This window comes from Pseudomonas sp. Irchel s3b5, from assembly GCF_900187435.1.
GTDB lineage: Bacteria > Pseudomonadota > Gammaproteobacteria > Pseudomonadales > Pseudomonadaceae > Aquipseudomonas.
In genome coordinates this window covers 80,118-137,788 of sequence record NZ_FYDY01000010.1, presented here as the reverse complement: position 1 = coordinate 137,788, position 57,671 = coordinate 80,118, and the positions used below count along the sequence as shown (strand labels likewise).

At 59.0% G+C, this 57,671-nt stretch carries 43 protein-coding genes (1 of these 43 only partly in view); 24 read left to right on the top strand and 19 right to left on the bottom strand.

The features are described from left to right. Window positions 1–136: 136 nt before the first annotated feature. The 5 genes from CKW15_RS13900 to CKW15_RS13880 all read right to left on the bottom strand — a co-directional run bounded on the left by CKW15_RS13900 (window position 137) and on the right by CKW15_RS13880 (window position 5,393). On the bottom strand, window positions 137–1,447 hold the full coding sequence (locus tag CKW15_RS13900) for a sugar ABC transporter substrate-binding protein (RefSeq protein ID WP_095152236.1): 1,311 nt from the start codon (window positions 1,445–1,447) through the stop codon (window positions 137–139). A 255-nt stretch (window positions 1,448–1,702) separates the two neighbouring features. Then, window positions 1,703–2,608 (bottom strand): AraC family transcriptional regulator, encoded by a 906-nt coding sequence (locus CKW15_RS13895; protein ID WP_095152253.1) that lies wholly within the window; start codon window positions 2,606–2,608, stop codon window positions 1,703–1,705. A gap of 73 nt (window positions 2,609–2,681) precedes the next feature. Next, window positions 2,682–3,548: a phospholipase gene (locus tag CKW15_RS13890; RefSeq protein WP_095152235.1), complete on the bottom strand. Its 867-nt coding sequence runs from the start codon at window positions 3,546–3,548 to the stop codon at window positions 2,682–2,684. A gap of 119 nt (window positions 3,549–3,667) precedes the next feature. Continuing rightward, complete coding sequence (locus tag CKW15_RS13885) at window positions 3,668–4,960, bottom strand: glycosyltransferase (RefSeq protein WP_095056128.1); 1,293 nt, start codon at window positions 4,958–4,960, stop codon at window positions 3,668–3,670. Between the two features lie 70 nt (window positions 4,961–5,030). Next, window positions 5,031–5,393, bottom strand: a complete 363-nt coding sequence (locus CKW15_RS13880; protein ID WP_095056129.1) for a response regulator — start codon at window positions 5,391–5,393, stop codon at window positions 5,031–5,033. A 257-nt stretch (window positions 5,394–5,650) separates the two neighbouring features. Between CKW15_RS13880 and CKW15_RS13875 the strand changes: the two genes are divergently transcribed. The 5 genes from CKW15_RS13875 to CKW15_RS13855 all read left to right on the top strand — a co-directional run bounded on the left by CKW15_RS13875 (window position 5,651) and on the right by CKW15_RS13855 (window position 12,178). Beyond that, entirely contained in the window at window positions 5,651–9,142 is a 3,492-nt protein-coding gene (locus CKW15_RS13875) for a response regulator (protein ID WP_095152234.1), read from the top strand. Next, the gene (locus tag CKW15_RS13870; protein WP_095056131.1) at window positions 9,143–9,958 is read left to right on the top strand and encodes a protein-glutamate O-methyltransferase CheR; all 816 of its coding nucleotides are present in this window, start codon (window positions 9,143–9,145) and stop codon (window positions 9,956–9,958) included. It begins immediately after the preceding gene. Continuing rightward, window positions 9,955–10,548: a chemotaxis protein CheB gene (locus tag CKW15_RS13865; RefSeq protein WP_095152233.1), complete on the top strand. Its 594-nt coding sequence runs from the start codon at window positions 9,955–9,957 to the stop codon at window positions 10,546–10,548. Before CKW15_RS13870 ends, CKW15_RS13865 begins: the two co-directional genes overlap by 4 nt. Next, window positions 10,542–11,723 carry a hybrid sensor histidine kinase/response regulator gene (locus CKW15_RS13860; protein WP_095056133.1) on the top strand — a complete coding sequence of 394 codons (1,182 nt, stop codon included), beginning with the start codon at window positions 10,542–10,544 and terminating at the stop codon, window positions 11,721–11,723. The genes CKW15_RS13865 and CKW15_RS13860 overlap by 7 nt, the downstream gene beginning before the upstream one ends. Before the next feature lie 77 nt (window positions 11,724–11,800). Further along, a complete protein-coding gene (locus tag CKW15_RS13855; RefSeq protein WP_007970583.1) occupies window positions 11,801–12,178 on the top strand; it encodes a response regulator in 378 nt (125 codons plus the stop codon). A 3-nt stretch (window positions 12,179–12,181) separates the two neighbouring features. Here the strand turns inward: CKW15_RS13855 and CKW15_RS13850 are convergent, their stop codons facing one another. The 3 genes from CKW15_RS13850 to CKW15_RS13840 all read right to left on the bottom strand — a co-directional run bounded on the left by CKW15_RS13850 (window position 12,182) and on the right by CKW15_RS13840 (window position 16,520). Beyond that, the gene (locus CKW15_RS13850) at window positions 12,182–13,852 is read right to left on the bottom strand and encodes a response regulator (RefSeq protein WP_095152232.1); all 1,671 of its coding nucleotides are present in this window, start codon (window positions 13,850–13,852) and stop codon (window positions 12,182–12,184) included. After that, complete coding sequence (locus tag CKW15_RS13845; RefSeq protein WP_095152231.1) at window positions 13,849–15,351, bottom strand: ATPase domain-containing protein; 1,503 nt, start codon at window positions 15,349–15,351, stop codon at window positions 13,849–13,851. The genes CKW15_RS13850 and CKW15_RS13845 overlap by 4 nt, the downstream gene beginning before the upstream one ends. Window positions 15,352–15,464: 113 nt before the next feature. Continuing rightward, window positions 15,465–16,520, bottom strand: coding sequence for a lipopolysaccharide assembly protein LapB (locus CKW15_RS13840; protein WP_095056137.1), 1,056 nt, complete (start codon window positions 16,518–16,520; stop codon window positions 15,465–15,467). Window positions 16,521–16,722: 202 nt separating this feature from the next. On the opposite strand from CKW15_RS13840, the gene CKW15_RS13835 reads away from it, so the two are divergent. Genes CKW15_RS13835 through CKW15_RS13825 form a run of 3 tightly spaced genes read left to right on the top strand, consistent with a single transcriptional unit; the run spans window position 16,723 to window position 20,015 of the window. Next, a complete protein-coding gene (locus CKW15_RS13835) occupies window positions 16,723–18,870 on the top strand; it encodes an FUSC family protein (RefSeq protein WP_177450574.1) in 2,148 nt (715 codons plus the stop codon). After that, window positions 18,860–19,060, top strand: a complete 201-nt coding sequence (locus tag CKW15_RS13830) for a DUF1656 domain-containing protein (protein ID WP_095056139.1) — start codon at window positions 18,860–18,862, stop codon at window positions 19,058–19,060. Before CKW15_RS13835 ends, CKW15_RS13830 begins: the two co-directional genes overlap by 11 nt. Window positions 19,061–19,064: 4 nt before the next feature. After that, window positions 19,065–20,015, top strand: coding sequence for an HlyD family secretion protein (locus tag CKW15_RS13825; RefSeq protein WP_095056140.1), 951 nt, complete (start codon window positions 19,065–19,067; stop codon window positions 20,013–20,015). Window positions 20,016–20,210: 195 nt separating this feature from the next. Here CKW15_RS13825 and CKW15_RS13820 read toward each other — a convergent pair whose 3' ends face one another. From CKW15_RS13820 to CKW15_RS13805, 4 genes are all read right to left on the bottom strand, one after another. Then, on the bottom strand, window positions 20,211–21,632 hold the full coding sequence (locus tag CKW15_RS13820; protein ID WP_095056141.1) for an efflux transporter outer membrane subunit: 1,422 nt from the start codon (window positions 21,630–21,632) through the stop codon (window positions 20,211–20,213). Continuing rightward, window positions 21,629–24,808 carry an efflux RND transporter permease subunit gene (locus tag CKW15_RS13815; protein ID WP_095152230.1) on the bottom strand — a complete coding sequence of 1,060 codons (3,180 nt, stop codon included), beginning with the start codon at window positions 24,806–24,808 and terminating at the stop codon, window positions 21,629–21,631. The genes CKW15_RS13820 and CKW15_RS13815 overlap by 4 nt, the downstream gene beginning before the upstream one ends. 12 nt (window positions 24,809–24,820) lie before the next feature. Beyond that, entirely contained in the window at window positions 24,821–26,074 is a 1,254-nt protein-coding gene (mexE, locus tag CKW15_RS13810) for a multidrug efflux RND transporter periplasmic adaptor subunit MexE (protein ID WP_095056143.1), read from the bottom strand. A 236-nt stretch (window positions 26,075–26,310) separates the two neighbouring features. Then, window positions 26,311–27,228 (bottom strand): LysR family transcriptional regulator, encoded by a 918-nt coding sequence (locus tag CKW15_RS13805; protein WP_095056144.1) that lies wholly within the window; start codon window positions 27,226–27,228, stop codon window positions 26,311–26,313. Between the two features lie 269 nt (window positions 27,229–27,497). On the opposite strand from CKW15_RS13805, the gene CKW15_RS13800 reads away from it, so the two are divergent. From CKW15_RS13800 to pgm, 4 genes are all read left to right on the top strand, one after another. Further along, window positions 27,498–28,520, top strand: a complete 1,023-nt coding sequence (locus CKW15_RS13800; RefSeq protein WP_095056145.1) for a zinc-dependent alcohol dehydrogenase family protein — start codon at window positions 27,498–27,500, stop codon at window positions 28,518–28,520. Window positions 28,521–29,089: 569 nt separating this feature from the next. Next, entirely contained in the window at window positions 29,090–30,556 is a 1,467-nt protein-coding gene (locus CKW15_RS13795; RefSeq protein ID WP_256583202.1) for a hypothetical protein, read from the top strand. Window positions 30,557–30,596: 40 nt separating this feature from the next. Next, a complete protein-coding gene (locus CKW15_RS13790) occupies window positions 30,597–31,997 on the top strand; it encodes a PLP-dependent aminotransferase family protein (protein WP_095152229.1) in 1,401 nt (466 codons plus the stop codon). 111 nt (window positions 31,998–32,108) lie between these two features. Next, window positions 32,109–33,755, top strand: coding sequence for a phosphoglucomutase (alpha-D-glucose-1,6-bisphosphate-dependent) (gene pgm, locus CKW15_RS13785; protein ID WP_095152228.1), 1,647 nt, complete (start codon window positions 32,109–32,111; stop codon window positions 33,753–33,755). Window positions 33,756–33,978: 223 nt separating this feature from the next. Here the strand turns inward: pgm and CKW15_RS13780 are convergent, their stop codons facing one another. Beyond that, on the bottom strand, window positions 33,979–34,674 hold the full coding sequence (locus tag CKW15_RS13780; protein ID WP_095056148.1) for a pirin family protein: 696 nt from the start codon (window positions 34,672–34,674) through the stop codon (window positions 33,979–33,981). Between the two features lie 278 nt (window positions 34,675–34,952). On the opposite strand from CKW15_RS13780, the gene CKW15_RS13775 reads away from it, so the two are divergent. Then, the gene (locus tag CKW15_RS13775; RefSeq protein WP_095152227.1) at window positions 34,953–37,427 is read left to right on the top strand and encodes a UvrD-helicase domain-containing protein; all 2,475 of its coding nucleotides are present in this window, start codon (window positions 34,953–34,955) and stop codon (window positions 37,425–37,427) included. Between the two features lie 117 nt (window positions 37,428–37,544). Here CKW15_RS13775 and CKW15_RS13770 read toward each other — a convergent pair whose 3' ends face one another. Next, complete coding sequence (locus tag CKW15_RS13770) at window positions 37,545–37,817, bottom strand: DUF1652 domain-containing protein (RefSeq protein ID WP_034148820.1); 273 nt, start codon at window positions 37,815–37,817, stop codon at window positions 37,545–37,547. Between the two features lie 262 nt (window positions 37,818–38,079). Here CKW15_RS13770 and CKW15_RS13765 point away from each other — a divergent pair, with 262 nt between their 5' ends. From CKW15_RS13765 to CKW15_RS13750, 4 genes are all read left to right on the top strand, one after another. After that, window positions 38,080–38,895 carry an AraC family transcriptional regulator gene (locus CKW15_RS13765; RefSeq protein WP_095056150.1) on the top strand — a complete coding sequence of 272 codons (816 nt, stop codon included), beginning with the start codon at window positions 38,080–38,082 and terminating at the stop codon, window positions 38,893–38,895. 51 nt (window positions 38,896–38,946) lie between these two features. After that, on the top strand, window positions 38,947–40,353 hold the full coding sequence (locus CKW15_RS13760; protein ID WP_095152226.1) for an FAD-binding oxidoreductase: 1,407 nt from the start codon (window positions 38,947–38,949) through the stop codon (window positions 40,351–40,353). A 27-nt stretch (window positions 40,354–40,380) separates the two neighbouring features. Next, window positions 40,381–40,722, top strand: a complete 342-nt coding sequence (locus tag CKW15_RS13755) for a cupin domain-containing protein (protein WP_095152225.1) — start codon at window positions 40,381–40,383, stop codon at window positions 40,720–40,722. A gap of 61 nt (window positions 40,723–40,783) precedes the next feature. Then, window positions 40,784–41,869, top strand: coding sequence for a polyamine ABC transporter substrate-binding protein (locus CKW15_RS13750; RefSeq protein WP_095152224.1), 1,086 nt, complete (start codon window positions 40,784–40,786; stop codon window positions 41,867–41,869). Between the two features lie 60 nt (window positions 41,870–41,929). On the opposite strand, the gene CKW15_RS13745 is transcribed toward CKW15_RS13750, so the two are convergent. Together CKW15_RS13745 and CKW15_RS13740 are read right to left on the bottom strand one after the other, a co-directional pair. Continuing rightward, window positions 41,930–42,589, bottom strand: coding sequence for an MliC family protein (locus tag CKW15_RS13745; RefSeq protein WP_095152223.1), 660 nt, complete (start codon window positions 42,587–42,589; stop codon window positions 41,930–41,932). Window positions 42,590–42,615: 26 nt separating this feature from the next. After that, a complete protein-coding gene (locus tag CKW15_RS13740; RefSeq protein ID WP_095056155.1) occupies window positions 42,616–42,840 on the bottom strand; it encodes a YgdI/YgdR family lipoprotein in 225 nt (74 codons plus the stop codon). A gap of 209 nt (window positions 42,841–43,049) precedes the next feature. Between CKW15_RS13740 and CKW15_RS13735 the strand changes: the two genes are divergently transcribed. The 3 genes from CKW15_RS13735 to CKW15_RS13725 all read left to right on the top strand — a co-directional run bounded on the left by CKW15_RS13735 (window position 43,050) and on the right by CKW15_RS13725 (window position 49,040). Next, window positions 43,050–44,702, top strand: a complete 1,653-nt coding sequence (locus CKW15_RS13735) for a VRR-NUC domain-containing protein (RefSeq protein WP_095152222.1) — start codon at window positions 43,050–43,052, stop codon at window positions 44,700–44,702. Continuing rightward, a complete protein-coding gene (locus CKW15_RS13730; RefSeq protein WP_095152251.1) occupies window positions 44,699–46,978 on the top strand; it encodes an ATP-dependent DNA helicase in 2,280 nt (759 codons plus the stop codon). Before CKW15_RS13735 ends, CKW15_RS13730 begins: the two co-directional genes overlap by 4 nt. 142 nt (window positions 46,979–47,120) lie before the next feature. Beyond that, window positions 47,121–49,040, top strand: coding sequence for a PAS domain-containing sensor histidine kinase (locus CKW15_RS13725; RefSeq protein ID WP_095152221.1), 1,920 nt, complete (start codon window positions 47,121–47,123; stop codon window positions 49,038–49,040). Here the strand turns inward: CKW15_RS13725 and CKW15_RS13720 are convergent. From CKW15_RS13720 to CKW15_RS13710, 3 genes are all read right to left on the bottom strand, one after another. Further along, window positions 49,018–50,379: a sodium:proton antiporter gene (locus CKW15_RS13720; RefSeq protein WP_095152220.1), complete on the bottom strand. Its 1,362-nt coding sequence runs from the start codon at window positions 50,377–50,379 to the stop codon at window positions 49,018–49,020. The genes CKW15_RS13725 and CKW15_RS13720 overlap by 23 nt on opposite strands. Beyond that, window positions 50,379–50,564 (bottom strand): hypothetical protein, encoded by a 186-nt coding sequence (locus CKW15_RS13715; RefSeq protein ID WP_095152219.1) that lies wholly within the window; start codon window positions 50,562–50,564, stop codon window positions 50,379–50,381. The genes CKW15_RS13720 and CKW15_RS13715 overlap by 1 nt, the downstream gene beginning before the upstream one ends. Window positions 50,565–50,789: 225 nt before the next feature. Then, window positions 50,790–51,944, bottom strand: coding sequence for a MalY/PatB family protein (locus tag CKW15_RS13710; RefSeq protein WP_095152218.1), 1,155 nt, complete (start codon window positions 51,942–51,944; stop codon window positions 50,790–50,792). A 296-nt stretch (window positions 51,945–52,240) separates the two neighbouring features. Between CKW15_RS13710 and fdnG the strand changes: the two genes are divergently transcribed. The 4 genes in view from fdnG to fdhE are tightly spaced (at most 3 nt apart) and all read left to right on the top strand, a layout consistent with a single transcriptional unit that may run on beyond the window. Beyond that, window positions 52,241–55,306 carry a formate dehydrogenase-N subunit alpha gene (fdnG, locus tag CKW15_RS13700; protein WP_143498433.1) on the top strand — a complete coding sequence of 1,022 codons (3,066 nt, stop codon included), beginning with the start codon at window positions 52,241–52,243 and terminating at the stop codon, window positions 55,304–55,306. Beyond that, the gene (gene fdxH / locus CKW15_RS13695) at window positions 55,307–56,242 is read left to right on the top strand and encodes a formate dehydrogenase subunit beta (RefSeq protein ID WP_095152216.1); all 936 of its coding nucleotides are present in this window, start codon (window positions 55,307–55,309) and stop codon (window positions 56,240–56,242) included. After that, window positions 56,239–56,892 carry a formate dehydrogenase subunit gamma gene (locus CKW15_RS13690; protein WP_095152215.1) on the top strand — a complete coding sequence of 218 codons (654 nt, stop codon included), beginning with the start codon at window positions 56,239–56,241 and terminating at the stop codon, window positions 56,890–56,892. The genes fdxH and CKW15_RS13690 overlap by 4 nt, the downstream gene beginning before the upstream one ends. A gap of 3 nt (window positions 56,893–56,895) precedes the next feature. Continuing rightward, on the top strand, window positions 56,896–57,671 hold the 5' portion of the coding sequence (fdhE, locus tag CKW15_RS13685) for a formate dehydrogenase accessory protein FdhE (RefSeq protein WP_095152214.1). 151 nt of this gene lie beyond the right edge of the window; 776 of the gene's 927 nt are visible here — the first part of the coding sequence; it begins with the start codon at window positions 56,896–56,898; its stop codon lies beyond the right edge, outside the window.

Here is a 57,671-nt window from a genome sequence, read left to right as displayed (position 1 = left end):
CCGATTGGGAACGAGAGGATGCTTGGCGCAAGACCTGTAGGAGCTGGCTTGCCAGCGATGGATGCGACGCCGATCTATAGACGTACCGCGTTAGCGTTCATCGCCGGCAAGCTGGCTCCTACAGGAGGGGGTGGGGTTACTTGGGATAACCTGCGCGCTTCATTTCGCGTTCAGTGGTTTGCTGGGCCGCCGCCAGGGCCTGGTCGACTGTGGTCTGGCCGATCAGTGCCGCCGAGAAGGATTTGCCGACCTGGGTGCCAATGCCCTGGAACTCGGGAATGGTCACCAACTGAATCCCGATGTAAGGCACCGCCCTGGCGCCCGGCTTGCTCGGGTCGGCGGCTTTGAGCGACTCCAGGGTGACCTGGGCGAACGGCGCGGCGCTCATGTACGCCTCGCTGTAGGTCGAGGCCCGCGTGCTCGGTGGTACGTTGACGATGCCGTCTTTTTCCGCGACCAGGGCCCCGTATTCCTTGGACGTGGCCCAGGCACTGAAAATTTTAGCCGCGTCCTTGGCTTTGGAACTGGTGGGAATGGCCAGTGCCCAGGAGTACAACCAGGCCGAGCCCTTGTCGGTGACCTGATGCGGCGCATAGGTGAAACCGACGTGATCGGCGACCTTGCTCTGGGTCTTGTCGGTAACGAACGAGCCGGCGACGCTGGCATCGACCCAGATCGCGCATTTGCCGCTGTTGAACAGCGCCAGATTTTCGTTGAAACCATTGCTCGACGCCCCCGGCGGGCCGGATGCCTTCATGGTGTCGACGTAGAAGTTCAGCGCGTTTTTCCACTCTGGTCCGCTGAATTCCGGTTTCCACTGTTCATCAAACCAACGTGCGCCATAGGCATTGGCGACGGTGCTGATCAACGCCATGTTCTCGCCCCAACCGGCCTTGCCTCGCAGGCATATTCCGTACTGCTCTTTGTCTTTGTGGGTGAGTTTGCTGGCGAACTCGCCGATCTGTTCCCAGGTCGGCTGTTCGGGCATGGTCAGGCCGGCGTCCTTGAACAGGTCGGTGCGGAAATAGGTGATGGAACTCTCCGCGTAAAACGGCAGGGCATACAGCGAACCCTTTACCGACAGGCCTTCACGAACTGATGGAAACACGTCATCGAGCGCATAACTGGCCGGCAGGTCGGTCATCGGCTCCAGCCAACCCTTGGCTCCCCAGAGTGCGGCTTCGTACATGCCGATGGTGAGCACGTCGAACTGCCCGCCCCGGGTGGCGATGTCGGTGGTCAGGCGTTGGCGCAGGACGTTTTCCTCCAGCACCACCCAATTGAGCTTGATGTCCGGGTGCTCGGCCTCGAAGGTTTTCGAGAGCTTTTGCATGCGGATCATGTCGCTGTTATTGACGGTGGCGATGGTCAGTGTCTGGGCGCCGAGGCTGACGCTGCTGACGGTCAGGCAGGTGAGGGCAAGCACAGCTTTTACGGAAGGTCGCATCGTGCACTCCTGTTCTGCACCCGGTAGGTTGCAGAAGGACAGTTATTGTTTTTGTGTCTTCCGAGGGCAGGAAGAAGTGCGCTGATTACAACGTTCTATCGAGGGCGAGACAAATCGTCCGTCGCACTTTCATCGATACTATTTTGCACTGGGTTCTGGAGCGGTAGACGCACGGGGAGGGGTTACATCGATGGAACGCAAAAAAGATCGCAGCCTCCGGCAGCTCCTACCGTTGGAACGCGATCTTTTGATCTTTTAACCCAAGTTTTGCTCGGTCAGTCGCTGCACGGCCAGGCGTCGATAATGCGACGGGGTCATGCCTCTGAGCTGCTGAAAACGCCGATTGAAATTGGAAATATTATTGAACCCCGACTCGAAGCAAACATCGGTCACCGATTTGTTGCCGTCTGCCAACAATTCGCAGGACTTGCTGATACGCAGGCGATTTACGAACTCGATGAAGCAACGCCCGGTAGCCTGCTTGAACACCCGGCTGAAGTACGTGGGCTTCATGCCCAAATGGTCGGCGACTTCTTCCAGCGGAAGCTCGCGCGCATAGTGAGTGAAGATGTAGTCCACCGCGCGGTTGGTGCGGTCGATGTTGTGCTCGTCGGCCAGTTGCGGTGTTGTTGCACCGGACAGCAATTGGTAGTCGTCTGTGGCCGCGAGCAATTCCAGCAGGATGAAAAAATGCCCGAGCCGCGTCATGCCCGTGGTGTCGGCAATGCGTTGCATCAGGCTCATTGCCTGCCGAATGGTGTCTTGGGAACGAAACTCGATACCGTACTTCGCACGCTCCAGCAGCGGCACCAGGGTCTTCAATTCGGCGAATACCTGGGTGCCGTTGTCGAACAACTCGTCGGTGAAATTCACCAGCATGTCGCGCTTGGGCACCACTTCATCTTCGGCCACCTGGCTGATCCAGTTATGGGGCAGGTTGGGGCCGGTCAGGAACAGGGTTTGGGGATAGAAGTTGCCGATGTAGTCGCCGATGAACACCTTCCCGGAACTGGCGACGATCAGGTGCAACTCGTATTCCTTGTGAAAATGCCAGCGCACCAAAGGGCAGGGAAAACCATGCTGACGGTAGATGATGGACAGGCCGTTGTGGTCGTCCATCAATTCGTAGGAAGGGTCGGTGACTCTGGCGGTGCGTGTCATGTCCGGTGTGGTCTTCTTGTTTTCCAGGCGCCAATCATGCACCCCCGCCCAAGACAGTTCCAGTTCGCTTCCCTTATGTCTTTTGCAGTCCCCTGGAAAAGTTGATTTCCCTGCAATAGGCGACCAATTGTGTGTCTCCAATATAGTCGGCATTGATGATGCTGCATTTTGGCGCCCACCCGGAGTTCGGACCAAACCAATCGTTCAACTCTTGGGTCAATCGCATGACACCTATCGACTTGGTATAACTGGTGGCGGATAACGACCAAAGCAAGTCTTCGTCAGGAGGGCTGATGAGCGTGTGTTGAATGAAGTGTCTTAGCGCTTCGGGTGATGTGACGTCGCTACCACTCCAGCGATGATTTATTTTTGGCCAATAGAGGGGGGAATCCAAATCTGGATGCCAGTCGCAGGAAAATACAACTCTTTGCAAACTACTCGTTTTCTTAAGTTCGCCCAATGTCAAATAACGGTTTTTCTTCGGAATAAGCCGGGTACCCAGTTCACTGATGACGGCATCGTGAAATCCTTGGTAGTCGAATTGTCGCTCATCACGGCCCTGGAGTTTATGTATATCCAGAATGACGAATTCATCGGGGTTTTCATTGAGGAAAAAGTTCAGGCTTTTGAACAATTCAGCCAACGATCGGCCTGTGAGCATCTCATAGCCGTGAAAGGTATGAAATTTTCTTATGCCCAACCAGTGCTCGTCTGAAAGAAATCGTAAATCAAGTGCCCGCACGCCCTCATTGAGTTGCTGGATAAAGGGACCCTCCTGGCAGACAAACCAGCCTTGGAACGGTTGAAGGTGCGGAAGATAAGGGAAGTCATAATCCATACCCGCGTTATGGGCCCCAGGCCAGACCAATTCCATCAGGGTCAAGTTATCAATAGCGGGTGACGCCGCCATCCAGTTTTTATGGGGGTGGTTATTTGTCATTGCGCAATCCTTTGCTGAATGAAAATGAAAGAACTCTCGACGTAGTAACGGTTATCGAGTTCTTTATTTTTGGTTGTAATTTATAGACTGCGCAAGGGCGTGGTGGTTTCAGGATGTTGTTATTGGACTTTGTTTTTAACCTCTATCCATTGCGACATGTATTGGGTGCTCTTGTGCTGGTGGTGGCGCAACATGCTGCCGGTGAAGTTGTCTCTTCTAAGTTGCGCTAATTGCTGTTGGCTCTCGATTATCTTTTTGATCAATGCATTACCGTGAACGGACTGCTGATAACGTTCGACCAACAACGCACGCCCGTTATCCTGGGCGACGTTCCAGCTTGTTTTATCGTTATGCAGCCGAACGGCACAGTCGGCAAACTCCTGGGCGGTCAGCGCCACAGCGCCGGGCCATGGCTCCTGGTCATGCATGGCTTCGGCCCCCATCGGTGTCGTGACAATCGGGGTGCCGCACAGCATGGCGTCGACGATTTTACCTTTGATGCCAGCACCAAAACGCAGCGGGGCCATGCAGATCCGTGCCGCCGACATGACCTCCAATGCATCCTCGGCCCAGTTCTTCACGTGGAACCCTTGGGTTGCATTGTGCAGCGCCGTGGCTTTGGGCGGCGTATAGGCGCCGTAGATATGCAACTGCGCTCCGGGGATCTGCTCGCGGATCAATGGCCAAATCGCCGTTTTCAACCACAGCACGGCATCCCAGTTAGGCGCATGGCGGAAGTTGCCTATGTGCAGAAAGTGCGCCCGTTCCTCAAAGGTTCTCGGTGGCTCGGTTGGTGGATCCACCATCAACGGGCACCAATGCAGCAGGCTGCGGGGCACCTGAAACTGTTCGACGAGCAGTTCGATTTCCACTTCGGAGACCATCAGGTTCAAGTCGCAACGATAAATTGCCGCGATTTCCCGTTTGGCCACATCGGTATCGGCCATGAGCTGAAACTCTTCGCGTAACGCCGGTGCAAAAAGGTCGTTGAAGTCGTTGGTGTCGTCGCTGGCCTTCAATCGATCCTTGAGTCGTTGCTGCCGCGCATCGCGCAAGCTTTGCAGGTCGGACGTCTCAAGCACCCGCAGCGCATTCGGGCAGTGTTTTTCAACGCGCCAGCCGAATTGCTCCTCCATCATGAAACGGTCGAACAGCACGATGTCCGGTGCAAGTTCGCTGACAAAGGCATCGAAGCTGCTGTTATTGAGCTCGATCGGCACTTGGCGAATGCCCAGCGCGGTCAGGTCGGCCGGGTGCTCACCGTCGCTGGCGGGGCTGCTGAACGTAATGTCCCAGCCTTGCTGCAGGAAGGTTTGCAGGATTTGCATCATGTGCCCGCCGGCGGCCGAGGAGCGGGGTTCAGGCCAGACGTAACCAATGACCAAAACTTGGGTGGCGCGGGGTTGACTCATGAAAGGGTTCCTTGACGCGGGCACGGGGCTGGCTGAAAAGGGCGTCATTTAACCACAACGTGCAGGAGGATCAGCCAAGGATGCTTTTGACCTTGTCCCGCAACTGATCAATCGAAAACGGCTTGCCAATGACGTGCATGTCAGCGGGCACCTCAATGCTGTCGGCATAACCGCTGGCAAACAGAACGGGCAGGGCAGGACGCAATGTGCGTGCTTCTGTGGCCAGTTCGCGACCGTCCATAACGGGCAACCCGACATCCGTCATCATCAAGTCGATGTGTTGGCTCGTATCCTTGAGCGTTTCCAGCGCCTGTTCGCTGCCATCGGCCTCAAGCACCTTGAACTCCAATTCCTCCAGCACATCGACAATCAACATGCGCACGATGGCATCGTCTTCGACAACAAGGATGGTATGCACATCGGCGTGGGACATAGTGGGCATTCCTGAAAAAATGGATGACTCGGTTCGGTCGAAATCACCGGCCTCTTGCATCAGTAAGTGGCGGATCCCGACAAGTTCCCCGTGCCGTAAAAAAGAATAGCGGTACAGCGCGGGCTAGGATAACCCGTGCCCTCGTGTGGTAGCACTGGAACGTAGGACTTTGCGCGAAAACATGTCAGAAAATTGGATCCCTTTGCCGTTTTTGGGGCAAACTCGTTGCATTCTGACGGTTCGACAAGGCCTGCCCCATGACCCCCGGTTCTTTGGTTGATGAGCAACGATTTCGTAAACTCCTGAGCCGCAACATCAGCCTGCCGTTGGGGCTGGGCGTTATCAGTGCGGTGTTCTTCGTTTCGCTGATTACCTATCTGTTATCGACGATCCAATGGGTGGAGCACTCCGACCGGGTGATCAATAACGCCAATGAAGCGGTCAAGCTGACGGTTGACCTGGAAACCGGCATGCGCGGCTTTCTGCTCAGTGGCGACGAACACTTCCTCGATCCTTACGAGACCGGCAAGCCGCGTATAAACGTCGCCCTCAACACCTTGTTCGAACTGACGGCTGACAACCCGGTGCAGACCGACCGTTTGCGCCGATTGCAGGCATTGCAGCTGGAATGGACCAACTACGCGCAATCACTGATCGATTTGCAGCGTGTCAGTGGGGATTACCGTGGTGCGGTCCGCTCGGGGCGCGGCAAGCGGCTGACCGATGAAATCCGCAAACAGTTTGAAGCCGTTATCGACACCGAGCAGCAGTTGCGGATCTCTCGCAACGAAGAGGTCCGTCGCACGACCATCATGAGCATCAGCTTTTATCTGCTGTTTATCGCCGGGGTCAGTGGCTTGTTGTCCTACATCGGTCGCCGGGATTTGCTCAAGCTTTCGCAAAGTTACAGCGCTACGCTGGCTGCGCAAAAAGCCAGCGCTTCGCGTCTGGAGCAACAGGCCTGGCTGCGCAACGGGCAGACCGAGCTGGCCGAGCAAGTGCTGGGGCAACTGAGCCTGAACATGCTGGGTCGCAACATCCTGCTATTTTGCGCGCAGTACCTTGGCATGGCGGTGGGGGCGATTTATGTACGCGAAGAGCACGGCGGCCTCAAACGCATGGCGTCCTACGGTTTTTCCCGTGAACAGGAGGCCCTCGACCAACAGATTGACAGTGACGAAGGCATAATCGGCCAAGTGGTGCAACGGGCACGGCTGGTCCGCCTCGACGAGGTTCCGGCCGATTACTTCAAGGTCAGTTCCGGGCTTGGCGAAGGTTTGCCGCGCAGTGTGCTGGTGGTGCCGACCAGCGACGACGACCGGGTCAACGGTGTCATCGAACTGGGTTTTCTGCGCCCGCTGAACGACCGTGACATCGAGTTGCTGGAGTTGATCGCCAGCAACATCGGAACGTCCATCGAGGCTGCGCGTTATCGTCATCGCTTGCAGGAAGTACTGGCCCAGACCCAGCGACTCAACGAAGAGTTGCAAGTGCAACAGGAAGAACTCAAGACCGCGAACGAAGAGCTCGAGGAGCAGTCGCGCATCCTCAAGGAATCCCAGGCGCATCTTGAAACCCAGCAAGTGGAGCTCGAGCAAACCAACGAACAACTTGCCGAGCAAGCCGAGGTGCTGGCCGAGCAACGCGACGCCATGGACCTGAAGAACACCGAACTCAATCTGGCCCAGCTCCAGCTCGAAGAGCGTGCTGACGAGTTGCAGCGTTCGAGCCAGTACAAGTCCGAATTCCTCGCCAACATGTCCCACGAGCTGCGCACGCCGCTTAACAGCTCGTTGATCCTGGCCAAGCTGCTGGCAGAAAACGCTCAGGAAAATCTCAGCGCCGAACAGGTCAAGTTCGCCGAGTCGATCTACTCCGCCGGTAATGACCTGCTGAACCTGATCAACGACATTCTCGACATTTCCAAGGTCGAGGCCGGCAAGCTGGAGATCCGTCCCGAGAACACCAGCGTGGCACGCCTGGTGGATGGCTTGCGCGGGATGTTCCAGCCGTTGGCTGCGGACAAGCAGCTGGAGTTCCAGATAACGCTGCAGGACGGCGCGCCCGGGATGGTGTTCACTGACCGTCAACGCCTGGAACAAGTCCTCAAGAATCTGTTATCCAACGCGGTGAAATTTACCGAGAACGGCAGCGTCAGCCTGCGGGTCGATACGGCGCCAAACGATGGTATTGCATTCATCATTCAAGATTCCGGTATCGGCATCGCCGGGAACCAGCAGGAAAGCATTTTCGAAGCGTTCCGTCAGGCCGATGGCACCACCAACCGCCGTTACGGCGGCACCGGGCTGGGCCTGTCGATCTCCCGTGATCTGGCAACGTTGCTGGGCGGCTCCATCAGCGTCAGCAGTGCGCCGGGGCAGGGCAGCGTGTTTACGCTGGTGTTGCCGCTACATTATGTGGAACCGGGCGAAAATCCGGTCGAGCCGATGAGGATGGCGCCTGCCATGGCGCCCGCCCGCGTAGAACCCGAGGCGCTGTCGTCGTTGATTGCCGAGGTCGACATTCCGCGCTTCGACGATGACCGCCACAAAGGGCCGTTTTCCAGTCGCTGCATCCTGGTGGTGGAAGATGAACCGAACTTCGCGCACATCCTCTATGACCTGGCTCATGAGTTGGGCTATCACTGCCTGGTGGCCCATGGTGCCGACGAGGGCTACGACCTGGCCAAGACCTTCATCCCGGACGCCATCCTGCTGGACATGCGCTTGCCCGACTATTCCGGCTTGACCGTGCTGCAACGACTGAAGGCACACGCGCAAACCCGGCATATCCCGGTGCATGTGATTTCGGTCGAAGATCGTGTTGAAGCCGCGATGCACATGGGCGCCGTAGGTTATGCCGTTAAACCGACCACTCGCGAAGAGCTCAAGGACGTGTTTACCCGCCTTGAGGCCAAGCTGACCCAGAAGGTCAAACGGGTGTTGCTGGTCGAAGACGATGATTTGCAGCGCGACAGCATTGCCCGCCTGATCGGCGACGATGACATCGAAATCACCGCCGTTGGCCTGGCGCAAGAGGCGCTGGACTTGCTGCGTACATCGGTTTTCGATTGCATGATCATCGACCTCAAGTTGCCGGACATGCTGGGCAACGACTTGCTCAAACGCATGTCCACGGAAGACATCTGCTCGTTCCCGCCGGTCATCGTCTATACCGGTCGCAACCTGACCCGGGATGAAGAGGCCGAACTGCGCAAGTATTCGCGGTCGATCATCATCAAGGGCGCACGCTCGCCCGAACGCCTGCTCGACGAGGTGACGCTGTTTCTGCACAAAGTCGAATCGCGGCTGTCCCATGAGCGGCAGCAAATGCTCAAGGTCGCCCGCAGTCGCGATAAAGTGTTCGAGGGACGCAAGGTGCTGTTGGTTGACGACGATGTCCGCAATATTTTTGCCCTGACCAGTGCGCTGGAGCAAAAGGGCGCGGTGGTGGTCATCGGGCGCAACGGCCGGGAAGCGATCGAACGATTGAATGAAGTCGACGACATCGATCTGGTGTTGATGGACGTGATGATGCCGGAGATGGATGGCTTCGAGGCCACTATCGAGATCCGTAAGGACCCGCGCTGGCGCAAGCTGCCGATCATTGCGGTGACGGCCAAGGCCATGAAGGACGATCAGGAACGATGCCTGCAGGCCGGTGCCAACGATTACCTGGCCAAGCCCATTGACCTGGATCGCCTGTTTTCACTGATTCGTGTGTGGTTACCGAAAATGGAACGTATCTAAGTGGAGCGTAATACCGAGATTGAATTGCGGTTGTTGATCGAAGCGATCTACCTCAAGTACAGCTACGACTTTCGCGATTACGCCGGCGCTTCGATCAAGCGCCGGGTGACTCATGCGTTGAGCCAGTTCGAGTGCAATACCATCTCGGCCTTGCAGGAAAAGATCCTGCACGATCCGAAGGCGTTCATGCAGTTGCTGCAATTGTTGACGATCCCGGTCAGCGAAATGTTCCGCGACCCTTCGCACTTCCTGGCGATTCGCAAGGAAGTGGTGCCGCTGCTGCGGACCTATCCTTCGATCAAGATCTGGATCGCCGGTTGCAGTACCGGTGAAGAGGTCTATTCGATGGCCATTTTGCTGCGCGAGGAGGGTTTGCTGGACCGTACCATCATCTATGCCACCGACATCAATCCGCGTTCGCTGGAAAAAGCCAAGCAAGGGATTTTCTCGATGGAGAACGTACGCGCCTACACTGCTAACTATCAGCAGGCCGGTGGCCAGCATTCGTTTGCCGACTACTACACGGCAGCGTATGGCTACGCCATTTTCGACAAGTCATTGTGTGAGAACGTGACCTTCGCCGATCACAGCCTGGCAACGGACAGTGTTTTCTCGGAAACGCAATTGATATCGTGCCGTAACGTACTGATTTACTTTAATAAAAGACTTCAGGATCGAGCATTTGGATTGTTTCACGAATCCCTTTGCCATCGTGGATTTCTGGTGTTGGGGAGCAAGGAAACCCCGGATTTTTCGGCGTTCGGCGATCAGTTCGAGCCGTTGGTCAAACAGGAGCGGATCTACCGTAAATCATGAGCAGCGCAACGGATTTACCTGCTATCGAAGCAATCGTGATCGGTGCCTCCGCCGGGGGCGTCGAGGCGCTGTTGAGCATTCTCGGCACGCTGCGCGAAGGCTTCACATTGCCGATTATCGTGGTGCTGCACTTGCCCGACCAGCGCTGCAGTCATTTGGCCGAAGTGTTTGCCAGGCGGGTAGCCTTGCCGGTGATTGAGGCGTGCGACAAAACACCGGTCGACGCTGGCACCTTGTATTTCGCGGCGCCGGGTTATCACTTGTCGGTGGAGCAGGATCGAAGTTTTTCCCTGAGCCTGGAGCCTCGGTTGCATCACTCGCGCCCGGCCATCGATTACTTGTTCGAATCGGCCTCCGATGCCTACGGAGCCCACCTGGCCGCCGTACTGCTGACCGGAGCCAACCGCGACGGCGCGCGCGGACTGACTCATGTCAAACAGCAGGGTGGCCTGACCATCGTGCAAGACCCGCAAGAAGCACAAGTCGCCACCATGCCGCAGGCGGCACTGGCAATGCACCTGCCAGACCACATCCTCCCTATACGCGGCATTGGCCGTCTGCTTGTCGAGCTGGAACGAATCGCATGTTAAGTACTGTCCAGGCCAAACTGCTGATCGTCGACGATCTGCCGGAGAATCTTCTGGCGCTCGAAGCGCTGATCAAGCGTGAAGACCGTTTGGTGTTCAAGGCGCTCTCTGCCGATGAAGCCTTGTCGCTGCTGTTGCAGCACGAATTTGCCATGGCCATTCTCGACGTGCAGATGCCGGGCATGAACGGCTTCGAGCTCGCCGAATTGATGCGCGGCACTGAAAAGACCAGAAACATCCCGATTGTGTTCGTCAGTGCGGCCGGCCGTGAGTTGAACTACGCCTTCAAGGGTTATGAAAGCGGCGCCGTGGACTTTCTGCACAAGCCGCTGGATATCCAGGCGGTCAAGAGCAAGGTCAACGTGTTCGTCGAGCTGTACCGACAGAGCAAGGCGATGAAAGAACAGGTCCTGGCCCTGGAGCAGAGCCGCCGCGAGCAGGAAGCGCTGTTGCAACAGTTGCAAAGCACTCAGTTGGAACTGGAGCAGGCGGTGCGTATGCGCGATGACTTCATGTCCATCGTCGCCCACGAAGTGCGCACGCCGCTCAATGGCCTGATCCTCGAAACCCAGCTGCGCAAGATGCACCTGGCCCGGAACAATGCCGCCGCGTTCACCCCGGATAAAATGCACGCTATGGTCGACCGCGACGAGCGGCAGATCAACAGCCTGATCCGCCTGATCGAGGACATGCTCGACGTGTCGCGCATTCGCACCGGCAAGTTGTCGATTCGGCCCACACACTTTGATCTGGCAGCGCTGGTTCGTGGTTTGTTGCAAAATTTTGCCCAGCAGTTCGAAGCCGCCGAGGCCAGCGTCAGCCTTGATGCCGAGCAGCCGGTGAACGGCAGCTGGGATGAATTCCGGATTGAGCAGGTGATTTCCAATCTGTTGACCAACGCCCTTCGGTACGGCGCCAAGAGCCCGATCACGGTGAAGGTGTACAGTGACGGCGATCAGGCGCTGGTGGAGGTGCAGGATCAGGGCATCGGCATCAGCGAAGACAACCAGAAGCGAATTTTCCAGCAGTTCGAACGGGTGTCGGTCAAAGAAGCCGTCGCCGGGCTGGGCCTGGGATTGTTTATTTCAGAACAGATTGTGGCCGCCCATGGCGGTACTATTACCGTCCAGAGCAGGATTGGCGAAGGCGCCTTGTTTCGCGTTTGTCTGCCGCTGTAGGAAAACAGCCCAAAAAACGCAACCTCTGAGCGACTCCAAGGTCGTATCAGCAGCAATTGACTGAACAAAGGCTTCCCATGAGTGAAGATGCGCAAGATGTAGTACTCGTCGTCGAGGATGATCCGTCGATTCTGATGGTGTTGTCGGCCTATCTATCGGGCGAGGGCTACCGCGTCTTGCAGGCCGAAAACGGTGAGCAGGCGTTTGAGATTCTCGCCAGCAAACCGCACCTGGACATGATGATCACCGACTTCCGTCTGCCGGGTGGCATTTCCGGCGTGCAGATCGCCGAGCCTGCCGTGAAGCTGCGACCGGAACTCAAGGTGATTTTCATCAGCGGCTACGCCCAGGAAATCCGCGAGACGGACAGCCCGATCACGCGCAAGGCGCCGATTCTCGACAAACCGTTTGATCTGGACAAGCTGCAAGAGCTGATGCAGGACATGCTTTCGTAGGCATCAAACCCTGATCATCTCCCGCACCTTCGCCGTCAACAGATCGAAGGTGAACGGCTTGGTGATCATCTGCATGCCCGGATCGAGGAAGCCCCCGCGCACCGCCGCATGTTCGGCGTAACCGGTGATGAACAAGACCCGCAGGTCAGGCCGCAGCTGTCGGCCGATTTCCGCCAGTTGCCGGCCATTCATGCCGGGCAGGCCGACGTCGCTGATCAGCAGGTCGATGCGCTGGAGCGAATCCAGAATCGGCACCGCGCTGTCGGCATCACGGGCCTCGACGAAGGCATACCCCAGATCACTCAACACGGTACTGACCAGTACCCGTACTGCCGGATCGTCTTCGACAATCAACACGGTCTCGCCTTTTTGCGCGTAAGGCGCATGCTGGATATTGATCGGACTGTCCTGTGGCAACTCGCCACCGAAGCGCGGCAAATACAGGTTCACCGTGGTGCCTTTACCGACTTCGCTTTGAATGGCGACGTGACCGCCCGATTGTTTGCTGAAGCCATAAATCATCGATAACCCAAGGCCGGTGCCCTGGCCAATCGGCTTGGTGGTGAAGAACGGATCGAAAGCCCGGTTGATAATGCTTTGCGGCATGCCGCAGCCGGTGTCCGTGACGCTGAGCACCACATAGTCACCGGGCTCGAGATTGTTATGGGCTTCGGTGAAACCCATGTCCAGATGCTCATTCCAGGTTTTGACCAGCAAGCTCCCGCCATCGGGCATGGCATCCCGGGCATTGATCACGAGGTTGAGCAGGGCGCTTTCCAGTTGATTGGGGTCGGCTTCGGCGACCCACAGTTGCTCGTGGAGCTGCATGTCCAGGCGAATGCTTTCGTTGATGCTGCGTTGCAGCAGTTCGTCCATGGAAATCACCAGCGTATTCATTTCCACCGGTTTGGAATCAAGCGATTGGCGTCGGGAAAACGCTAACAGCCGATGGGTCAGGCCGGCGGCGCGGTTGGCCGACGTCACGCCCAGATCGATGAGGCTGTCCAGATCTTCGGTACGACCACGGGCCAGACGCCGACGCAGCAGCTCCAGGCTGCCGATGATGCCGGTCAGCATGTTGTTGAAGTCGTGGGCGATCCCGCCGGTGAGCTGTCCGACCGCTTCCATCTTCTGCGACTGGCGCAGCGCCTCTTCGTTGTGCCGCAACTGTGCCGTACGCTCTTCCACCTGTTGCTCAAGGGTTTCAAGCGTGTTTTGCAGGCGCAGTTCACTTTGGCTCAAGTCGATCAGCCGATCCCTGGCTTCGTACTGTCTTCGGCGTCCGCGCAGCGCCGTGGTGATCAGGCTGATCAGGGTTGCGGGATGAAAAGGGCGCTCCAGAAAGGTGACGTTGCCCAATTGCGAGCCAAGGCGTGACGCGGGGTTATTTTCCGGACCTCCATGGTGGGTCATCAGGACAATCGGCAGGTCCGACCAGGCCGGTTGTTGTTCGATCAGGCGCAGCAGCGGTTCAAGATCACTGCCCAGCAAAGCTTCAGACGAAACAAGCAACAGGCCTGCACCGTGCTTCAATTCGGCGCACAACCCGAACAGGTCGCAACAGATGACCCCGTCGACACCGGCCTCATTGAGCATCATCAAGGCGATCTGGCTGTCACGCCCGAGCGGCGCGAGGATGATGGCGCGCTCGGACGTTGCTTGCACATTCGTCACCGGATTTCATCCGCTAGCAATGGATTGCTGGCGCCCAGGTACGTGGGCACGCCACGCAAGACGCCCTGGAACGCTTCCAACGGTTCGCCGATGGTCATGCCTTGCGCGCTGATGCGGTATTCGCGAATGGTAGATTCATGGCTGCCGGTGCGTTTCTTGATGATCGAAATCGCCCGTCGCACCTTGCCCAGAGCCTCAAAATAACGCAGCAGAATCACCGTGTCGGCCAGGTACGTGATATCCACTGGCGCCTGCATGTCGCCGACCAATCCGTGCTGGGCAACGGTCATGAACGTCGCCGCGCCTTGACGATTGAGGTACAGCAACAACTCGTGCATGTGCAGCACCAGGGCATTTTCTTCCGGCATCGCAGCCTGATAGCCGTTGATGCTGTCGATCACCACGGTCTTGATATTGCCTTCATCCACGCAGCACCGGACCCGATGGGAAAACTCGCCGGGTGACAGCTCCGCAGCATCCACTTGCTCAATCAGCAGGTTGCCGGTGTCTTGCAGTGCCTTGAGGTCGATGCCGATGTTTTTCATGCGCTCGAACAGCAACCCCAGCTCTTCATCGAAGATAAACAGCGCGGCTTTTTCGCCACGGGCCACGGCCGCCGCCGCGAAGACCATCGAGATCAATGATTTACCGGTGCCGGCAGGGCCGAGGATCAGCGTGCTGGAGCCGGTTTCTATGCCGCCGCCGAGCAGGGCATCCATCTCGCGGATGCCGCTGGTCAACTGTTGACGCGTGTAAGTCCCTCGGTGCTCGGCCGCGACCAGGCGCGGGAACACGTGTACGCCGTCGCTCATGATGGTGAAGTCATGATAGCCGCCGCGGTATTTCTGGCCCCGGTACTTCACCACACGAATACGGCGCCGCTCAGCGCCGTAATTCGGCGTCAGTTCTTCCAGGCGAATGACCCCGTGGGCGACGCTGTGTACGGTCTTGTCCAACGATTCGGCGGTCAGGTCATCCAGCAGCAACACCGTGGCGTCATAGCGCACGAAGTAGTGTTTGATCGCCAGAATCTGCCGGCGATAACGCAATGAACTCTGGGCCAGCAGGCGGATTTCGGAAAGGCTGTCGAGGACGACGCGCGTCGGCTTGACCCGTTCGACCACTTCGAAGATCTGACGTGTGGCTTCACCCAGTTCCAGGTCGGAGGAGTACAGCAAGGTTTGCTGCTGCTCGGCGTTGAGCAGGCTTTCCGGAGGCGTCAGTTCGAAAATGTGGACGTTTTCGTCCAGCTCCCAGCCATGGGACCGGGCGCCCTGGCGTAACTCGCGCTCGGTCTCGGACAAGGTGATGTACAACGACCGCTCGCCGGCTTGCGCACCCGCTAACAGGAAGTGCAGCGCGACAGTGGTCTTGCCGGTGCCCGGCTCGCCTTCCAGTAAAAACAGATGACTGCGGGACAGCCCGCCATCAAGGATATCGTCCAGGCCTTCGATACCAGTGGCCGCTTTTTCACGCGTGAACTCGTTGGATGTAGACAAAAAATGCCCTCTCATGATCAGGGGAAACGAGGCTGCCGTGCGAAGTGCCGTAATGGGCTGCCTGTTCACTTGACCGTTGGCCGAGACGACGGTTCAACGAAATTTTCACGGGGTCAAAGCCCTTGCTGAAGGGCCGGATCGTCGGGATTGAGCTGTTCGAGTTGCGCCAGGAGAATCTGCACGTTTTGCAGTTGACCGCTTTCCTTCCAGTAATTGATCAGCAAGACCCGTGCCTTGCGATCATTGGGGTAGCGCTGAACGATTTCCTGCAGTTGCTTTTGCGCGGCTTCCAGCTCGTGTTCAGCATACAACGTGGTGGCCAGGTCGTAGCGGTAGTCCTTGTTGTTCGGCTCAAGCTCGACGGCTTTGGACAGGCCGAGCAGGGCGAACTCGCTTTGCCCGTGATGCAGCAACCAAAGCCCCAGAGCATGTTGCAAATAGGCTGAGTTGGGTTGGGCCTGGAGTTGCTTGGCCAATAATTGCCCGGCGGCGTCGTTCTGGCCTTGCTTATCCAGTACGTCGATCTGCATCACCAGTGCGGGCAGATTGGCGGGATCCAGTCGCAACGTATTTTCCAGAGCCTGCTGCGCTTCTTTCAATTCGGCGTTGTGCAGGTGCAATCGGGCCAGCTGATACTGGTTTTCGGCACTTTGCGGCGCGTTTTTGAGTACTTGCTCCCACGCATCGATTGCCTGCTGCAAGGGCCCGAAATACAAACCCAGGTCATCGGGCGACAAACCCAGCAACGCGTTGATCGCCGCCAGGCGCACGCTTTGCTCGCTGTCGTCGAGCAATGGCCCGATCAACAGGCTGCGCTGGCCATTGGGCACCAGGCCACTGATGCTCTTGATCGCCGCGATGCGAACCTCGGGCGACTCGTGCTGCAAGTCGGCATCCGCCAGTTTCAGGGCGACCGAGCTTGGGTAGTTGGGCAGTTCGGCATGCAGCCAGACCCGACGCTTGGGCTTGAGGTCCGGGCGCGCCAGTTGCTGGTAAAGCACTCGCGCGGCGCCAGGTTGGCCTGCTTTGGCTTTGGCCAACGCTTCGCTGTAACCGTTCTTGATCGCCTCGGGAATGACCGGGGCGGTGCTGCGCAGGGAAACCCACGCAAGGCCGATGACAAACAGGGCGCAGAGGCTGATGAGCAGATAGCGGCGGGACGTGGGCATGCAGAATCCGGGAGCTGGCAAGCTTTTGCAAAGGCGCCAGCTTCGGTCAGGCCGGGCTGTGAGTCAAACCCTTGGGTGGGTGAATCGCACTTCATCGGTACGAACGGGCCTTCAGCGGCCGATGAATAGCCCTGCATGCGCTGTCGACAGTGAAACCTGTCGAGGCAGCGAAGCAGTGACTACGCTTGCTGGAGATGACTCGATGAGCACTCCCATGCAAGCGTTGTTGCAGTATTTCAAAATGATGATCAATCCCGGGCGCGGGGTGTTGCTGTTCGCCCTGCGAACCATCGCCGCGGGGCTGCTGACACTGTACCTGGCCTTTCTGTTCGACCTGGAGCAACCCAAATGGTCGATCATGGCCGTGGTCATCATCAGTCAGCCGCTGGGCGGGATGGTGCTGGCCCGCAGTTTTGGCCAGGTGATCGGCACAACGCTGGGGGCGGTCGTCGCGGTGGTGATCATGGGCATTTTTCCCCAGGCGCCTTTACCGTTCATTACCACGCTGGCCTTGTGGCTGGCGCTGTGCACCGCCGGCGGCACGCTGTTGCGTTACACCAGTTCCCAGGCGTTCGTGCTCAGTGGCTACACCGCTGTAGTGGTGGCATTACTGGCTGTACCGGATCAGGACGGCATTTTTTTACTGGCCGTGACCCGTGTGACCGAGACGCTGCTGGCCGTCGCGTGCGTGTGTGTGGTCAGCCTGCTGACGGCCAGACCGGAGTCCGTCGCCCGGGACTACTTTGCGAAAATCGATCAAATCACCAAGTTACTGGCCACCCATGCAAGCGCCGTCATCCGTACCGAAGAAACCGAAGAGGATTTTCATCGTCGGCAAATGCAGCTCTTGGGCGAAATCAGCGCGCTGGAAGGTGTGCGCCGGCATCTGTATTTCGACGCGCCACGCTTGCGCAGCGCCAATGGCCTGGTGCAATTGCTGGGCAATCAGTTGGTGTTGTTGACGGCGCGACTCACCGCATTGCGTCACCAGCGCCTGCTGCTGACCGAGCGCTGGGAGGGCGAGTTGCCGGAAGAGATTCAGCGCTTGCGTGCCGAAGAGCTGGCCTTTCTCGATGAACTGGCGCAGCAGGGGCGTTCGCTGTCAGCCGAGAAACGCCACCACTTCACGACGCTGCAACAGCGTTTCGATGAACTGGCCTACCGCGCCGAACAACTCACCGAGACCATGCCGGCCACCTTGCGCTCCCTCGCCTGGTCGCTGCGCTGGGAACAGGCGCGCATGTTGCAGCAGCTTGAACAGATTCTCGAATTGAGCGATGCGATCCAGAGCGGACGTGCAGCCAGCAGCATGTATCGAGGTCAGGAAAACCCGCTGCACCTGGATTTCACCTTGGCGACCATGAACGCTGTTCGTGCATTCTCCGCGTTACTGGTGGCCGGCCTGATCTGGATCGAAACCGGCTGGGACGGAGCGCGGGGCGGGATGGTGCTGGTGGGGATTCTCTGCTCGCTGATGGCCACATTTCCACGGCCCTTGCTGGCTGTTCAGAGCTACGCGCGAGGATTCGGACTGGCGCTGGTGGTTTCAGCGCTGCTTCAGTTCATGCTTGTGCCCATGATCAGCAACTTCGAGTTGCTGGCATTGTTGCTGGTGCCCTTGCTTTACGCCGTCGCGGTGGGGCTTTCCAGTCCGCCCACCACCGGGACCGGCATTGGGCTGGGTCTCACGACGTTTCTGATGTTCGGCCCGCAAAACATCGGGCTCGGTCAAAACACCGCTATCCAGTGGTTCGAATTTGCCGGGGCCTATACCTGCGCCACGGTACTGGCGCTGAGTGTTTATTCGTTGATCTTCCCGTTCCGGCCTGACCTGCGTCTGCGTCGCCTGCATCAGGAGAACGGCGAGCAGGTGTACGCCTTGCTCAAAACGTCAGCCACCGATGAGCAGCAATTTGCCTTCGAAAGCCGGATGGTCGACCGCCTGACCATGATGCTGGGACTGCTGCCGGCGACACAGGATGCGCAGTCGCGGGAACTGTTTCAGGTCAGCCTGGGCAGCATGGCACTGGGCATTGCCTTGAATCAGCTCAGGCAGCAGGGACAAAACAACGACTTGCTGAGCCCGGACATTCAAGGTCGCCTGTTCGCAGCGGTCCGGCAAACCGGGCGCCTGGTTGCGGGGCGCCCCGGAGTTGAGCCGGACACGGTCCTTGCAGACCTGCGTACCTTGGGTGATGAGCTGGATGGCTTGCACTCAAGCGTTCACGAACATCTGTGGTCGGTCTTCCGGATGCGCGTCGCGCTGTTGATCGTGGTGTCGTTCGTTGAACGCTATCGCCACTATTTTGAACCCGCACCTGACCAAGGAGAACCCGCACTTGCCCATTGATCTGGAAATAGGAGGTGTTTATCTACCCCCGATAGCCCAGGCGTTGATTCTGGGGCTCCCGGTTTTCCTGCTGCTGGACTGGGTCTTGCGGCGCCTTGGCGTGTTGCAGTTCGTCTGGCATGAGGCGCTGTTCGAAGGCGCGTTGTATGTCTGTGTCTGTGCAACCTTGATTTTGTTGATGGGAGTTTGAGCCATTGAAGACCCTTTTTTCTCGACTCACGACCGTCGCAGTGGTGGTGCTGGCATTGGTCCTGGGCTGGTTTGCCTGGGAGCATTACACCCGCGCGCCCTGGACCCGGGACGCACGAGTGCGTGCGGATGTGGTGACCCTGTCCGCCGATGTGTCGGGGCGGATTGTCAGCTTGGCCGTGCAGGACAACCAGCACGTGGACAAGGGCCAGCTGCTGCTGGAAATCGACCCGGCGCGGTACAACCTGGCGGTGGAACATGCCAAGCGCGGAGTGGAAGTGGCGAAAGCTTCCCTCGGGCAGGCCGAGGCATCGATTACGGCCAGTGAAGCACTGCTCAAACAACGTCAGAGCGAGGAACTACGTCGACGCACACTCAAGGATCGTTCGGCGATTTCCGGCGAAGAATGGGAGAAAGCCAATACGGACGCCGCCGTCGCCCAGGCGGACTTGCTGCGAAATCAGGCCAATCTGGTGTTGGCGCAGGCCAATGTGCAATTGGCCATCGCCGCATTGACCCAGTCCGAGCTCAATTTGCAGCGCACGCGGGTGATTTCGCCGGTCACGGGCTTTGTCACCAACCTGTTGACCCGAGAGGGTGATTACGCTTCCACCGGCGGGCCTTTGCTGGCGCTGGTGGACAGCAGTTCGTTTTATGTCAGCGGCTATTTTGAAGAAACCAAGCTGCCCCGGATCGGGCAGGGCGACCGGGTGAAAATCGAGTTGATGAGCGGCGAGACCTTCTATGGCTCCGTGCAAAGCATTGCCTACGCCATCGCCGACCGGGAAAACCTGCCGGGCGGGCGCCTGCTGGCGAATATCAATCCCAGCTATACGTGGGTGAAACTGGCACAGCGGGTGCCGGTGCGGATTGAGATTGATGCTGACTATGCCGGTAAAGACAAACTGAGGGCCGGGACAACGGCTACGGTGACGGTCGAAGAAAATCACCGCTAACCCCTGTAGGAGCGAGCCTGCTCGCGAAAAATTCGATGACGACGAGGTGAATCAGGTTTGCCGGGCAACATAGAATCTCCCGCAAGAGGGCAGGTGGTGTTTTTGAGAAGACAAAAAAAGCCCCGCGACCGAATGAGACGCAGGGCTAAGAAATTGGTTGGTTGCGGCCAACCAAAGGAGCGCTTTAAAACCGAGTTACTTGCTGGCGACCGTCTCCGGTTGCCAGCCGCCACCGAGTGCCTTGTAGATCGCCACGATGCCGCGATACAGGTCAACTTCGGCCTGGGCTTGGGTGTCTTCGGCGGCCAGGCGTTCGCGCTGGGCGTCGAGTAACACCAGGAAATCGGCGGTGCCTTCGCGATAGCGGATCTCCGCCAGATCGGCGGCCGAACGACTGGACTCGCTTTGACGAATCAACGAAATCAGCCGTTGTTGGCGTTTGCCGTAGTCGCTGAATGCGTTTTCCGATTCTTCGAGGGCCAGCAATACTTGTTGCTCGTAGGTCGCCAGGGCGCCTTCGGCATCGGCATCGGCACCGCGCAAACGGGCGCGCACACTGCCAAGGTCGAACGCTGCCCAGGTGATGCTCGGGCCAAGCGCCCAGGCGTTGGCCGCCGAGGAACCAATCTGCGAACCGCGCCCGGCGGTGAACCCAAGGAAACCGCTGAGGCTGACCCGAGGGAACAAATCAGCCTTGGCCACACCGATGCGCGCCGTGGCCGAAGCCAGTTTGCGTTCAGCGCTGAGGATGTCCGGACGGCGTTGCAGCAGTTCGCCCGGATCACCAATCGGCAGGGCCTTGGCAATCGCCGGCAGGTCTTTCGGGCTCAGGTCCACGGTGAGCTTGTCCGGACGCTCACCCAGCAGGGTAGCGATACGGTTTTTCTGCCGGACCTGTTCGGCCTGCAATTGCGGCACGCTGGCTTCAACCGAGGCCAGACGCGCATCGGCGCGTTCGACGTCGAGCTGATCACCCACCCCGGCATCACGCAGACTGATGGTGATCTTGCGTGACTCCTGCTGGTTCTGCAGGTTGGCCAATGCGATCTTTTCCCGCAGTTGTGCACCGCGCAGTTGACCGTAAGCGTCCACCAGCTCAGCAATCATGGTGACTTGCAGCTGATACAGGTCAGCCTCGATGGCCTGCTGTTCGGCGTTGGCCGATTCCAGATTGCGCTGGATGCGGCCAAACAGGTCAATCTCCCAGGCCATGTCCAACCCCAGGTCATAGCGTTCGCTATTGACCCGGTCGGTGGTCTGTCCCGGAATCTGGCCTTTGCCCAGATCGCTGCTGGCCCGGCTGGTAATGGTCGGCATAGCGTCGTTGCTGACGTCATCACGGATCGCCCGGGCCGCTTTCCAGCGAGCGAAAGCGACGCGCAAATCACGGTTGCCCTTGAGCGATTCGAGCACCAACTGGTCAAGGGTCGGGTCCTCGAACTGCTGCCACCAGATGCCTTCGAAACGCGAGCGGTCGAAGTTTTTCTGGCCGGCGGCGCCATCGGTGGCGGTGGTGATATTGGCCGGTTCCGTGGCTGGTGTCTTGTAGTCCGGGCCGACGGCACAGGCGCTCAGCGCCAGTACCAGCAGGCTCGGCAGGAAGGCTTTCAGACTCATTGTTGCGACTCCAGTTTCAGCGCCCGGGCGGCCTTGCGCGCTTGACCGCGCTCGACAAAGTTACGGATCAATACGTAGAACACCGGCGTCAGCAACAGACCGAAGAAGGTCACCCCGAGCATCCCGGAGAACACCGCCACACCCATGGCATGACGCATTTCCGCACCGGCACCGCTGGAGAACACCAGAGGCACCACACCCATGATGAACGCGAAGGAGGTCATCAGGATCGGCCGCAGACGCAGGCGGCACGCTTCGAGTACCGCCGCCAGCGGGCTCATGCCTTCCTCTTGTTTGTCCTTGGCAAACTCGACGATCAGGATCGCGTTCTTACAGGCAAGCCCCACCAGAACGATCAGGCCGATCTGGGTGAAGATGTTGTTGTCGCCACCGGAAGCGATCACACCGGTGATGGCCGACAGCAGGGTCATCGGTACGATCAGGATCACCGCCAGTGGCAGGCTCCAGCTTTCGTACTGGGCTGCCAGTACCAGGAACGCCAGCAGTACGCAGAGCGGGAACACGAACAGTGCGGTGTTGCCGGACAGAATCTGCTGGTAGGTCAGGTCGGTCCATTCGTAGGTCATGCCGTTCGGCAGTTCTTCCTTGAGCAGTTTCTCGATGGCTTTTTCGGCCTGGCCGGAGCTGTAGCCGGGTGCGGCCGCGCCGTTGATTTCAGCGGTGATGAAGCCGTTGTAGTGCATCACGCGGTCCGGCCCCGAGGTGTCGCTGACCTTGATGAAGGTCGCCAGCGGGATCATCTCGCCTTTGTTGTTACGCACTTTCAACTGGCCGATCTGGTCGGACTCGAGGCGGAACTGTTGCTCGGCCTGAACGTTGACCTGATAGGTGCGACCGAAGCGGTTGAAGTCGTTGGCATACAGCGAACCCAGGTAGATCTGCAGGGTGTCGAAGATGTCGCTGACGGCCACGCCGTGGGTCTTGGCTTTTTCTCGGTCGATGGCGGCATCGACCTGCGGCACGTTCACGGTGTAACTGGTGAACAGCCCAGCCAGTTCCGGCACGTTGTGGCTTTTGTTGATGATGTTCATGGTTTCCTTGTACAGCTCTTCGTAGCCCAGGTTGCCCCGGTCTTCGATTTGCAGGCGGAAACCACCGATGGTGCCCAGGCCTTGTACCGGCGGCGGCGGGAAGATCGCCATGTACGCTTCCTGGATGTCCGCGTATTGGCCGTTCAAGGCACCGGCAATCGCACCGGCGGACATGCTCGGGTCTTTACGTTCGTCGAATGGTTTGAGGGTCACGAACACGATGCCGGCGTTCGGGCTGTTGGTGAAACCGTTGATCGACAGGCCCGGGAAGGCCACGGCACTTTCCACGCCGGGTTGCTTCAGCGCCATCTCGGACATGCGCTTGATCACGTCTTCGGTGCGGTCCAGGCTCGAGGCATCCGGCAATTGCGCGAAGGCCACCAGGTATTGCTTGTCCTGGCCGGGTACGAAACCGGTCGGGGTACTGGAGAAACCGAAGAACGTCAGCACCATCAGGCCGGCGTACAGCAGCAGGGCGATACCGCTGGAGCGGATCACGCGGGCAACGGTGCCGACGTAACCATGGCTGGCCTTTTCAAAGAAGCGGTTGAACGGTCGGAACAACCAGCCACCGAAAATCTTGTCCAGCACTTTGGAGAAACGGTCTTTCGGTGCGTCATGGCCCTTGAGCAATACCGCAGCCAGTGCCGGCGACAGGGTCAGCGAGTTGAAGGCCGAGATCACCGTCGAAATCGCAATGGTCAAGGCGAACTGCTTGTAGAACTGCCCGGTCAACCCGGAGATGAACGCCGCCGGAATAAACACCGCACACAGCACTAGCGCCGTGGCAATGATCGGGCCGGTCACTTCACGCATGGCGCGCTTGGTGGCTTCGACGGGAGTGAGTCCGAGTTCGATGTTCCGTTCGACGTTTTCCACCACCACGATCGCATCGTCCACCACGATACCAATCGCCAATACCAGGCCGAACAGCGACAAGGCGTTGAGCGAGAAGCCAAACAGGTGCATCACCGCAAACGTACCGATCAGCGACACCGGCACAGCGACCAATGGAATGATCGAGGCGCGCCAGGTTTGCAGGAACAGGATCACCACCAGCACCACGAGGATCAGCGCTTCGAAGAGGGTGTGAACCACCGCCTCGATGGAGCCGCGCACGAAGATCGTCGGGTCATAGACGATGCTGAAGTCCATGCCTTCGGGGAAGTTCTTCTTCAGCTCGGCCATTTTTGCCCGAACCTCGTTGGAGATCTCGATGGCGTTGGAACCCGGACGCTGGAAGATCGGGATCGCCACCGCCGGCTGGTTGTTCAGCAGGGAGCGCAAGGCGTACTGACTGGAACCCAGTTCAACGCGGGCGATGTCCTTGAGGCGAGTGATTTCACCGTTGTCGCCAGAGCGAATGATGATGTTCTCGAACTCTTCCTCGGACACCAGCCGGCCCTGAGTGTTGACCGACAGCTGGAACGCCGTGGCATTCGGCGCTGGCGGTGCACCCAACGCACCGGCCGCCACTTGACGGTTCTGCTCACGAATAGCAGTCACCACATCGGTCGCGGTCAGATTGCGCGAAGCGGTCTTGTTCGGATCGAGCCATACCCGCAGCGAGTAATCGCCCATGCCGAACAGCTGCACATCACCGACACCGCCCAGGCGTGCCAGCTCATCCTTGATGTTGAGCAGGGCGTAGTTGGACAGGTACAGCATGTCGTAGCGTTTGTCCGGCGAGGTCAAGTGCACAACCATGGTCAGGTCGGGCGACGCCTTGTCCACGGTGATACCGATGCGCGTCACTTCCTCGGGCAGTTTTGGCTCGGTCCGGGTCACGCGGTTCTGCACCTGCACCTGGGCGTTGTCCAGGTCAGTGCCCAGCGCGAAGGTGATGGTCAGGGTGATCTTGCCGTCAGCGGTGGACTGCGAGGACATGTACAGCATGTTCTCGACGCCGGTGATGGCTTGCTCCAGCGGCGCGGCCACGGTTTCGCCGATGACTTTCGGGTTGGCACCCGGGAAGTTGGCGCGGACCACAACGGTGGGTGGCACGACTTCCGGGTATTCGCTGATCGGCAACTGGAACAGCGAGATCGCCCCGGCGATCAGGATCAGCAGCGACAGCACTGCCGCGAAGATCGGCCGCGAAATGAAGAACTGGGAAAAATTCATCGTAGAGAGCCCTTAGTCGCGTGGAGTCGTGGCAGCCAGCTTCACAGCCGTCCCCGGCGCAACCTTGGCAGGTGCGACTTGGGGCAGGTTGCTGGCTTCCAGCGCCTGGCGTTGTTGTGCGAGAGCCGCCAACGTTTGTTCGTTGGCCATCGGAATCACTTCAGGCGTGACCGGCGATCCCGGACGCACCCGTTGCAGACCCTTGACGATGATCGTGTCGTCCTTGTTCAGGCCGCTGCGCACGATGCGCAAGCCTTCGATCTTCGGACCCAGCTCCACCGCGCGGTAGGCGGTCTTGTTGTCGGCATCCATCACCAGCACGAACTTTTTGCCCAGGTCAGTGCCGACCGCTTCGTCGTTGATCAATGTGGCGCTGTAGGTGCCGCTGCCGACCAGCTTCAAGCGTGCGTACAGGCCCGGGGTGTAGCTGCCGTCGCTGTTGTCGAACACGGCGCGACCGCGGATGGTCCCGGTTTTCGGGTTGACCTGGTTGTCGATGAAATTCATGACACCCTGGTGCGGGTTGCCGTCTTCGTTGGACAGGCCCATGTAAACCGGGGTGGTGGCGCCGCGTTTGCCCTGGCGAGCGAGCTGCGTGTACTTGAGGAACACGCGTTCGTCGGCGTCGAAGTAGGCATAGACCTTGTCGGTGGAAACGACGCTGGTCAGCGGCGTGGTGTCGGCGGTTACCAGGTTGCCGGCGGTGATTTCCGCACGGCTGACGCGGCCGCTGATGGGGGCGGTCACACGGGTGAAACTCAGGTTCAGCTTGGCCAGGTCCAGTTGCGCTTGAAGCGCGCCGACGGCGGCGCGGGCTTCTTGTGCGGCACTGGTCCGCGAATCGGCCAGTTCGGCAGAAATCGCGTTGCTGGTGCGCAGACGCTCGCCGCGCTGGGCTTCGTTTTCGCTGCGAGTGGCATTGGCACGCGACTGGGCGACCAGTGCTTCGAGGCGGCGGACCTCAGCCTGGAATGGGCGGGGGTCAATCTGGAACAGCAGGTCACCTTTCTTGACCAGGGCGCCTTCAGTGAACGCCACTTCATCGATCTGGCCGGAAACCCGTGGACGGATCTCGACGGTTTCCGGGGCTTCGAGGCGTCCGGTGAATTCATCCCACTCGTTGACCGGTTGTTCCAGCACCTTGGCCACGCTGACCTTGGCGGCCGGCATCGTGGCGGCACTTTCCGGCGCCTTGCCGCAGGCGCTCATCACCAGTACGGCCAACAAGGCCAACGGGAAGCGCAAATGTTTGAGTGACTGTTCCATGGATGCATCCGCCAATGTGTTGAGATTGGCGAATGATGCGCGGCGGGGTGGTATGTCACGAATCGAATGGGGCGAAGGTAACTATCATTCGGAATGATATAAGACTCGACCAAGCCCTCTAGCCTGCGGTTTGCATTCGATTGTCATCAACGGGATTGATGACAATTGTGTGTTGCATTGGATGCAATAGTTGCTTGGGGCCGTGTTGCGGCCATTAGTTCGGAGAACAATCCGGATCAGGCCAGGCTGTCCGGATCCCCGAAGAACATCTGAATCCGCGAGCGCAACCAGCGCTCAGCCGGATCGTTATCCTGCGACCCGCGCCAGGCCATGTGCAGTTCGAAACTGGGCACCGGCAACGGCGGATCTTCCGCCCGCACGCCGCCTGCGGCGGTCAGCGCATCGGCGGTGTAGTCCGGCACCGTGGCGACAATGTCGGTTCCGGCGAGCAAGGTGCTCAGCCCGTTGAACTGCGGCACGGCGAGCACGACATGGCGTTTGCGCCCAAGCTTTTCCAGTTCTTCATCTATAAAGCCACTGAGGTCGCCGGCGAACGACACAAGGGCATGGGGGCGGGCGCAGTAATCATCCAGGCTCAACGGTCCCGGCACGGTGTCGGCGCGCAATAGCTTCGGCTTGCTGCGGCGCAGCACCTTGCGCTTGGCATTGGCCGGCAGGTCGGTGGTGTAGCTGACACCGATGGAGATCTCCCCGGAAGCCAACAACCCCGGCATGAGGATGTAGTTCACGCGACGCACGACCAGCACGATCCCCGGTGACTCGGCGCGCAGGCGCTTGAGCAGCATCGGTAACAAGGCGAACTCGACGTCGTCCGAAAGGCCGATGCGGAACACGGCGGTACTTGTGGCAGGATCGAACTCGGCCGCACGGCTGACCGCTGTGGAAATCGAATCCAGCGCCGGGGAGAGCAGGGCGAAGATTTCGATCGCCCGAGCAGACGGCTCCATGCTGCGGCCGGTGCGCACGAACAATGGATCATCGAACAGCCCGCGCAGGCGCGAAAGCGCCGCACTGATGGCAGGCTGGCCGAGGAAAAGTTTTTCCGCCGCGCGGGTCACGCTGCGTTCGTGCATCAATGTTTCGAAAACGATCAACAGGTTCAGGTCGACACGACGCAGGTCATTACGATTCATCTGGAGTCCTGGCAGAGTCAGCAAACTTGACGTGGGCGGCCATATGAGAACAATGGCCCGCAGGAATCTTACGGGGAAAGGCTGGTACTCTGCACCGAGAAATTCAGATTTCCTACAAAGGCTGCGTCGGATTCATACTGTATCTAGTGATGTTTCCGAGACGACGGAATCAATGACAGGCATGTCGACTATTAATAGCCACAGATAGTCTTGGGTTAAAAGCCCGGCTAGAGTTCAAGGCATTAGAGGTTCATTTGGCGAGGTTTGCGATGTCCCGCACGATCCGTTTTCACAAGTTTGGTCCAGCCGAGGTGCTCAAATGCGAAGAGCATGCGGCCGCTCAGCCTGCACCAGGCGAAGTGCAGGTGCGCGTCGAGGCGATTGGCATCAGCTGGTATGACACACTCTGGCGCCAGAACCTGGCACCTTCCCATGCTCGCCTGCCTTCTGGCATTGGCCAGGAAATGGCCGGTATCGTCACGGCCCTGGGTGAGGGCGTTGAAGACCTGGCTATCGGCGACAAAGTCGCCAGTTTTCCGGCCGAAAGCCCGAACGACTACCCGGTCTACGGCGAGCAGATTGTTCTGCCGCGCACAGCCTTGACCCGTTACCCGGACGTACTCAGCCCGATTGAAGCGAGCGTGCATTACACGCCGCTGTTGATCGCCTATTTCGCGTATGCCGACCTGGCACGGGTCAAGCCGGGGCAGTTTGTCCTGGTGACCGACGCCAGCCACTGCGCCGGCCCTTCCTTCGTACAACTGGGCAAAGCCCTGGGTGTGCGAGTGATTGCCGCGACCAAAACGGCGGAAGAACGTGAATACCTGCTGTCGCTCGGTGCCGATAAAGTCATCGTCACCGAGGAAGAAGATCTGCTGATACGCATCAACAAAATCACCGACAACCGCGGCGTGGACGTGGTGTTCGATGGTTTGGGCGGTCCGCAAATGTCGTTGCTGGGTGACGTGCTCGCACCGCGTGGCAGCCTGGTGCTCTACGGGTTGCAGGGCGGCAACCAGACGCCATTCCCGGCATGCGCAGCGTTCCAGAAGAACATTCAGTTCTTCGTGCACTGCATCGGCAACTTCACCGGGAAGCCGGAACTGGGCATTACCCAGGACCAGGTCGCACTGCAGCGCGCCTTGCGCGACATCAACCAGTTGACGGCTGATCGCGTGCTGTTGCCGCTCAAGACCCGGGTCTTCCCGTTTGCCGAGTTTGTCGAAGCACACCGCTACATGGACGAGTGTCCGTGTCGTGAACGGGTTGCCCTTCAGGTCGAACCGGCGTAACGATCACTTCTGTCGTACATCCTCAAAGAGTCCGTGTCCCCACGGACTCTTTTGCGTTCAGCCCCACCTAAATACCCATTGCCCTGATGGCGGAGCCTTGGGCCAGTTCGGCAACTGAACTGGTTTTTGCTCTTGATCTGTAGCTTCTAATCAGCCACTCAGCCCTGATAATTGAATGATTACTTTCATCTCAAGGAATGAGTCATGTCTGTGTGTCAGGCTGATACTTGTCAATGCCCATTGCATCTTTCAAAAAGCGCAAGTTGTTGCGTAGTTATAGAAGGCGCGACGATAACTTCTTTCTTTATTTCTTGTATTAAACGTCTGTGGGACGTTGTCGGACATTTCCTAGGATCGATAATTGGTTTGGTAAAATTCATAAAAATCAATGGAATAGATGGTTGCGGTCGGTGCTTTCGTGTGGCCGCTCCACTAATTTGTTGAAAGCAACCTCATTCCATTCCAGTGTTAGTATTTGACAGTAAATTCCATCACTACCGCCGTGCAGTCCGCTCGTTGCGCTTGACTGTTGGTGCGATATAGAACTTACAAGTATCAGGTAAATTTAAATGACCAGCATTCATGATCAAGCGATGAACTATGTCTATCAACAAGTGCTGCAGCGATTGCTCGGATTTTTTTCGCGGGCCGAACGTACGGCCTTGCAGTTGTTGATCCAGCGTCTGGTGGTAGCGGCGGGGGGGATGGCCCACATCGGCGATTTCAAGGTGCTGTTGATTCAGACCGGCACCCGCGACAACTGCTACACCCTGGCGCTGCTGCGGGCTGCCCAATTGACGATTGCAACCCGGTCACCTGCGACGTTTCAGTTGCGCATCGCCTCATTGCGAATGAATGGGGCCAGCGTGGTGGCTTTGGAAAACATGCATCGCACCAACAGTGCTTTGTTCATCTATGACGATCCGCGGGTCGAGGTGTTGATGGTGGATGACCGTGAGGTTCTACTCTTTGATCATCAGGCGCCCGTGTCCAGCGCCGGCCGCGAATCGAATCGGACTCAAATGCTGTTGATCGGCCATTGCCCTATCCGCAATGAGCTGCTGAATCCATGGGACAGCGGGTACCTGGCCACTGGCGAATTCTATGGGCAAATCGCGCGTTGGGACGGTGGCGTCGATGCGTTGCTCAGCAGCGAATCGCCGCGTCAGCAAAAACAGTTTACCGACGGTTTGTTGCGCGCTGCCGCAAAGGCGGGGTTATGGTCGTCGAACATCGGTGAATCCGCTTACAGCGGGTTGTTCGCATTGCTCGATGAACTGGGCAGCGACTGTTATCGCGAGTTCTATGGTGATCAAGGCCACGCACAATGGCGTCCGGCAGATCGCTTTGAAACCTGCCGTCGCGCGACCTGCATTGATATTCACGACATGTTGGTCAGCCCCCCGGAAGAGCGCTGGCCGTTGCTGAACGAGTTTCTTGGATACCAGCCTGACGAACCGGGTGCGCAAACCGGCGACAACGAATACGTGAGCCTGCCGATCTCGGCGCACCTGCGGGGGCTGCAAGCCTGTTGCCTGCAAGGGCGCAGTTACGAGGCGGGAGTCGCCGAATACCTGCAACGAACCTTGATCATGATGCGTCGCAAGCAGTTGCCCGATCAGCTGTGCGAACAAGTCATCGAAACCTTTTGCAATCCGGCAACGCAGGGTGAGTTGCGGGCACGGGCAGCGTCTGAAGCACAAAAGGCCCTCGGTCTGAGTGACGCACAGCTGGTATGTCTGCTCTTTGCGCCTTTTATCGACAACGGGGCCCGCCTTGAGCGTTTTCTTCGTCTATGCCATCCGGGCATGCTGGTGGCGCTGCCCGATCTGCACCGGGCCATGCAGGGGCAGCCCGTGGCCGAACAAATCATGCAGTGGATGATTGATGTCAGCGGACTGCCGGTGAGGCTGATTGGCCGGCTTTATCAAATGGCGTCGGTGTCCGAAACGCCATGCATGGCACCTGAAATTGCAGTCGCCAGCGCGGATGCAGCCGGTCTTGCTGTGGCGGATGAATGGTCTACGGGGCGTTGACCGTGCGCGGTTTGCGGGGCTGTGCAATTGGACTTGGTCCATGAAAGGTCTACGAGAAACGGACTTCGCCTATCAGGCGGTGTACCGATATCTCACCACGCTGATCAATGAGTCTATTGGTCATGGGCATTTGCGCCTGCCCTCCTTGAGACACCTCGCGGATCGTCTCAATGTGTCGATTTCGACTATCCAGTACGCGTACTCATTGCTGGAAAAAGAAGGGCGGGTCTATTCGGTGGCCAAGTCTGGCTACTTCGCGGTGCCAGTGTCCTCGACCGATCTGATTCAGAGCGGCAACGACTTGCTCGAAACCGTGTACGTCAACGCCCGGCGCCCGGGAATGTTTGTCCTGAGTGCCGATGAGCCAGCGTTATTGCAGCCGCTCGACAGTCCTTTGTTACTGATGGAGCGGGAGTTGCTGCGTCAGTATCCGCGCCAGCCGTTGCCAACGTCGCAACCGTTTGGTGAGCTGGAACTGCGCACAGCCCTGGCGGCTCGCTACACCTCTTCGCCGGTTCGCTGCTGGCATGCCGAAGAGGTTTTTATCGGCGCCGATCTACGGGGTGTGCTGGAAATACTGATCATCGTACTGGGCTTGAACGACGCGACAGTGGTGGTTGAATCGCCGTGCGACTGGGCGATATTGCGTTTGCTCCAGGCCGCTTGCGTGCGGGTGATCGAGTTGCCAGTGCTGGCGAACGGTTGCCTGGATTTCGATCGGCTCAAGGCGTTGCTGGAAACCGAATCGGTGCGGCTGGTTATGGTTTCCTCGGCCTTGAACATGCCGCGAGGCAGTCTGGCGCCTGATGACAATCGCCGGGCCATCGCGCAGCTGTTGGGCCAACACCACAGCTGGGTGCTGGAGAACGACTGTTATGGGGAGCTTTGCTTCGAGGTAGGGCGGCTGCGATTCCGCGATCTGCTGGATCCCGAGCGGCTGATGGTGTTTTCCACGTTCGAGAAAATCATCGGTCCGGAAGCGCACTATGGCTATCTGCTGTCGAAGCACTTCAGCGCCGACCTGCAACGGCATTTTCTGTTGCGTTCGTTCCGCCTGTCACCCATTCGGCAGAAGGCCATTGCACGGTTGTACGGCAATGGCCGCATCGATCAGCACCTGCACGTGCTGCGACGGCTGCTCAAAGAACGCAAGGGTCAGATGACCCAACTGTTGCAGGAACGGCTGGGTGATGCCTTGCAGGTTGTCGAGCCTCAGGGCGGCGCGACTATATGGGTTCGCTCCCTGCGGCAGGTGAATGTGCGTCGAGTGTTCCAGCGTTTGTTGGCGCACGAGGTGGTCATTGCCCCGGGTGAATTGTTCAGCCTTCAGGGCTTGCACGCACAGCATCTGCGCTTGAGTCATACCCTGGGCAGTGAGCACGACCTCGCTCTGGCCCTGGGTTTTCTGGGGGATGCGCTGCGTCTGGAGGCCATCGACTGAGGAGGGCGCAATGACATCTTCTAACGTCCTGGATCGATCCCGTCGCGTTACGGTCAAACTGCCAGTAAACTCCGTCCCAATTCCTGAACCACTCGATCCCAGAGGTTTTGCATGACACTCAGTCCTTTTGCGGGCAAACCGGCACCGGCAGAATTGTTGGTCGACATCCCGCGACTGGTAACGGCCTATTACACCGGCCAACCTGATGCCGCCATTTCGACCCAGCGTGTTGCCTTTGGCACGTCCGGGCACCGAGGCAGCTCGTTCGACCTGAGTTTCAACGAATGGCACGTTCTGGCCATCAGCCAGGCAATTTGCCTGTACCGCGAGGCTCAAGGCATTGATGGCCCGCTGTTCGTCGGTATCGACACCCATGCGCTGTCTACTCCCGCCGGGGCCAGTGCCCTTGAAGTCCTGGCGGCCAACGGCGTGACCGTGATGATTGCCGAAGGTGACGAGTACACGCCGACGCCGGCAGTCTCCCACGCGATCCTTTGCTACAACCGTGGACGCACCACCGGCCTGGCCGATGGCGTTGTCATCACGCCGTCCCACAACCCGCCGCAAAGCGGTGGCTACAAGTACAACCCAACCAACGGTGGCCCGGCCGATACCCACATCACCAAGTGGATCGAAGCCAAGGCCAACGAACTGCTGGCCAACAAGCTGGCCGGTGTCAAACGCATCAGCTACGAACAGGCACTGAAGGCGAGCACGACGCATCGCCACGACTACGTGAACACCTATGTGGCCGATCTGATCAATGTGATCGACTTCGATGCCATCCGTGGCGCCAAGCTGCGTCTGGGTGTCGATCCGCTGGGTGGCGCAGGGGTTCGCTACTGGTCGGCGATTGCCGAACACTACCGCCTGGACCTGGATGTCGTGAACAAGGAAGTCGATGCGACGTTCCGCTTCATGACCGTCGACTGGGATGGCCAGATCCGCATGGACCCATCGTCCAGCCATGCCATGCAAGGTTTGATCGGCCTCAAATCACGCTTCGACGTGGCATTTGCCTGCGATCCGGATCACGATCGCCACGGCATCGTCACCCCGTCCGGTGGCTTGCTGGCACCGAACAACTACCTCGCTGTGTGCATCGATTACCTGTTCCAGAATCGCCCGCAATGGCGTGCTGACGCTGCCGTGGGTAAAACCGTAGTCAGCAGCGGCTTGATCGATCGTGTGGCCAAGCGCCTGGGGCGTCGCCTGTACGAAGTGCCGGTTGGCTTCAAGTGGTTTGCCGATGGTCTGTTTGACGGTTCTCTGGGTTTTGGCGGTGAAGAAAGCGCCGGCGCGTCGTTCCTGCGCAAGGACGGCAGTGTCTGGTGCACCGACAAGGACGGGTTGATCCCGGCATTGCTGGCCGCTGAAATGACGGCTCGCACTGGTCGCGATCCAAGTCAGGCCTACCGGGCCTTGACCGATGAACTGGGCGAACCGTTCTCGGTACGGGTCGATGCCAAGGCCAATCCTGAGCAGAAAGCCCTGTTGAGCAAGTTGTCTCCGCAACAGGTGACCTCGACCGAGCTGGCCGGCGAAACGATCCAGAGCATCCTCAGCCATGCGCCAGGTAACGACCAGGCGATTGGCGGGCTTAAGGTCATGACCGAAAACGGCTGGTTCGCGGCGCGTCCTTCGGGCACGGAGGACATCTACAAGATCTACGCCGAAAGCTTTGTCAGCGATGATCACCTCAAGCAGTTGGTGGCTGAAGCGCAGACGCTTGTGGATAGCGCCATTTCCGCGAAGTAAGCACGGGCGCTGTGGAGACGCAGCACTGTGGCGAGGGGGCTTGCCCCCGTTCGACTGCGAAGCAGTAGTAAATCCAGGCGATGCGGTGCTTCAGGGAAACCGCGTTTCGGTTTCAGGGTCGCTTCGCAACCCAGCGGGGGCAAGCCCCTCGCCACAAGGGTTTGCGCGGTATCGAAAAAAAGGGGCAACCATCACGGTTGCCCCTTTTTTCGCATTTACCGAATCACGCCAGGTCCACCAGAACGATCTCGCTGTCCTCGAAGGCCGTAACGCGCAGAACCTGTTCATCGGCAATCGCAACACCGTCTCGAGCTTGAGCACGCAAGCCATTGACTTCAATCACGCCCGTCGCCGGCACCAGATAGGCGCGACGGCCAGTGTCCAGCCGGTACTCGGCCGACTCGCCAGCCTTCAGGTTCGCCGCCACCAGGCGCGCATCGGCACGAATCCGCAGGCTCTGATCGTCACCTTCCTTGCCACTGGCCAATGTCACAAAACCTTCGCGCTCGCCTTTCGGGAACGGCTTGGCACCCCAGGACGGCGCCAGGCCGGATTCGTTGGGGATGATCCAGATCTGAAAGATCCGCGTCTCGGTTGCTTCCAGGTTGTACTCGCTGTGGGCGATCCCGGTGCCGGCGCTCATGACCTGAACATCACCCGCTTCGGTGCGTCCCTTGTTGCCCAAGTTGTCCTGGTGGGTGATGGCGCCTTCACGGACATAGGTAATGATTTCCATGTCCCGGTGCGGGTGCTGCGGGAAGCCAGTGCCCGGGGCAATCACGTCGTCGTTCCATACCCGCAGGTTGCCCCAGTTCATGCGCTTTGGATCGTAGTACTCGGCGAACGAAAAATGGTGGTGGGCATCCAACCAGCCATGGTGAGCACCGCCGAGCGAATTGAAAGGTCTGAGTTCAAGCATGATCGTCTCCTGAAAGGTCCGTCATGGGGCAAAGCGCCTGAGCCACGAAGCAAGACCGGTGGTTGATGACGGCCATCATCCATCAGGCAAACATCGATAAAAAGCGTAAAAAATGCAGCATTCTTATCTAATATATTGATATTAAACGGGCTCGAAAAACTCTCACACAGCTTTCACTTCATCGCATAAGCCAATGAGTCATAAGCATTTCACTAGAACTCATCGGCAAATGCAGACACCATAGCGCTCAACAGCCTCACACCCTGGAGTCAGTCCGCGTGCCGCAACACACCCCCGATCTTCCTCCCGAGCTTCGCCCCTTGGCCGAGATGCCGCTGATCAAGCGCCTGCTGGCCCGGTTCTTCGGCTACAGCCTCACGCGCTTGCATGCACAGCACCGGGCGTCGTGGTTGCACGGTCAGGCCGACGGGTTTCGCAGTGGCCACAGCGCCGGTGTGGATTACGGCTACAAGGAAGGCAAGCTCGAAGGTCTGGAGGAAGGCCGGCAAGTCTTGCTGATCCGCGATTCGCGCTGCACCGAGCACCGTCCACCGAACGTCGATGACTTGTTGTTTGACGATTGGCGCCTGCCGTTGAGCGCCGAGTTGAAGAAACGCATGAAAGCAGACGTCGCCCGATGGCTGCCGCCGCATGCCCAGCCCAGCGCCGCACAGTGGAAAATGATCTTCAGCGATACGCCATCCACTTCGGTCATTGCCGGAGCCGGGGCAGGTAAATCGACCACGCTGGTGCTGCGTATTTTGCTGCTGACTCAATACCTGGGGTTCGAGCTGAGTTCGATGACGGTCGTGACGTTCACCCGTGAGTCGCGCAAGGATTTCATCAATAAATTGATCGAACTGTTTGCGCTTTGGGGGCGGGCGATCAGCTTCAAGGAAGCGCGTGATCTGGTGCGCACCTTCCACTCGCGGATTTTGCCGATGGTGCGCAGCTTGCCGGGTTTCGAACGGTTGCAAGCCTTCGAGAACCTCAGCTTTCGAACGCAAAACGGCGATGAAGAGGTCGACAGCAACCCGTTCGACTTGCGCATCAATGACGCGCAGCGCCAGCAACTCAATGCCTGCTATCACCAGCTGCACAGTCGGGATGAGCATTTCCGCGAGCTGATCAAGCCGTTGTCGCGCCATGCCTTGCAGCTCAAAGAGCTGGAGCGCGATCACCCGGATGTGCAAAAGCGGATTGGCGTGACCGAATTGGCCGCCAAGCGTGATGAAGAACTGTGCGATGTTGTCGAGGATCTGTGGTTGCGTGCAGGTGCGTGGCCGATCAAAGGGATCGAGCCCAACCGTCAGTCGTTCGAGATCAATGGCGCGAAATTTCATTGTCATGGCTACATCCCGTCGCTGGATGCCTGGGTGGTATTGGGCTTCGATCCTCGGGAAAATCCCCAGGTGACGCGGCCAAACGCCAAGCTGACAGTGCGCGCGGAGTGGGCTGTAAAGCGCACCCTGTTTCAAGCTTTCTGTCGTAAACCACTGATTTGGCTAGATAGTTACGAGTCATCAAAGCGCGTTTTAGCTTCACTGGCCGGTGATGCCAGTGCGGGGCCGGGCTTCGATTACAAGGTCAAGGGCGAACTCGGTTCCACACCCTTGCTGGATTGTTTCGTCACCGCCGCCGGGTTTATCGAAAACCTCGGCCTGGACGTACCTGCTGCTGTGGGGCAGATGAGCTTTGCCAAGGACGACCCAGACCGGTTTTTCTTCGAGGCCTTGAGCATTTACTGGCGGGCCCTGGAAGATCATTTGCTTGACCAGAAACCGCCGGTCATGACCTACAACCGCATGTTCGCGTTGTTCAGCGAGCACTCCCCGGAAAACCTCAAGCTTTTGAGCGATGACCTGCTTCGGCCGTTATCGCACCTGATGATCGACGAGTTTCAGGACGTATCGCCGCAAATCGTTTCCTGGATCAGGGCCAGTCTTGCGGAAATTCGCAGTCGAGGGCCAGCCATGCACGTCGGTCGCGGTGCCCAGCGTTCATCCTTGCTGTGCGTGGGGGACGATTGGCAATCCATCTACGGTTGGCGCGGCAGTTCGCCGACGTACTTCATGGAGTTCAACAAGGAGTTCCCGTCGCCGAGTACCACCAAGGTCATGCTCAGCGACAACTATCGCAGTCACCAGCACATCATTGATGCGGCCGAGCACATCGTGCGTGCGGCGCCCGCAATTGCCGGCAAAAAGGCCAAAGCCAGTGGGGAGCCGAAGGCGTTGCTGCCGGTGAACGTGCTTGATCGGGATGATCAAGGCATGGCCCAGCGTCTGATGGAACACTACAGGAAGGGCGATTCAATCCTGATGCTTTATCGAAAAAGTAGTTATAAGTCATTGATTGAAGAGCATATTAAATCTGTAGTTAATGTGGATTCTAGCTTGCCGTATGAGTCGCGACGGTTGAAACAGCTGACCTACCATAGCGCCAAAGGCCTTCAGGCCGACGCTGTGTTTCTGCTCGGCGATTGCCAGCACCTGACCAGTTCACCCTACAAGAATCAGGTGTATCGCATGGCGGGCCTGGGCAAGGCTGGCGACAGTGAGCCTTACGACAGCGCTCAAAAAGACGAGATCCTGCGATTGGCCTACGTAGGCATTACCCGGGCAGTCAGCCATTGCTATTGGTATGTCGATTCACAGGACAACCAGGCGGCGAACATGCCCAAGGCGTCTGACCGGATAGGTAAGGGCAAGGCTTTCTTTGCCGACCATCGGCTGGGCAACGTGTCGGGGTGAATCGAAAAGATCGCAGCCTTCGGCAGCGCCTACCTGGTAGGCACGCCGCAGGCTACGATCCTTGCACTGGACAATAAAAAACCCACATGAGTGGGTTTTTTATTGAGAAGTCAGCCTTCAGGCATAGCTCCTGAGGGCCACCGGTGGAATGAACGCTTCAAGCTCATCCTCCACCGCTTCGATTATTCGCTCTACATCCGCAGCATTCATGACCGTCGCGCAAGGAATGCCGGCTATGGCGATCATGGTCTCGCCAGTGGCACGGTCAAACAGACGGGCAATCATGCTGCCCGGCGCATCCATGCTCGCCTCGAAACCCATGGGATGAAAATGCCAGCGCATCAGCTGGCAGGCGTTTGGAAACGTGACCTTACTGAACCCTTTATTCATGTGTTGCCCACCTTCTTCATCGAGCGCTTCCTTTAGCTCATGCCAGGGGGGAAGAACCTTCATTGGTTCAACCAGTGACAGTCTTTAAAAGTAGCACCGCAGTGTGAAAGAAATGTGGAATCTTCAAACCGTTTAGCGATTGCTGCGACTTTTTTGATGCAGGTCACGTTATGCCGACAGTTGAACGGACATGAGCCCCGGTTTAGTCATTGATGCCTCGGCAGAACTTGGGCAAGCTCGACGTTTTTTCGTCGAGACCGTTATGCACGCCGATGATGATGGCCCGCTGCAAACCCAGGCGACAGGCGAGACGGTCATGCGCTATCACCTGCGCTGGAAGCACCGGGATCTGGATGGCGTCATGGCGCTTTATCATCCTGACGTCCAGTACAACGACTTTTTCCAGAATCGCGTCATGGGCCTGGGCGAGTTGCGCGAATACGTGCGCAGCAGCATGCCGCGCGACCCGGACGAAGCGCTGGAACACTCCGATCGCATTCGCCTGGATGGCAACACCGCGTTCATTCAATACCGCATTACCCTGCGCGGCGGCGAGGGGCTGGTGTCGTTCCGTGCCAGCGAGGCGATTACCGTCAAGGACGGGCTGATCTGGCGCGTCAATGAGTACGCCTCGCTGGTGCGTGAGCAACCGGTCAGCAAGACCGCCGGCAATCAGCGCCCGGCCGTCAGCCGGCTCGGCCTGTCGCCGCGTCAATTGAGCTTTATGGCGGACGACCTGCAACAGTATTTCCAGCGCCAGCAACCCTATCTTGATCCGGAGCTCGACCTGCAGCGGGTGGCGAAGGAGTGCGGGTACAGCCGTAATCAGATTTCCTATCTGCTGAATCAAGTGCTGGGCCAGAGCTTCTACCGTTACGTCAACCAGGCCCGTTTGCAGCATTTGCTCGCGGCGCTGGATGCCGCCACGCCGCCGCTGCGTATCGACGATCTGGCCTTCGCTGCCGGTTTCAATTCGCTGTCCGCGTTCTACAGTTGCTTCCGCCAGCACACCGGCCAGTCACCGAAGGCCTACGTCAAACAAATTTCTTTGCGTGCACGCGCGCAAGACAGCGACTGAAGCCACGCACTAGGATCAACGCCATCGAAGTTTTGAGTGGCGGAGTCTTGCATGTCGGCGTGGCGCACTATCAGTTTGTGGATGGACCAGCTCGACGAGCCCCTGTTGGCGCGCCCATCGCTGGAACAGGATCTGGATGTCGACGTCGCGATCATCGGCGCGGGTTACACCGGACTTTGGACGGCTTACTACCTCAAGCGCCAGGCCCCCGGCCTGAGCATTGCCATCGTTGAAGCGCAAACCGCCGGGTTTGGCGCGTCCGGTCGCAACGGCGGCTGGCTGATGGGTAACCTGCTGGGTGAGGATCGCCTGCTTGCCGGTTTGTCGCCGGAGGATCGCCGGGCTTCCTACGATTTGCTGCACAGCATTCCCGATGAAGTGGAAATTGTCATCGAGCGTGAAGGCATCGACTGCGATTATCGCAAAGGCGGGGCGCTGTATTGCGCTGCCCGCTATCCCGAGCAGGAAGCCAGCCTGCGCACCTATCTGGACGACCTCTACCGCCAAGGCCTCAACGAAAGCGATTACCGCTGGCTCAGCCCCGAGCAACTGGCGCAACAGATTCGCGTAGCCAAACCCTATGGCGGCATCTACGCGCCACACGTGGCGACCATTCACCCCGCCAAACTGGTGCGCGGGCTGGCCCGCACCGTTGAGCGCATGGGCGTCAAAATCTACGAAAACAGCCCGGTCAGCCATTGGCAGTCGGGCAGCCTGCGCACGGCGAAAGCCTCGGTGCGCAGCCGCTGGACAGTGCCGGCAGTGGAAGGTTACTCCGTCACCTTGCCGCCGCTGGGGCGCTATCAGTTGCCGGTGCAAAGCCTGATTGTCGCGACTGAGCCGCTGTCGGCCGCCACCTGGGACGAAATCGGTCTGAGTCGTGGCCAGGCGTTCAGCGAAGCCAGCCGCCAAGTGACCTACGGCCAGCGCACGGCGGACAACCGACTGATTTTCGGCGCCAGGGGCGGCTACCAATTCGCGGGTCAGTTGCGTCACGATTTTGACCTGAGTACCGACGAAAAGGAGCTGCGTCGCTATCTGTTCGGTGAGTTGTTCCCGCAATTGAAAAACGTGCAGATCACCCATGCCTGGGGCGGCAATCTGGGCATGTCTCGCCGGTTCCAGCCACACATGCTCTGTGATCGGGCCAATGGCATCGCGCTGTCCGGCGGTTATGGCGGGGAGGGTGTCGGGGCCAGCCACCTCGGTGGACGCACCTTGGCCGACCTGATTCTTGAACAGGACAGTGAACGGGTCCGTCAGCCATGGGTTATCCCCGAGGGCGGTCTCGACTCACTCAGGACCTGGGAGCCAGAGCCCGTCCGCTGGCTCGGCTACAACGCGATCATCCGCAGCTTTGTCCATGAAGACCAGACGCTGGCCAATCCGGCCACCGCACCCTGGCGGCGCAAGCTGGCCAGCGGGGTCGCGGGTTTCATGGAAGGTTTCATGCACTAACGGCTTTTATTCTCGACAGGTATTCCCATGAGCATTACGCAATTCAAGAACACCGCCACCCTGAAGCTGGAAGAGTCGAACCCCGTCGCCGTGCCGCTGGGGACACCCGTGGCCGTGGCATCGACCACCAGCGTCGAGCGCGACGACGGCGTTGAAACCGGCGTCTGGGAATGCACCCCGGGACGTTGGCGGCGGCAGATCGTTGCCCAGGAGTTCTGCCACTTCATCCAGGGTCGCTGCACCTTCACCCCCGATGGCGGCGAACCGCTGCACATCGAAGCCGGCGATGCACTGATGATGCCTGCCAATAGCCTCGGTATCTGGGATATCCAGGAAACCGTGCGCAAAACCTACGTGCTGATTTTTTAAAAAGCCTGGTTTTTGATCCTTTGATTGCCTGCCAATAACAACAACCCTCAGGAATCGACTCATGATCCGAAAGACACTCGCCCTGGCCCCATTGATGCTGGTCGCCTCCATCAGCCAGGCGGCCGAAAACGTCAAAATCTACAACTGGTCGGACTACATCGCGCCGGACACCACGAAAAACTTCCAGAAAGAAACGGGCATCGCCTTCACCTACGACGTCTACGACAGCAACGAAACCCTCGATGGCAAGTTGATGACTGGCAAATCCGGTTACGACGTGGTGTTCCCGTCCAACCACTTCATGGCCCGGCAGATTGAAGGCGGGGCGCTGAAGAAACTCGACAAGAGCCAATTGCCGAACTGGAAAAACCTTAATCCTGTGTTGCTCAAGGCCTTGCAGACCAACGATCCGGGCAACGAACACGGCTTCCCGTACCTGTGGGGCAGCACCGGCATCGGCTACAACATTGCCAAAGTCAAAGCGGTGCTGGGCGACAACGCGCCGGTGGATTCGTGGGACCTGATCTTCAAACCCGAGTACATGGAGAAGTTGCAGAAGTGTGGCGTAGCGATCCTGGACAACGGCCCGGAACTGCTGCCCGCCGCACTGAACTACCTCGGGTTGCCGCCTCACAGCAGAAATCCGGACGACTACAAAAAGGCTGAAGCCCTGCTGATGAAAGTGCGGCCGTATGTCAGTTACTTCCACTCGTCCAAGTACACCAGTGACCTGGCCAATGGTGATATCTGCGTGGCGGTCGGTTTCTCCGGCGACATCCTGCAAGCGGAAAACCGTGCCAAGGAAGCCAGGAGCGGCATCGACATCGGCTACGCGATTCCCAAGGAAGGCGCCGCCATCTGGTTCGACATGGTCGCCATGCCGGTCGACGCGCCGGACGAGAAGGCCGGCTACGCATTCATGAACTACCTGCTGCGCCCGGACGTCATGGCCGGTGTCAGCAACTACGTGCACTACGCCAATGGCAACGAACAGTCGGACAGCCTGATCGACCCGGCGATCAAGAACGACACCAAGGTGTATCCGAGTCCGGAAATGATGGGCAAGTTGTTTGCGCTTGAGGCGATGCCGCTGAATATTGACCGGGTTCGGACGCGGGTGTGGAACAAGATTCGCACCGGTAGCTGAAACTGTTGATCAGGCAGCCGGGACAGGACGTCCCGCTGCCATTGCTGTGGAATTCGACAATCAACTCGTGGGTTCAGCCGCACAACTCATCTGCCCCGAACCGGGGACCTGGAACAGTACGTCGCTACCGTTCTGCCAAAACCTGTAACTGCCCCTGACATCTTTACCCGCGTACTGGCCTCCCGGATTGCCGGGGGCCTGGGTAAGGGCGACCGAGTTGTTCGCCCATGCCAGGAACACCACGCCCGGCTCGACGGTAAAGAAGGTCGCTGCAACGAGCGCGTTCAAGCCTGCGCAACGGAAGGCCAGCGGGCCGTCGGTCTGCCGGCTTGGATCCTTGGTCCTCGCAATGGCCGAGCCCTGGCGCAGTTGATGGGCGCGCTCGGCATAACTGCGGATCGTACACGTCTTTATGTCTGCCTGGGTGCCGCACTGGTTTCGGGTGGCAATCCAGAACCGTTGGTCGATTTCGACCTTGTCCGGGGGCGGAACAGAGCGTTGGTCCGTGAGCGCCAGCTGATACAACCGCGACAGTTCCAGATCCATCTGTGCCAGTCGAGCGTCCTGGCAGACAAGCTTCTCGACCGGCAAACGGGCTGTCGCGCAGTCGAAGCTGGTCTTGAAGGTGGGGGCACGCTTCGCGGCAACCGCACTTAGGCTCACCGAAGCGCATGCAGCGGCGGCGAGGAGGGAGACCAGCAATGGTGTGACCTTTAACATGTCGGTTTTACTCGCGGCCCATAAAATCAGTCTTCCTGACGAATCGTAGCCACTTCATCGGACCTGACCTTTACCGTCGCTCCAGAAATATCCTCGAACTCGTAGAAGCCGTCTTTGGTCTTGGTTTTCGGCATGTCCTTGGTCAAATACTGGGTGCCGTTCTGCAGGGTTACGACGGTTGGCGTCGAGCAACCGGCCAACGCCAGAATAGCGGCTATTGCCAAGGGTAGACCCAGAGTCTTGATGTTCATGTTCATCTCTCCTGCGTAAAGGAAACAGCGCGGCCAGTCCGATCCGCTGCAGCGCTATCGCGATTGGTGTCGTGGATCGGATGAAAGTTCTCCCATCCTGAAAATATAGCGGACTGTGCTGCCATTGATCCTTTTCCGTTTGCACCGGACTGAGTGAAACTGGTATCTGTATGCATAACCAGTACTCGATAGCCTTGGCCCGATGACCCGTGACTGCAAACCCTCTTGACGATCCGTTCTATTACCTCAACAACTTCATGCAAGTGCTTGATTGGCTTGAGCTTCGCTACGCCGATGTGCTGAGCGTCGAGGAGCAGTCCTTCATTGGCGATTTCAAACGCTTGCCCCGTGAATCGAAGGCACTCCTGGTCAGGATGGTGATGCGCAAAGGCATTCACTTCAGGGCGAGCAAACTGCATTACGACGAAATCGGTGATATCGACACCGCAGCCGGACCACTGCTTGAACTGGGGTGGGTCGATGAACACATGCCGTTGTCGATCGATACGCTGTTCGAGGTGCTGCTCAAGGCGGAAATCCTCCAGTGTTTCAGCGCTGCCATCGACCAGCCCAAGGGCAAAAAAACCGATTGGCTGCCTGCATTGCGCGAACAGTTCCCGCAAACGCAAAGCTTCAACGACTGGTGCCCGTCTCTGGAGGAGCGCTTGTTCAGCCTGACCATCATGGGCCTGTGCGATCGACTGCGCTTGATGTTTTTCGGCAATCTTTATCAGGACTGGTCGGAGTTCGTACTGGCCGACCTCGGTGTCTACACCTACGAAAAAGTCGAGTTCTGCGCAGATTCACGGGGCTTGCGCAGCCGTGACGATGTGGATGCCTGCCTGCTGCTGCACGACTATCAGCAACAGTTCGAGGCCGCAGAGGCGCTGGACGAAGTGGTTGAACGGATTTCGGCTTTGGTGTTGGACAACCCCTGGTTGCAACGACGACGTGGCAAGCTGCTGTTCCAGATGGCCCAACACTGTGAACGCATTGCGGATTTCTCCACGGCCCTGAACCTGTACCGCCAATGTAGCTATCCCGGCGCACGCGCTCGGTTGATTCGGGTGCTGGAACGCTGCGGTGAGTTCCAGTTGGCCCTGGAGCTGGCGACGCGGGCCGAACAGGCGCCGGAAAGTGCCGCCGAACAACAGCAATTGCTCCGCATGCTGCCCAGGTTACGTCGCAAGCTCGGCGGGCCGCCGATAAAACGCGCGTCGCCTCGGTCCATGCAGCGGCTGGATCTGCAATTGCCCAGAGGCGAACCGGCGTTGTCGGTGGAGTTTCATGTTCAGGCGCATTTGTCGGAAGAAACGGCGCCGGTGCATTACGTCGAAAACAGCCTGATCAATTCGCTGTTCGGGCTGCTGTGCTGGCCGGCGATTTTTGCGCCGTTGCCGGGGGCCTTTTTCAACCCGTTCCAGCGCGGGCCCGTGGATCTGCTGAACGAAGACTTCCCTGGCCGTCGGGCAGCGTTGTTTCAGGCGTGCCTCGATGAACTCGACGACGGGCGTTACCGCCAGACCATTCGCGAACGCTATGCCAGCAAATGGGGCGTGCAGTCGCCGTTCGTGTTCTGGAGCGTGCTCAGCGAAGAACTGCTCGAACAGGCCCTGGACTGCTTGCCTGCCGAGCACCTCAAACACTGGTTCAACCGCCTGTTGCTGGACATCAAGGCCAACCGTGCCGGCATGCCGGACCTGATCCAGTTCTGGCCGCAGGAAAAGACCTACCGCATGATCGAGGTCAAGGGGCCGGGGGATCGACTTCAGGACAACCAGGTTCGCTGGCTCGAATTCTGCCATGAACACCAGATGCCAATAGCCGTCTGCTATGTGCAATGGGCGGAGCCGGACACTTGAGCTACAGCATTGCGGTACGGGCGCTGTGTGAGTTCACCGCCAAGGTCGGCGACCTCGATCTGCGTTTCACGCCGTCACCGACAGCGCTGGAAGGCATTGTCGGGCATCGCACGGTGGCGTCTCGTCGCAGTGATAGCTATCAAAGCGAAGTGGCCCTTGAAGGATGCTTTCAGACGTTGACCGTCAAGGGCAGGGCGGACGGCTATGACCCGGCGCAAAACTGCCTGGAAGAGGTCAAGACCTACCGTGGCGACTTGAGCAAACAACCCGCCAACCACCGGGAGTTGCACTGGGCCCAGGTGAAAATCTACGGTTGGCTGATGTGCCGAAAACTCGATCTGGCACACATCAATCTGGCGCTGGTGTATTTCGATATCGTCAGCGAGAAGGAAACCTGTCTGGCCGAAGCGTTTGGCGCCGATGAGCTGCAAGCGTTTTTCGAGGCGCATTGCGCGCGGTTCCTGCATTGGGCCGAGCAGGAGATGGCCCATCGCGAAGGGCGCAATCGGGCGGCGCAACAGTTGACCTTTCCCCATGCCGACTTTCGACCGGGGCAGCGTCACCTCGCCGAGTCGGTGTACAAGGCCGTCAGCACCGGCCGCTGCCTGATGGCCCAGGCCCCAACAGGAATCGGCAAAACCCTTGGCACGTTATTTCCCATGCTCAAGGCTATGGCGCCGCAGGAACTGGACAAGGTGTTTTTTCTCACGGCGAAAACCCCGGGGCGAAAATTGGCACTGGATGCCGCCCAGGTGATTCTTGAAGGCGTCGACGCGCCACCCTTGCGGGTTTTGGAAATGATCGCCCGGGACAAGGCCTGTGAACACCCGGACAAGGCCTGTCATGGCGAATCCTGTCCGCTGGCTCGCGGCTTCTATGATCGTCTGCCGGCGGCGCGTCAGGCCGCCAGCCAGTTGAGCCTGTTGAACCAGGGGGCCTTGCGCGAAGTCGCCCTGGCGCACGATGTCTGCCCGTATTATCTGAGTCAGGAAATGGCGCGATGGGCGGACGTGGTGGTTGCCGACTACAACTACTACTTCGATTTCAGCGCTTTGCTGTTCGGATTGGCGCAGGCCAATAACTGGAAAGTCGCGGTGCTGGTCGACGAGGCTCACAACCTGGTGGAGCGTGGTCGCCAGATGTACAGCGCCAGCCTTGATCAAGCGGCACTCAATGACGTGCGAAAAACGGCACCCGAAGCACTGAAAAAGCCTTTGCAAAGGGTCAATCGTGAGTGGAATGCGCTGCATAACCTGCAAACCGGCATCTATCAGGCCTATGACAAGGCCCCGGAAAAACTGCTTCAGGCGTTGTCTTCGTGCAGCGCCAGCATTGGCGACTATCTGAACGATCACCCCCTGGGACTCGATAGCGCGCTGCAGAGCTTTTATTTCGACATCCTGCAATTTGGCCGGGTGGCCGAGTTGTTCGATGAACAGTTTCTGTTCGATATCAGCAAGCGCGATCTCGACCGCAAACGCCCGCTCTCGCAGTTGTGTTTACGCAACGTGGTGCCTGCGGGGTTTATCCGTCCCCGCCTGAGCGCTGCCCGCAGTACCGTGCTGTTTTCCGCGACCCTCAGCCCCCGACACTATTATGCCGATTTGCTGGGTACCCCGGCAGACACGGTGTGCATCGACGTTGAATCACCGTTTCACGCCGACCAACTGCAAGTACACATCGTCAGCCAGATCTCCACGCGGTTCGTTCACCGCCAGTCATCCCTTGAACCGATAGTGGCGCTGATCGCCAGGCAGTTCACCGAACGTCCCGGCAATTACCTGGCGTTTTTCAGCAGCTTCGATTATTTGCAGCAGGTGGCGCAGTTGCTGGGCGAGAGCCATCCGCATATCAAGTTATGGTCGCAGTCCCGAGGCATGGCGGAAGAGCAACGCCAGCAGTTTCTCGACCAGTTCAGCGCCGACGGTCAAGGCGTCGGTTTCGCGGTGCTCGGCGGGGCGTTCGGTGAAGGTATTGATTTGCCCGGTGCGAGGCTGATCGGTGCGTTCATTGCCACCTTGGGGCTGGCACAACTCAACCCGGTGAATGAACAGTTGAAACATCGTATGGCGGCGATCTTTGGTGCCGGTTACGACTACACCTACCTGTTTCCCGGTGTGCAGAAAGTGGTTCAGGCGGCGGGGCGGGTGATTCGCACCCAGCAGGATCAAGGGGTGGTGATGTTGATTGATGACCGCTTTGGCGAGGGCAAGGTCAGGCAGTTGTTGCCCCGTTGGTGGTCGATTTCTACTTCGCCTCTTTACCCTGCGATGTGAGCGATCCCATGGCCTGTCTACACTCCGATTGACCGCGACAACCAGGTGAAGACTTTCATGCGAGTTACCGCTCGCGGTTAATCGAGCTTTCCAATTTGGTGGTTTGTCGCATACTCCACAGAAACAATCAGGTGGCGCATCCATGAGTGAAGATCGAACCAGGTCCAACGCAATCGACGACAGTCGCTTTCGACTGCTGATCGATGCAGTGATCGACTACGCGATCTACATGATTGATCCCGATGGCATCATCACCAGCTGGAACGCTGGCGCCAGGCGTTTCAAGGGTTATGAAGAAGCCGAGATTCTCGGCCAGCATTTCTCGCGTTTCTATACCGAAGACGATCGCCGTGCCGGGTTGCCCCAGCGGGCGCTTGACACGGCGCTCACTGAAGGGCGTTTCGAAGGTGAGGGCTGGCGGGTGCGCAAGGACGGCACGCACTTTTGGTCCCATGTGGTGATCGACCCGATTCGCGACTCGTCGGGCACCTTGCTGGGGTTCGCCAAGATCACTCGGGACCTGACCGACCGCAAAATGGCCGAAGAAGTGCTCAAGCAAAGCGAGCAACAGTTTCGCCTGCTGGTGCAAAGCGTGACGGACTATGCGATCTACATGCTTGCCCCGGATGGACGGCTGACCAACTGGAATCCGGGGGCTCAGCGCATCAAGGGCTATTTTCCCGAGGAGGTCATCGGCCAGCATTTTTCGATGTTCTACACCCCCGAGGACCGCGCTGCCGGCGAGCCGCAACGCACGCTGGAGGTTGCTGTTCGAGAGGGGCGCTTTGAAAACAAAGGCTGGCGGGTGCGCAAGGACGGTACGCGGTTCCTCGCCCATGTGGTCGTGGACCCGATCTGGGGCGACACTGGGACCTTGCTCGGGTTTGCCAAGATTACCCGGGATATCACCGAAGTCACGCAAGCCCAACAAGCACTCGAGACCACTCGCGAAGCGCTGTTCCAGGCGCAGAAAATGCAGGCAATCGGTCAGCTCAGCGGCGGGATCGCCCATGACTTCAATAATCTGCTGACGGTGATCCTCGGCAATCTGGAAATCGTGCGCAAACGCGTGACAGACGATTCGAAACTCATCCGCCTGATCGACAACGCAACCCAAGGCGCCTTGCGAGGCGTTTCCCTGACCCAGCGAATGCTGGCCTTTGCCAGGCGACAGGAACTCAAATCCGAACCGGTACAGCTGCCAAAGCTGATCGAAGGTATTTCCGGACTGTTGCGCAGTTCGCTGGGGCCTTCTGTGGAAGTCGAGATCCGTTTTCCAAGGGGTCTGGAGCCCGTGCTGGCTGACGTCAATCAGTTGGAACTGGCCGTGCTCAATCTGGCGACCAACGCCCGGGATGCGATGCCCCTCGGCGGAAAAATCCTGATCAGTGCAAGAACAGAGGAGGTCGCTGAAAGCAGCCGTTCATCCCTGGCAGTTGGGCGCTATGTCTGCCTGGATGTGACCGATACCGGGGAGGGCATGGACGAAGTCACGCTGGCCTCTGCGATGGATCCGTTCTTTACCACCAAGGGTGTCGGCAAAGGCACAGGGCTCGGACTGTCGATGGTGCATGGGTTCATTGAGCAACTGGGCGGGCGCTTTATCCTCAAAAGCCAGAAGGACTTTGGCACGACCGCCGAGCTCTGGTTGCCGGTTGCCACCAATGGCTCTGCCACCAAACCGGCGGTGCAGGAGGCGGCCATTACGGTGCCCCGTCTGTGTGTGCTGGTGGTGGACGATGACAGCCTGGTTCTGACCAGTACGAGCCTGTTGCTGGAGGATCTAGGACACCGTGTCGTCAGTGCCGCCTCCGGGGCCAGGGCTCTGGAGTTGTTCGACAGCGAACCGGATATCAATCTGGTCATCACCGACATGGCCATGCCGCAGATGAGTGGTGCGCAACTGGCCCACGCCATCCGCCTGATGAATCCTGCGTTGCCAATCATCCTCGCTACCGGTTACGCCGAGCGCCTTGAGGGGTTTGCGGCTCATTTACCCCGGCTGTCCAAACCGTTTACCCAGCTCAACCTGGTGGAAATCATCGCGCGGGCGATGAAGTGACACGGCGCTTGCGCCGCTCGTAGCGGGCCAGCATCGGCTGGGTGCTGATGCCATGTACCAGAATGCTCAGCGCCACGACCGAGAGCGTGATATCGGCGCATAACGTCGCGACCGACGGCATCAAGTCATGGTTCAAGGCATAGAACAGGTAGTAAAAACTACCGATGCCGCGGATACCGAACCAGCCGATCAGCAGGCGTTGCGGGCCATCGATCAACCGGCCCCACGGCATCAGCGCGACGCTCAGGGGGCGGATTATCCCGAACAACACCAGCGCAATCACCAGGGCTCGCCAGTCCCAGTGGGTGATCAGCACCACCCCCAGCAGCGTCACCAGAAACACTTCCATGGCGCGCTCCACCAAGCTGCCAAATGAAAGCATATCGCCCATCATGATCCCGGCCGCAACCTGAGATTCCTCAAGGTTGTCGACGTCACCGTGCACCGCGTCCTCGGGTTCGACGTTCTGATGGCCTACCACGGCTTTAACCAGATGCTCCGCCGGTGTGTGGGCATCGCCCGCTGTCCTGACCTCGGCCTGACGCAACCCCAGGCCAGCGGCAAACACCGAGAGAAAACCGTAGCCCTGAATCGCTTCGGCCACGACATAGGCCAAGGCAATCAGGGCAAGGGCCAGGTAATCATTGGGCGAGAAGGTGCTGTCGGCATTCCTGATGCGCATGAACAGCGTCAGGCGGCCAATGCCGCGCCCCATCCAGTACCCGGTCAGCAAACCTGCGGGCAATGCCCACAACAGTTGCTTCAATGCCCAGTCATCAAGCCAGGCGTACGTGTCGCCGCTGTGCTGCATAAGCAGCAACCCGAGGATGACAAAGGGGAAGGCGATCCCGTCGTTGAGACCAGCCTCGCCCGTCAGCCCGAACCGTACCGTATCGTAGTCCTTGGCATCGTTGACCTGCACCAGTGAGGCCAGTACCGGGTCGGTGGGCGCCAGGATCGCCCCGATCAACAGCGACGGTCCCCACGGTAATGCAAAACCGAAGTGCAGCAATAACCCGACACCGATAATGGTCAGGACCATCACCGGTCCCGCCAGGGTGAATGCCACTCGCCATCGAAGGTCGCGAAGGGGCAAGCGCAGTTTCAAGCCGCAGACAAACAGTGAAAAAAGCACGGCGACTTCGGACAGATGCTCCATCCAGAACGCCGCTTCCTTGATATCGAGCCTGAGCAATCCCAGTCCCGCCGGCCCGATGACCACACCCAGCACCAGACAGACCGCGGAAGTGGTCACCGGCAGCCAGCGCAGGTAAGACGATGTCAGTGCCAGCGTCAGCAACACCGCACCCAGCACCGCCACCCAGGCTGTGAAGTCCATCAACTGACTGTAGCGCGCAGGTACTCAGGGGTAAGCACGTTGAACGCGGTAAACCCGATGCATTGATTGACCGTGGGCATGGACTCAAAGGTACGTGACATCCAGCGATGAGCTTCCTCTTCCTGGCGAATATCCGTCCAGGCGAAGTTCGGTTGAGTGAACAGCTTGAAGACGGGCGCGGACATGACGACCTCCAGGTATCAAGACCTATAGGGTGTTGAGCCCTGGAGGTCGCCACGGGTTCAATTATTCCACCGCGTAACAGCATCGATTTAATGACACACACAAGAACCTGTAGGAGCAAGCTTGCTCGCGAAAGTGGTGTGTCAATCAACAAAAATGTTGACTGTGATACCGCCATCGCGAGCAAGCTTGCTACAGGGGGGGGTAGCGGGGGGCTTCGGGGAGAATCAGGCCTTCAGGTTGCGCAAGCTGCGCTCCATCCGCGCCAGGCCTTCTTCCAGCAGTGAGCGTGGGCAGCCGAAGTTCAGGCGCACGAACTGCTTGCAGTCATCGCCAAAATCCAGTCCGGCACTCAGGCCGACCTTGGCCTGTTCAAGGAAGAACTGCTGCGGATTGTCCAGCCCCAGCGCCGAGCAATCCAGCCAGGCCAGGTAGGTACTTTGCGGAACGTTCATGGTGATGCCCGGCAAACGGGTGCGCACGGCGTCGACCAGGTAATTGCGGTTGCCTTGCAGGTAAACCTTCAACTCGGCGAGCCAAGGCGCCGCTTCGCTGTAGGCCACGCGAGTGGCTTCCATGCCCAGCGGGTTGACGCTGTCGACCATGCCGCATCGGGCGTGGTTGACGCGCTCGCGCACGTGGCGGTCCTGAATGATCATGAACGAGGTTTTCAGCCCCGCGATGTTGTAGGCCTTGCTCGCCGACATCAGCGTGATGGTGCGTTGGGCGATTTGCGGGCTCAGGGTGGCCATCGGAATGTGCGTGCGGCCGTCGAAGCACAGCTCGGCGTGGATCTCGTCGGAGATGATCCAGGCGTCGTGCTCCATGCAGATATCGGCAATGGCTTGCAGCTCTTCCCGGGGAAAGGCTTTGCCCAACGGGTTGTGCGGGTTGCTCAGCAGCAGCGCGCCGCCGCCCTGCAAGGATTCGCTCAACGTTGCCAGCGGCGTGGCATAGGTGCCGTCCGGCAGCGAATCGAAACTCAGCTCTACCTTGTTCAGCCCCCAATGCCCCGGCGCATGGCGCAGCGGCGGATAGTTTGGAACCTGCACGACGACATTCTGTTGTGCCTGTACCAGCGCCTTGAGCGCCATGTTGAAGCCCGACTCGACCCCCGGCAGGAAGATCAGCTCTTGCGGTTCGACGCGCCAGGCGTACTTGTTCCAGAGATCGGCGACGATCGCTTCGCGCAAGTCGTCCTGGGCAACGCTGTAGCCGACCATCGGGTGCTCCAGGCGTTTTTGCAGGGCCTGGACAATCACCGGCGGCGCGGCGAAGTCCATGTCGGCGACCCACATCGGCAACACGTCGGCCGGGTAGCGGCTCCATTTGGTGCTGCCGGTGTTGTGGCGGTCGAACACCTGATCAAAGTCGAAAGTCATGCGCGGTCTCGTAAGGCGGGGTTGAACATGCGCCAATGATAAGCGCCATCCTACTGCAGGAGCGAGCCTGCTCGCGATGGTGGGTCAGATACGCTGATGTCAGCTGACACACCATCGCGAGCAGGCTCGCTCCCACAAGGGTCTTCGCAGCAAGCTGATTTTGTCCGACGGTCGGTTGTCATGGTGAATTCGACAGCATTGGCTAAAGTTGAAGTGTCGGCACTCAGACTGCCGCCACCGTGGTTGTTCAAAAAGACCCGGCCATGTACCGGGTTCCACCTGATCAGGAGTGCACGATGGATCTCAGCCGTCGTCAGTTCTTCAAGGTCGCCGGTATCGGCCTTGCAGGCTCTAGCCTTGGCGCGTTGGGCATGGCCCCAACGGCTGCCTTTGCCGAACAGGTGCGTCATTTCAAGCTCGCCCACACCCATGAAACCCGCAACACCTGCCCGTATTGCTCGGTCGGTTGCGGTTTGATCATGTACAGCCAGGGCGATCATGCGAAGAATGTCGCGCAAAACATCATCCATATAGAAGGTGACGCCGACCACCCGGTCAACCGCGGCACCCTTTGCCCCAAAGGCGCAGGCCTGCTGGACTTCATTCACAGCCCCGGACGCCTGCAATACCCGCAGATGCGCAAGCCCGGCAGCACCGAGTGGACGCGTATTTCCTGGGATGAAGCACTGGACCGCGTGGCCGACCTGATGAAGGCCGACCGCGACGCCAACTTCGTCGAGAAAAACGCCCAGGGCCAAACGGTGAACCGCTGGCTCACCACCGGGTTCCTCGCGGCCTCGGCGGCGTCCAACGAAGCGGGCTACATCACCCACAAGGTCATTCGCAGTCTCGGCATACTGGGGTTTGATAACCAGGCGCGTGTCTGACACGGCCCGACGGTGGCAAGTCTTGCCCCGACGTACGGCCGTGGTGCCATGACCAACCACTGGACCGATATCGCTAACGCGAATCTGGTTCTGGTGATGGGCGGCAACGCAGCAGAAGCGCATCCGTGCGGCTTCAAATGGGTGACCGAAGCCAAGGCGCACAACAACGCCCGGCTGATCGTGGTCGATCCGCGTTTTACCCGGACCGCTTCGGTGGCCGATTTTTACGCGCCGATCCGCACCGGCACCGACATCGCCTTCATGGGCGGGCTGATCAATTACCTGCTGACCGAGGACAAGATCCAGCACGAATACGTGCGCAATTACACTGACGTGTCGTTCATCGTCAAAGCCGGGTATGGCTTCGAGGACGGGATTTTCAGCGGTTACGACGCGGCCAAACGGACGTACACCGACAAGTCCGGCTGGGGTTATGAGCTAGGTGAAGACGGCTTCGCCAAAGTCGACCCGACCCTGCAAGACCCGCGTTGCGTCTATCAACTGATGAAGCAGCACTACAGCCGCTACAACATCCAGTTGGCGAGCCAGATCTGTGGCATGCCGGTCGATGCGATGCAAAAAATCTGGGAAGAGATCGCCACGTGCTCGCAACCGGGCAAGACCATGACGATTCTCTATGCCCTGGGCTGGACTCAGCACTCGATTGGCGCGCAGATCATCCGCAGCGCGGCGATGGTGCAACTGCTGTTGGGCAACGTCGGCATGCCGGGCGGGGGCGTGAATGCCTTGCGCGGGCACTCCAATATCCAGGGCCTGACCGATCTGGGCCTGCTGTCGAACTCGCTGCCGGGCTACCTCACGCTGCCCACCGATGCCGAGCAGGATTACAACGCCTACATCGTCAAGCGCACACAAAAACCGTTGCGCCCAGGGCAGCTGTCCTACTGGCAGAACTACGGCAAGTTCCATGTCAGCCTGATGAAAGCCTGGTACGGCGCCAATGCCACGGTCGAGAACAACTGGGCCTACGACCACCTGCCGAAGCTGGACATTCCCAACTACGACATCCTCAAGGTATTCGACCTGATGGGCCAGGGCAAGGTCAACGGCTACATGTGCCAGGGCTTCAACCCCATCGCCGCGCTGCCCGATAAAAACCGGGTGATGGCGGCACTGGCCAAGCTGAAATGGCTGGTGGTGATGGACCCGCTGGCCACCGAGACCTCGGAGTTCTGGCAAAAGGTCGGGCCGTATAACGACGTCAACAGCGCCGAGATCCAGACCGAAGTCATTCGCTTGCCCACGACCTGTTTCGCCGAGGAAGACGGCTCTCTGGTCAACAGCAGCCGCTGGTTGCAATGGCACTGGAAGGGCGCCGATGGCCCCGGCGAAGCGCGCACCGACATACGGATCATGTGTGAACTGTTCCTGCGTCTGCGCCAGCGATACGAGAAAGAGGGCGGCAAATACCCCGATCCGATGCTGAAACTGTCGTGGCCGTACAAAATTGCTCACGAGCCTTCACCGGAAGAACTGGCCAAGGAAATCAACGGCTACGCCACCACGGATTTCACCGACGCGACGGGCGCGGCGATCAAGGGCAACGCGCAATTGGCCGGGTTCGGTCAACTCAAGGACGACGGCAGTACGGCATCCGGGTGCTGGATTTTCTGCGGCAGCTGGACCGAGGCGGGCAACCAGATGGCGCGCCGTGACAACAACGATCCGTTCGGCATGCATCAGCATCAAGGTTGGGCGTGGGCCTGGCCGGCGAACCGACGGATTCTCTATAACCGTGCTTCGGCGGATTTGTCCGGCAAGCCGTGGGATCCGAAAAAACGCCTGGTGTGGTGGAACGGCAAGGCCTGGGGCGGCACCGATGTGCCGGACTACAAGGCCGACGTGGCGCCGGAAGCGGGGATGAATCCGTTCATCATGAACCCCGAAGGCGTGGCGCGGTTCTTCGCCGTCGACAAGATGAACGAAGGCCCGTTCCCCGAACACTACGAGCCGTTCGAGACGCCAATTGGTATCAACCCGCTGCATCCGCAAAACAAGAAAGCCACCAGTAACCCGGCCGCGCGAATCTTCGATTCGGTATGGGAAACCCTCGGCGTGGCCAAGGATTACCCGTACGCCGCCACCAGCTACCGGTTGACCGAGCATTTCCACTTCTGGAGCAAGCACTGCAAGCTCAACGCGATTACCCAACCGGAGCAATTCGTTGAAATTGGCGAAGTGCTGGCCAAGGAGAAAGGCATCGTCGCCGGTGACCGGGTGCGAGTCAGCAGCAAGCGCGGTTTCATTGAAGCGGTGGCGGTGGTGACCAAGCGGATTCGTCCGCTGCAGGTCAACAATCAGGTGGTGCACCAGATCGGTATCCCGTTGCACTGGGGTTTCACGGGCCTCACGCGACACGGCTACCTGACCAACACCCTGGTGCCGTTCCTCGGCGATGGCAACACACAGACCCCGGAATCCAAGTCATTCCTGGTCAACGTGGAGAAAGTCTAAATGGCCAGCCAAGACATCATCGCCCGCTCGGCCACCACCACACCCGCGCCCTCGGTGCGCGGCGTGGACGAAGTCGCCAAGCTGATCGACACCACCAAATGCATCGGCTGCAAGGCTTGCCAGGTCGCCTGCTCGGAATGGAACGAGTTGCGCGACGAGGTCGGCCATAACCATGGCACCTACGACAACCCGCAAGACCTCACCTCGGAAACCTGGACGTTAATGCGCTTCACCGAGCACGAAACCGACGCCGGCAACCTGGAGTGGCTGATCCGCAAGGACGGTTGCATGCACTGCGCCGAACCCGGTTGCCTGGCGGCGTGCCCCAGCCCCGGTGCGATCATCAAGCACGCCAATGGCATCGTCGATTTCGATCAGGATCATTGCATCGGTTGCGGCTACTGCATCACCGGTTGCCCGTTCAACATTCCGCGCATCTCGCAAAAGGATCACAAAGCTTACAAATGCACGTTGTGTTCGGACCGGGTGGCGGTGGGGCTGGAACCGGCCTGCGTGAAGACCTGTCCAACCGGCGCCATCGTGTTCGGCACCAAGGACGACATGAAGGAACATGCCGCCGAGCGCATCGTCGACCTCAAGAGTCGTGGCTTTGAAAACGCCGGTCTGTACGACCCCGAAGGCGTTGGCGGTACCCACGTGATGTATGTGTTGCACCACGCCGACACGCCGCGGATTTATGCCGGGTTGCCTGATCATCCCGCGATCAGCCCGTTGGTAGGACTGTGGAAGGGCATCAGCAAACCTCTGGCGTTGTTGGCCATGGGGGCGGCGGTGCTGGCCGGGTTCTTCCATTACGTGCGCATCGGACCGAACCGTGTCGAGGAAGATGAGCACCCCAGTCCACCGGACACCTCGGTGCATGAGGTTGATCCGGCGGTCCATACCTTCGATCCACGCGGGGAGGGCAGGCCATGAGCAACAAGACCATCCTGCGCTACACCAGCAACCAGCGTACCAATCACTGGCTGGTGGCGATTCTGTTCCTGATGGCCGGGTTGTCCGGGCTGGCGTTGTTCCATCCGGCGCTGTTCTGGCTGAGCAACCTGTTCGGCGGCGGGCCATGGACGAGGATCCTGCACCCGTTCATGGGCGTGCTGATGTTCGTGTTTTTCCTCGGCCTGGTGTTGAGCTTCTGGCGCGCCAACTTCTTCATTGCCAATGATCGCCTGTGGCTCAGGCGCATCGATCGGGTGATGGCCAATGACGAGGAGGATGTGCCTGCGGTGGGCAAATACAACGCCGGGCAGAAGCTGCTGTTCTGGACTTTACTGCTGTGCATGCTGGTGCTGTTGTTCAGCGGTCTGGTGATCTGGCGGGCGTATTTCAGCGAGTACTTCGGCATCACCTCGATTCGTTGGGCGATGTTGCTGCATGCGCTGGCCGGGTTCGTGCTGATCCTGAGCATCATCGTGCACATCTACGCCGGACTCTGGATCAAGGGTTCGGTCGGCGCCATGCTGCATGGCTGGGTCAGCCGTCCCTGGGCGAAGAAACACCATGAACTCTGGTACCGCGAGGTGACCCGTGACGAGGCACCTAAACCACCGATCACGAAAAAGGGCTGACCGTTGCCAACCATCCTCGAACCCGGACAAATCGAAGCGGCGGCCAGTTCGCCGCCGTTTCTGCACCTGCCGCCGCACACACTTTTTGATCTGCGCGCCCAGCGCCTGGAACAGCTGGCCGAGGGGCATCCGCTGGCCGATTATCTGCGCCTCATCGCCGGGTTGTGCCGGGTGCAACAGCATGTGCTGGACAACCCGCCGCTGTGCGAACCGCTGGATCTACAACGCATTGAGGTCTGCAAACAACACGGCTTGCCGCCCTTCGCGGCCGACAGCCTGGTGCGCGAGGACGACTGGCAGCCGTATCTCGATGCATTGCTGGAAAGCTACCCGGCACCGTCGCAACCGGCTGTGACCGACGCACTGGCAGCGTTGAACCAGGCCAGCCCCGGTCAGCGACGCGCCTGGGCGGTGGCACTGGTCAGCGGCCAGTTTTCGCTGGTGCCGGCAGCGTTGGTGCCGTTTCTCGGTGCGGCCCTGCAAACGGCCTGGAGCCACTGGCTGTTGAGCACGCCCAACCTGCAACTCAAGCCCGGCGACAGCCTCAGCCAATGCCCGGCCTGCGGTTCACCGGCCATGGCCGGGGTGATTCGCAATCGTGGCAAGCACAACGGCTTGCGCTATCTGGCCTGTTCCTTGTGTGCCTGCGAGTGGCATGTGGTGCGGGTCAAATGCGTGTACTGCGAACAGAGCAAGGGGCTGGACTACCTCAGCCTTGAGGACGATCGCCACGCCGCCAATCAGGCACCGTTGCGCGCCGAGATGTGCCCGAGCTGCAA

Excerpts from the sequence above, each read along its gene's own strand:
- CKW15_RS13900 (WP_095152236.1), bottom strand. The coding sequence starts at position 1,447 with ATGCGACCTTCCGTAAAAGCTGTGCTTGCCCTCACCTGCCTGACCGTC.
- CKW15_RS13895 (WP_095152253.1), bottom strand. The coding sequence starts at position 2,608 with ATGACACGCACCGCCAGAGTCACCGACCCTTCCTACGAATTGATGGAC.
- CKW15_RS13890 (WP_095152235.1), bottom strand. The coding sequence starts at position 3,548 with ATGACAAATAACCACCCCCATAAAAACTGGATGGCGGCGTCACCCGCT.
- CKW15_RS13885 (WP_095056128.1), bottom strand. The coding sequence starts at position 4,960 with ATGAGTCAACCCCGCGCCACCCAAGTTTTGGTCATTGGTTACGTCTGG.
- CKW15_RS13880 (WP_095056129.1), bottom strand. The coding sequence starts at position 5,393 with ATGTCCCACGCCGATGTGCATACCATCCTTGTTGTCGAAGACGATGCC.
- CKW15_RS13875 (WP_095152234.1), top strand. The coding sequence starts at position 5,651 with ATGACCCCCGGTTCTTTGGTTGATGAGCAACGATTTCGTAAACTCCTG.
- CKW15_RS13865 (WP_095152233.1), top strand. The coding sequence starts at position 9,955 with ATGAGCAGCGCAACGGATTTACCTGCTATCGAAGCAATCGTGATCGGT.
- CKW15_RS13860 (WP_095056133.1), top strand. The coding sequence starts at position 10,542 with ATGTTAAGTACTGTCCAGGCCAAACTGCTGATCGTCGACGATCTGCCG.
- CKW15_RS13855 (WP_007970583.1), top strand. The coding sequence starts at position 11,801 with ATGAGTGAAGATGCGCAAGATGTAGTACTCGTCGTCGAGGATGATCCG.
- CKW15_RS13840 (WP_095056137.1), bottom strand. The coding sequence starts at position 16,520 with ATGCCCACGTCCCGCCGCTATCTGCTCATCAGCCTCTGCGCCCTGTTT.
- CKW15_RS13835 (WP_177450574.1), top strand. The coding sequence starts at position 16,723 with ATGAGCACTCCCATGCAAGCGTTGTTGCAGTATTTCAAAATGATGATC.
- CKW15_RS13820 (WP_095056141.1), bottom strand. The coding sequence starts at position 21,632 with ATGAGTCTGAAAGCCTTCCTGCCGAGCCTGCTGGTACTGGCGCTGAGC.
- CKW15_RS13815 (WP_095152230.1), bottom strand. The coding sequence starts at position 24,808 with ATGAATTTTTCCCAGTTCTTCATTTCGCGGCCGATCTTCGCGGCAGTG.
- mexE (WP_095056143.1), bottom strand. The coding sequence starts at position 26,074 with ATGGAACAGTCACTCAAACATTTGCGCTTCCCGTTGGCCTTGTTGGCC.
- CKW15_RS13805 (WP_095056144.1), bottom strand. The coding sequence starts at position 27,228 with ATGAATCGTAATGACCTGCGTCGTGTCGACCTGAACCTGTTGATCGTT.
- CKW15_RS13800 (WP_095056145.1), top strand. The coding sequence starts at position 27,498 with ATGTCCCGCACGATCCGTTTTCACAAGTTTGGTCCAGCCGAGGTGCTC.
- CKW15_RS13795 (WP_256583202.1), top strand. The coding sequence starts at position 29,090 with ATGACCAGCATTCATGATCAAGCGATGAACTATGTCTATCAACAAGTG.
- CKW15_RS13790 (WP_095152229.1), top strand. The coding sequence starts at position 30,597 with ATGAAAGGTCTACGAGAAACGGACTTCGCCTATCAGGCGGTGTACCGA.
- pgm (WP_095152228.1), top strand. The coding sequence starts at position 32,109 with ATGACACTCAGTCCTTTTGCGGGCAAACCGGCACCGGCAGAATTGTTG.
- CKW15_RS13780 (WP_095056148.1), bottom strand. The coding sequence starts at position 34,674 with ATGCTTGAACTCAGACCTTTCAATTCGCTCGGCGGTGCTCACCATGGC.
- CKW15_RS13770 (WP_034148820.1), bottom strand. The coding sequence starts at position 37,817 with ATGAATAAAGGGTTCAGTAAGGTCACGTTTCCAAACGCCTGCCAGCTG.
- CKW15_RS13765 (WP_095056150.1), top strand. The coding sequence starts at position 38,080 with ATGCACGCCGATGATGATGGCCCGCTGCAAACCCAGGCGACAGGCGAG.
- CKW15_RS13760 (WP_095152226.1), top strand. The coding sequence starts at position 38,947 with ATGTCGGCGTGGCGCACTATCAGTTTGTGGATGGACCAGCTCGACGAG.
- CKW15_RS13755 (WP_095152225.1), top strand. The coding sequence starts at position 40,381 with ATGAGCATTACGCAATTCAAGAACACCGCCACCCTGAAGCTGGAAGAG.
- CKW15_RS13750 (WP_095152224.1), top strand. The coding sequence starts at position 40,784 with ATGATCCGAAAGACACTCGCCCTGGCCCCATTGATGCTGGTCGCCTCC.
- CKW15_RS13745 (WP_095152223.1), bottom strand. The coding sequence starts at position 42,589 with ATGTTAAAGGTCACACCATTGCTGGTCTCCCTCCTCGCCGCCGCTGCA.
- CKW15_RS13740 (WP_095056155.1), bottom strand. The coding sequence starts at position 42,840 with ATGAACATCAAGACTCTGGGTCTACCCTTGGCAATAGCCGCTATTCTG.
- CKW15_RS13725 (WP_095152221.1), top strand. The coding sequence starts at position 47,121 with ATGAGTGAAGATCGAACCAGGTCCAACGCAATCGACGACAGTCGCTTT.
- CKW15_RS13720 (WP_095152220.1), bottom strand. The coding sequence starts at position 50,379 with ATGGACTTCACAGCCTGGGTGGCGGTGCTGGGTGCGGTGTTGCTGACG.
- CKW15_RS13715 (WP_095152219.1), bottom strand. The coding sequence starts at position 50,564 with ATGTCCGCGCCCGTCTTCAAGCTGTTCACTCAACCGAACTTCGCCTGG.
- CKW15_RS13710 (WP_095152218.1), bottom strand. The coding sequence starts at position 51,944 with ATGACTTTCGACTTTGATCAGGTGTTCGACCGCCACAACACCGGCAGC.
- fdxH (WP_095152216.1), top strand. The coding sequence starts at position 55,307 with ATGGCCAGCCAAGACATCATCGCCCGCTCGGCCACCACCACACCCGCG.
- CKW15_RS13690 (WP_095152215.1), top strand. The coding sequence starts at position 56,239 with ATGAGCAACAAGACCATCCTGCGCTACACCAGCAACCAGCGTACCAAT.